General features: G+C 69.0%; 54 protein-coding genes and 3 tRNA genes (2 of these 57 running past the window's edge). 24 read left to right on the top strand and 33 right to left on the bottom strand.

The window, feature by feature from the left end; all coding sequences use genetic code 11:
* The 5 genes from V2S05_RS10225 to V2S05_RS10205 form a co-directional block, all read left to right on the top strand.
* A protein-coding gene (locus tag V2S05_RS10225; RefSeq protein ID WP_413635057.1) for a TetR/AcrR family transcriptional regulator crosses the window boundary here: on the top strand, positions 1-8 show its 3' end. Its footprint begins 604 nt before the window's first position; the window shows 8 of its 612 coding nt (coding positions 605-612); its start codon lies off the left edge, out of view; it ends in the stop codon at positions 6-8.
* The gene (locus V2S05_RS10220) at positions 5-3,016 is read left to right on the top strand and encodes a YhgE/Pip family protein (RefSeq protein ID WP_413635056.1); all 3,012 of its coding nucleotides are present in this window, start codon (positions 5-7) and stop codon (positions 3,014-3,016) included. The genes V2S05_RS10225 and V2S05_RS10220 overlap by 4 nt, the downstream gene beginning before the upstream one ends.
* The gene (locus tag V2S05_RS10215; protein WP_413635054.1) at positions 3,013-5,196 is read left to right on the top strand and encodes a YhgE/Pip family protein; all 2,184 of its coding nucleotides are present in this window, start codon (positions 3,013-3,015) and stop codon (positions 5,194-5,196) included. The genes V2S05_RS10220 and V2S05_RS10215 overlap by 4 nt, the downstream gene beginning before the upstream one ends.
* 103 nt (positions 5,197-5,299) lie before the next feature.
* The gene (locus V2S05_RS10210) at positions 5,300-7,942 is read left to right on the top strand and encodes a penicillin acylase family protein (RefSeq protein ID WP_413635052.1); all 2,643 of its coding nucleotides are present in this window, start codon (positions 5,300-5,302) and stop codon (positions 7,940-7,942) included.
* A 61-nt stretch (positions 7,943-8,003) separates the two neighbouring features.
* Positions 8,004-8,765 (top strand): alpha/beta fold hydrolase, encoded by a 762-nt coding sequence (locus V2S05_RS10205; protein WP_413635050.1) that lies wholly within the window; start codon positions 8,004-8,006, stop codon positions 8,763-8,765.
* Between the two features lie 36 nt (positions 8,766-8,801).
* On the opposite strand, the gene mnhG is transcribed toward V2S05_RS10205, so the two are convergent.
* The 6 genes from mnhG to V2S05_RS10175 are packed head-to-tail and all read right to left on the bottom strand — an operon-like array spanning position 8,802 to position 15,066.
* Positions 8,802-9,200: a monovalent cation/H(+) antiporter subunit G gene (gene mnhG / locus V2S05_RS10200; protein ID WP_413635048.1), complete on the bottom strand. Its 399-nt coding sequence runs from the start codon at positions 9,198-9,200 to the stop codon at positions 8,802-8,804.
* Entirely contained in the window at positions 9,197-9,469 is a 273-nt protein-coding gene (locus tag V2S05_RS10195; RefSeq protein WP_271638963.1) for a monovalent cation/H+ antiporter complex subunit F, read from the bottom strand. The genes mnhG and V2S05_RS10195 overlap by 4 nt, the downstream gene beginning before the upstream one ends.
* On the bottom strand, positions 9,466-10,032 hold the full coding sequence (locus V2S05_RS10190) for a Na+/H+ antiporter subunit E (RefSeq protein WP_413635045.1): 567 nt from the start codon (positions 10,030-10,032) through the stop codon (positions 9,466-9,468). Before V2S05_RS10190 ends, V2S05_RS10195 begins: the two co-directional genes overlap by 4 nt.
* Positions 10,032-11,585: a Na+/H+ antiporter subunit D gene (locus V2S05_RS10185; protein ID WP_413635044.1), complete on the bottom strand. Its 1,554-nt coding sequence runs from the start codon at positions 11,583-11,585 to the stop codon at positions 10,032-10,034. Before V2S05_RS10185 ends, V2S05_RS10190 begins: the two co-directional genes overlap by 1 nt.
* Positions 11,582-12,148, bottom strand: coding sequence for a Na(+)/H(+) antiporter subunit C (locus V2S05_RS10180; RefSeq protein ID WP_413635043.1), 567 nt, complete (start codon positions 12,146-12,148; stop codon positions 11,582-11,584). The genes V2S05_RS10185 and V2S05_RS10180 overlap by 4 nt, the downstream gene beginning before the upstream one ends.
* A complete protein-coding gene (locus V2S05_RS10175) occupies positions 12,148-15,066 on the bottom strand; it encodes a Na+/H+ antiporter subunit A (RefSeq protein ID WP_413635041.1) in 2,919 nt (972 codons plus the stop codon). The genes V2S05_RS10180 and V2S05_RS10175 overlap by 1 nt, the downstream gene beginning before the upstream one ends.
* 107 nt (positions 15,067-15,173) lie before the next feature.
* Here V2S05_RS10175 and V2S05_RS10170 point away from each other — a divergent pair, with 107 nt between their 5' ends.
* Positions 15,174-15,989, top strand: a complete 816-nt coding sequence (locus V2S05_RS10170; RefSeq protein WP_413635040.1) for an aldo/keto reductase — start codon at positions 15,174-15,176, stop codon at positions 15,987-15,989.
* 32 nt (positions 15,990-16,021) lie between these two features.
* Here the strand turns inward: V2S05_RS10170 and V2S05_RS10165 are convergent, their stop codons facing one another.
* Entirely contained in the window at positions 16,022-17,095 is a 1,074-nt protein-coding gene (locus V2S05_RS10165; RefSeq protein WP_413635038.1) for a LacI family DNA-binding transcriptional regulator, read from the bottom strand.
* A 69-nt stretch (positions 17,096-17,164) separates the two neighbouring features.
* Here V2S05_RS10165 and V2S05_RS10160 point away from each other — a divergent pair, with 69 nt between their 5' ends.
* From V2S05_RS10160 to V2S05_RS10150, 3 genes are read left to right on the top strand one after another with little or no spacing between them, the layout of a single operon-like run.
* Positions 17,165-18,388 carry an MFS transporter gene (locus V2S05_RS10160; RefSeq protein ID WP_413635036.1) on the top strand — a complete coding sequence of 408 codons (1,224 nt, stop codon included), beginning with the start codon at positions 17,165-17,167 and terminating at the stop codon, positions 18,386-18,388.
* Between the two features lie 9 nt (positions 18,389-18,397).
* Entirely contained in the window at positions 18,398-19,093 is a 696-nt protein-coding gene (nucS, locus tag V2S05_RS10155) for an endonuclease NucS (protein WP_413635034.1), read from the top strand.
* 60 nt (positions 19,094-19,153) lie between these two features.
* Entirely contained in the window at positions 19,154-19,822 is a 669-nt protein-coding gene (locus V2S05_RS10150) for an HAD hydrolase-like protein (protein ID WP_413635033.1), read from the top strand.
* Between the two features lie 199 nt (positions 19,823-20,021).
* Here the strand turns inward: V2S05_RS10150 and V2S05_RS10145 are convergent, their stop codons facing one another.
* A complete protein-coding gene (locus V2S05_RS10145; RefSeq protein WP_110555044.1) occupies positions 20,022-20,228 on the bottom strand; it encodes a cold-shock protein in 207 nt (68 codons plus the stop codon).
* A 636-nt stretch (positions 20,229-20,864) separates the two neighbouring features.
* Here V2S05_RS10145 and V2S05_RS10140 point away from each other — a divergent pair.
* The 3 genes from V2S05_RS10140 (at position 20,865) to V2S05_RS10130 (ending at position 22,582) form a co-directional block, all read left to right on the top strand.
* Positions 20,865-21,029 carry a CsbD family protein gene (locus V2S05_RS10140; RefSeq protein WP_413635032.1) on the top strand — a complete coding sequence of 55 codons (165 nt, stop codon included), beginning with the start codon at positions 20,865-20,867 and terminating at the stop codon, positions 21,027-21,029.
* Positions 21,030-21,115: 86 nt separating this feature from the next.
* Positions 21,116-22,174, top strand: a complete 1,059-nt coding sequence (locus tag V2S05_RS10135) for a YbdK family carboxylate-amine ligase (RefSeq protein WP_413635031.1) — start codon at positions 21,116-21,118, stop codon at positions 22,172-22,174.
* Positions 22,175-22,261: 87 nt separating this feature from the next.
* A complete protein-coding gene (locus tag V2S05_RS10130) occupies positions 22,262-22,582 on the top strand; it encodes a hypothetical protein (protein WP_413635030.1) in 321 nt (106 codons plus the stop codon).
* 72 nt (positions 22,583-22,654) lie between these two features.
* Here V2S05_RS10130 and V2S05_RS10125 read toward each other — a convergent pair.
* Positions 22,655-22,741, bottom strand: a tRNA-Leu gene (locus V2S05_RS10125).
* 139 nt (positions 22,742-22,880) lie between these two features.
* Between V2S05_RS10125 and V2S05_RS10120 the strand changes: the two genes are divergently transcribed.
* From V2S05_RS10120 to pknB, 7 genes are read left to right on the top strand one after another with little or no spacing between them, the layout of a single operon-like run.
* Positions 22,881-23,603 carry an FhaA domain-containing protein gene (locus V2S05_RS10120; RefSeq protein WP_413635029.1) on the top strand — a complete coding sequence of 241 codons (723 nt, stop codon included), beginning with the start codon at positions 22,881-22,883 and terminating at the stop codon, positions 23,601-23,603.
* Positions 23,600-24,091, top strand: coding sequence for an FHA domain-containing protein (locus V2S05_RS10115; protein WP_413635027.1), 492 nt, complete (start codon positions 23,600-23,602; stop codon positions 24,089-24,091). The genes V2S05_RS10120 and V2S05_RS10115 overlap by 4 nt, the downstream gene beginning before the upstream one ends.
* Positions 24,092-24,105: 14 nt before the next feature.
* Positions 24,106-25,398, top strand: coding sequence for a PP2C family protein-serine/threonine phosphatase (locus tag V2S05_RS10110; protein ID WP_271638986.1), 1,293 nt, complete (start codon positions 24,106-24,108; stop codon positions 25,396-25,398).
* Positions 25,395-26,777 (top strand): FtsW/RodA/SpoVE family cell cycle protein, encoded by a 1,383-nt coding sequence (locus V2S05_RS10105; RefSeq protein ID WP_413635026.1) that lies wholly within the window; start codon positions 25,395-25,397, stop codon positions 26,775-26,777. The genes V2S05_RS10110 and V2S05_RS10105 overlap by 4 nt, the downstream gene beginning before the upstream one ends.
* Positions 26,777-28,231, top strand: a complete 1,455-nt coding sequence (locus V2S05_RS10100) for a peptidoglycan D,D-transpeptidase FtsI family protein (protein ID WP_271638988.1) — start codon at positions 26,777-26,779, stop codon at positions 28,229-28,231. The genes V2S05_RS10105 and V2S05_RS10100 overlap by 1 nt, the downstream gene beginning before the upstream one ends.
* Complete coding sequence (locus V2S05_RS10095; protein WP_413635025.1) at positions 28,228-30,006, top strand: serine/threonine-protein kinase; 1,779 nt, start codon at positions 28,228-28,230, stop codon at positions 30,004-30,006. The genes V2S05_RS10100 and V2S05_RS10095 overlap by 4 nt, the downstream gene beginning before the upstream one ends.
* Before the next feature lie 40 nt (positions 30,007-30,046).
* The gene (pknB, locus tag V2S05_RS10090) at positions 30,047-31,780 is read left to right on the top strand and encodes a Stk1 family PASTA domain-containing Ser/Thr kinase (protein ID WP_413635023.1); all 1,734 of its coding nucleotides are present in this window, start codon (positions 30,047-30,049) and stop codon (positions 31,778-31,780) included.
* On the opposite strand, the gene V2S05_RS10085 is transcribed toward pknB, so the two are convergent.
* Genes V2S05_RS10085 through V2S05_RS10075 form a run of 3 tightly spaced genes read right to left on the bottom strand, consistent with a single transcriptional unit; the run spans position 31,756 to position 33,358 of the window.
* Positions 31,756-32,403 carry an anthranilate synthase component II gene (locus V2S05_RS10085; RefSeq protein ID WP_413635021.1) on the bottom strand — a complete coding sequence of 216 codons (648 nt, stop codon included), beginning with the start codon at positions 32,401-32,403 and terminating at the stop codon, positions 31,756-31,758. The two genes, pknB and V2S05_RS10085, sit on opposite strands and share 25 nt — an antisense overlap.
* Complete coding sequence (locus tag V2S05_RS10080; protein WP_413635019.1) at positions 32,400-32,555, bottom strand: hypothetical protein; 156 nt, start codon at positions 32,553-32,555, stop codon at positions 32,400-32,402. The genes V2S05_RS10085 and V2S05_RS10080 overlap by 4 nt, the downstream gene beginning before the upstream one ends.
* Positions 32,555-33,358, bottom strand: a complete 804-nt coding sequence (locus V2S05_RS10075) for a class E sortase (RefSeq protein ID WP_413635017.1) — start codon at positions 33,356-33,358, stop codon at positions 32,555-32,557. Before V2S05_RS10075 ends, V2S05_RS10080 begins: the two co-directional genes overlap by 1 nt.
* Before the next feature lie 35 nt (positions 33,359-33,393).
* On the opposite strand from V2S05_RS10075, the gene V2S05_RS10070 reads away from it, so the two are divergent.
* Positions 33,394-33,633, top strand: a complete 240-nt coding sequence (locus V2S05_RS10070) for a cell division protein CrgA (protein ID WP_071642807.1) — start codon at positions 33,394-33,396, stop codon at positions 33,631-33,633.
* 239 nt (positions 33,634-33,872) lie between these two features.
* Here V2S05_RS10070 and V2S05_RS10065 read toward each other — a convergent pair whose 3' ends face one another.
* Both V2S05_RS10065 and V2S05_RS10060 read right to left on the bottom strand, forming a co-directional pair.
* Positions 33,873-34,754: a rhomboid family intramembrane serine protease gene (locus tag V2S05_RS10065; protein WP_413635015.1), complete on the bottom strand. Its 882-nt coding sequence runs from the start codon at positions 34,752-34,754 to the stop codon at positions 33,873-33,875.
* 25 nt (positions 34,755-34,779) lie between these two features.
* Positions 34,780-35,337 carry a peptidylprolyl isomerase gene (locus V2S05_RS10060; protein ID WP_413635014.1) on the bottom strand — a complete coding sequence of 186 codons (558 nt, stop codon included), beginning with the start codon at positions 35,335-35,337 and terminating at the stop codon, positions 34,780-34,782.
* Between the two features lie 144 nt (positions 35,338-35,481).
* On the opposite strand from V2S05_RS10060, the gene V2S05_RS10055 reads away from it, so the two are divergent.
* Positions 35,482-35,979: a DNA helicase gene (locus V2S05_RS10055; RefSeq protein WP_313480189.1), complete on the top strand. Its 498-nt coding sequence runs from the start codon at positions 35,482-35,484 to the stop codon at positions 35,977-35,979.
* A 23-nt stretch (positions 35,980-36,002) separates the two neighbouring features.
* Positions 36,003-36,491 carry an aminoacyl-tRNA deacylase gene (locus tag V2S05_RS10050; RefSeq protein WP_413635012.1) on the top strand — a complete coding sequence of 163 codons (489 nt, stop codon included), beginning with the start codon at positions 36,003-36,005 and terminating at the stop codon, positions 36,489-36,491.
* A gap of 1 nt (position 36,492) precedes the next feature.
* On the opposite strand, the gene V2S05_RS10045 is transcribed toward V2S05_RS10050, so the two are convergent.
* From V2S05_RS10045 to V2S05_RS09995, 11 genes are all read right to left on the bottom strand, one after another.
* Entirely contained in the window at positions 36,493-37,566 is a 1,074-nt protein-coding gene (locus V2S05_RS10045; protein ID WP_413635011.1) for a glycosyltransferase family 4 protein, read from the bottom strand.
* Entirely contained in the window at positions 37,563-39,137 is a 1,575-nt protein-coding gene (locus V2S05_RS10040) for an ABC transporter permease (protein WP_413635009.1), read from the bottom strand. The genes V2S05_RS10045 and V2S05_RS10040 overlap by 4 nt, the downstream gene beginning before the upstream one ends.
* Entirely contained in the window at positions 39,134-39,904 is a 771-nt protein-coding gene (locus tag V2S05_RS10035; protein WP_413635008.1) for an ABC transporter ATP-binding protein, read from the bottom strand. Before V2S05_RS10035 ends, V2S05_RS10040 begins: the two co-directional genes overlap by 4 nt.
* The gene (locus V2S05_RS10030) at positions 39,897-40,919 is read right to left on the bottom strand and encodes an ABC transporter substrate-binding protein (RefSeq protein WP_413635007.1); all 1,023 of its coding nucleotides are present in this window, start codon (positions 40,917-40,919) and stop codon (positions 39,897-39,899) included. Before V2S05_RS10030 ends, V2S05_RS10035 begins: the two co-directional genes overlap by 8 nt.
* Positions 40,916-41,959, bottom strand: a complete 1,044-nt coding sequence (locus tag V2S05_RS10025; RefSeq protein WP_413635006.1) for a lysylphosphatidylglycerol synthase transmembrane domain-containing protein — start codon at positions 41,957-41,959, stop codon at positions 40,916-40,918. Before V2S05_RS10025 ends, V2S05_RS10030 begins: the two co-directional genes overlap by 4 nt.
* Positions 41,956-42,768 (bottom strand): CDP-alcohol phosphatidyltransferase family protein, encoded by an 813-nt coding sequence (locus V2S05_RS10020; RefSeq protein ID WP_413635005.1) that lies wholly within the window; start codon positions 42,766-42,768, stop codon positions 41,956-41,958. The genes V2S05_RS10025 and V2S05_RS10020 overlap by 4 nt, the downstream gene beginning before the upstream one ends.
* A gap of 114 nt (positions 42,769-42,882) precedes the next feature.
* A complete protein-coding gene (locus V2S05_RS10015; protein WP_313480181.1) occupies positions 42,883-43,326 on the bottom strand; it encodes an NUDIX hydrolase in 444 nt (147 codons plus the stop codon).
* A gap of 35 nt (positions 43,327-43,361) precedes the next feature.
* A complete protein-coding gene (locus V2S05_RS10010) occupies positions 43,362-43,673 on the bottom strand; it encodes a hypothetical protein (RefSeq protein ID WP_413635004.1) in 312 nt (103 codons plus the stop codon).
* Positions 43,674-43,774: 101 nt separating this feature from the next.
* The gene (locus V2S05_RS10005; RefSeq protein ID WP_271639003.1) at positions 43,775-44,713 is read right to left on the bottom strand and encodes a helix-turn-helix transcriptional regulator; all 939 of its coding nucleotides are present in this window, start codon (positions 44,711-44,713) and stop codon (positions 43,775-43,777) included.
* A gap of 104 nt (positions 44,714-44,817) precedes the next feature.
* The gene (locus V2S05_RS10000; protein WP_413635002.1) at positions 44,818-45,948 is read right to left on the bottom strand and encodes an aminotransferase class V-fold PLP-dependent enzyme; all 1,131 of its coding nucleotides are present in this window, start codon (positions 45,946-45,948) and stop codon (positions 44,818-44,820) included.
* Between the two features lie 90 nt (positions 45,949-46,038).
* Positions 46,039-46,111 (bottom strand) — tRNA-Ala (locus V2S05_RS09995).
* A 5-nt stretch (positions 46,112-46,116) separates the two neighbouring features.
* On the opposite strand from V2S05_RS09995, the gene V2S05_RS09990 reads away from it, so the two are divergent.
* Positions 46,117-46,743, top strand: a complete 627-nt coding sequence (locus V2S05_RS09990) for a DUF3253 domain-containing protein (RefSeq protein ID WP_413635001.1) — start codon at positions 46,117-46,119, stop codon at positions 46,741-46,743.
* Positions 46,744-46,810: 67 nt separating this feature from the next.
* Here V2S05_RS09990 and V2S05_RS09985 read toward each other — a convergent pair.
* The 4 genes from V2S05_RS09985 to V2S05_RS09970 form a co-directional block, all read right to left on the bottom strand.
* Positions 46,811-46,884, bottom strand: a tRNA-Ile gene (locus V2S05_RS09985).
* Between the two features lie 81 nt (positions 46,885-46,965).
* Positions 46,966-47,769, bottom strand: coding sequence for a hypothetical protein (locus V2S05_RS09980; RefSeq protein WP_271639007.1), 804 nt, complete (start codon positions 47,767-47,769; stop codon positions 46,966-46,968).
* Positions 47,766-48,467: a LuxR C-terminal-related transcriptional regulator gene (locus tag V2S05_RS09975; RefSeq protein ID WP_413634999.1), complete on the bottom strand. Its 702-nt coding sequence runs from the start codon at positions 48,465-48,467 to the stop codon at positions 47,766-47,768. Before V2S05_RS09975 ends, V2S05_RS09980 begins: the two co-directional genes overlap by 4 nt.
* Positions 48,455-49,789 (bottom strand): sensor histidine kinase, encoded by a 1,335-nt coding sequence (locus V2S05_RS09970; protein WP_413634997.1) that lies wholly within the window; start codon positions 49,787-49,789, stop codon positions 48,455-48,457. The genes V2S05_RS09975 and V2S05_RS09970 overlap by 13 nt, the downstream gene beginning before the upstream one ends.
* Before the next feature lie 107 nt (positions 49,790-49,896).
* Here V2S05_RS09970 and V2S05_RS09965 point away from each other — a divergent pair, with 107 nt between their 5' ends.
* Positions 49,897-50,619 (top strand): VIT family protein, encoded by a 723-nt coding sequence (locus V2S05_RS09965; protein WP_413634996.1) that lies wholly within the window; start codon positions 49,897-49,899, stop codon positions 50,617-50,619.
* Between the two features lie 61 nt (positions 50,620-50,680).
* On the opposite strand, the gene V2S05_RS09960 is transcribed toward V2S05_RS09965, so the two are convergent.
* The 4 genes from V2S05_RS09960 to V2S05_RS09945 form a co-directional block, all read right to left on the bottom strand.
* Entirely contained in the window at positions 50,681-51,085 is a 405-nt protein-coding gene (locus V2S05_RS09960; protein ID WP_101188886.1) for a DUF3566 domain-containing protein, read from the bottom strand.
* A 20-nt stretch (positions 51,086-51,105) separates the two neighbouring features.
* Positions 51,106-53,664 carry a DNA gyrase subunit A gene (gene gyrA, locus V2S05_RS09955; protein ID WP_413634995.1) on the bottom strand — a complete coding sequence of 853 codons (2,559 nt, stop codon included), beginning with the start codon at positions 53,662-53,664 and terminating at the stop codon, positions 51,106-51,108.
* Positions 53,665-53,718: 54 nt separating this feature from the next.
* The gene (gyrB, locus tag V2S05_RS09950) at positions 53,719-55,767 is read right to left on the bottom strand and encodes a DNA topoisomerase (ATP-hydrolyzing) subunit B (protein WP_413634994.1); all 2,049 of its coding nucleotides are present in this window, start codon (positions 55,765-55,767) and stop codon (positions 53,719-53,721) included.
* Positions 55,768-55,883: 116 nt separating this feature from the next.
* On the bottom strand, positions 55,884-56,127 hold the 3' end of the coding sequence (locus V2S05_RS09945; RefSeq protein WP_413634992.1) for a DUF721 domain-containing protein. The gene runs 269 nt beyond the window's last position; the window shows 244 of its 513 coding nt (coding positions 270-513); the start codon falls outside the window, past its right edge; the stop codon is at positions 55,884-55,886.

The following is a 56,127-nucleotide window of genomic DNA, read 5'->3' as shown; positions in this document are numbered from 1 at the left end:
CCGCGTGAGCGGGCCGGCCCCCGCAGCCAGGCCCAACGCGTGGAGCGTCTACCGTCGCGACCTCGGCCGACTGGCACGCGTCAGCAAGGCGTGGATCATCATCATCGGCGTCATCGTCACGCCCTCGCTGTACGCATGGTTCAACATCGTCGCGTTCTGGGATCCGTATTCGAACACCCAGCAGGTCAGTGTCGCGATCGTCGACCAGGACGCAGGTGCCTCGTCCGAGCTGACCGGGCGCATCGACATCGGCGGCGAGCTGGTCGATCAGCTGAAGCAGAACGATCAGCTGGGCTGGGAGTTCGTCGGCGAGGACGAGGCGATGGATGCCGTGCGCAGCGGCCGCAGCTACGCGGCGATCATCATCCCACCCGACTTCAGCCGCGACTTCGTCAGCATCACCACCGGCGACTTCACCCGGCCCGAGCTGAAGTACTACGTCAACGAGAAGGCCAGCGCGATCGCGCCGAAGATCACCGACGTCGGCGCATCCACCCTCGACGATCAGATCAACAGCACCTTCGTCTCGACGGTCGCCGAAGCGGTCAGCGCGCAGCTGAAAGACGCAGGGCTGGATGCCGAGGATCGCCTCGCAGGCGCGCGCGACTCGACCGTCGGCGCACTCGACGAGGCGGCGGGCAAGGTGTCATCGGCCCGGCAGCGGCTCGCCGATCTGCAGACCGGCCTGAAGGATGCCGAGAGCGGCATAGACCGGGCATCCCGCACGCTCAGCACGGTCGACCGCACCCTCGGCGACGTGCAGGTCGCCGTCGCGCAGGCGCAGCAGATCGCAGGTGAGGCGCAGCAGGAGCTGCTCACCGTCACCGACAGCGTCACATCCGCATACGTCTCGGGGTCGACCCTCATCGCCGATGCGGCCGCGAGGATGAACGGCGCGATCGCGACCCTGGCATCCGGCCTGCAGCAGGCGAACGCCGCCGTCGGCACCACCGCAGACGATCTGAAGGCCGTGATCGCGAGCAACGCGGCCGCGCTCGACGAGCTGCAGGCCGCGCTCGATCGCACCGAGTCCGGCTCGGCCGCGGCAGAGCGCCTCAGCGCGGCGATCGACGCGCTGCAGCAGCGCAACGCCGCCGACCAGCAGGTGCTCGCCGACCTCACCGCGCTGACCGCCGACGTGTCGAGCACGATCGACGCCGTCACGGGCGCCGCCGGCAGTGTGAACGGCGCCGTCGAGCAGGCGGCGACCTCGGCCTCCGCCATCCGCGACGCGCTCACGCAGAGTGTTCCGCAGCTGAACCGGGCGATGTCGCAGCTCGCGGCGAGCGCCGACGCGTTCTCGTCGGCACTCGGCGCTCAGCGCACCCAGGTCGCTCAGGCACAGAGCCTGCTCGGTGGCCTGAAGACGCAGCTCGCCGGCGCGGCCGACGCTCTCGCCGCGTTCGACGGCGACCTGGGCACCGCCGAGACCGCACTCGGCACTGTGCGCACCGACGTGCTCGCGCTCGGATCGGCCGAGATCTGGAACCGGCTCGGCGCTGTCAGCGGGCTCGAGCCCGACGAGATCGCGCGGTTCATGGCATCGCCCGTCGAGGTGAACACGAAGACGATGTTCCCCACCGCGGCCTACGGCTCGGCCATGGCGGCGTTGTTCACCAACCTCTCGCTCTGGATCGGGGCGTTCGTGCTGATGGTGATCTTCCGGGTCGAGGTCGACACCGAGGGCGTCGAGGGCATCACGGTGCGCCAGGCGTACGTCGGTCGCTGGCTGCTGTTCGCCACGATCGCCGTGTTCCAAGCCGTGCTCGTGACGGTCGGCAATCTCGTGATCGGAGTGCAGACGGCGAACGCGCTCGCGTACGTCGGCACCGGGGTGCTGATCGGGCTCGCGTACCTCAGCATCATCTACGCGCTGTCGGTGTGCTTCGGGATCGTCGGCAAGGGTCTGTGCATCCTGCTGGTGATCGTCCAGATCCCGGGGGCCTCGGGGCTGTACCCGATCGAGATGATGCCTGCCTTCTTCCGCGGGCTGTACCCCTTCCTGCCGTTCACCTACGGCATCGACGCGATGCGCGAGACCATCAGCGGCTTCTACGGCGCGCACTGGTGGGGCTTCATGGGAATGCTGGCGATCTTCGTCGCGCTGGCCTGGGTGCTCGGGCTGCTTCTGCGCGGCCGCCTCGGCAGCTTCACCCGTCTGTTCAACCGGCGTCTGGCCGAGACCGAGCTGATGGTCAGCGAAGACGTGCAGATCACGGGGCGCCGGCGCACCCCCGAGATCATCCGCGCGCTGACCGACGGCGACGGATTCCGTGCCGACGTCGCGCGCCGCGCCCAGCGCTTCGGCGAGCGCTACGCGACGCGCCTGCGCCTCACGCTGCTCGTGGGCGCCGCGGGGGTCGCCGTGCTCGCGCTGTGCGGATGGCTGATCCCCGAAGCCAAGGCGGTCGTGCTCGGTCTCGGCGCGCTCTGGTGCTTGCTGCTGATCGGGTTCGTCGTCGCGCTCGAGTACATCAGGCAGAGCATCGAGCAGGCCGCCGAGGTGAGCGAGATGCCGGATGCCGAGCTGCGCCGCGCCCTCGCGGTCGAGAACTCCGCACAGCGCGAGGTGCTCGCAGATCCGGGTGCCGACGCGACTCCTTCCGTGGGTCCCGCCGTCTCCGCCGATGCCGCCGCGGCCGCGACGTCTGCCGGCGGTGACGCCGCGACGTCGGAGCGCACGGCGGTGCTCGAGCATCCGGATGCCCGACCCGACGCCCAGCCCGACCAGCGGAGCATCGACGAAACCGGCGACGACGACACCGTCGCCCTCGACGAGCTGTTCGCCGACGAGGCGCCGCAGACACCGGATGCCGATGACGCGAGCGATCTCGGCCGGCCGGCCGACGAGCATCCGGAACAGGCGACCGACGGGCGCGCCTCCGACGGACCCGACCAGTCCGACCAACCCCACCAGTCCGACCGATCCGATGAGCCGGATCAACCCGACCAGTCCGACCAACCCGACCAGTCCGACCAACCCGACCGGCCGCACCAGAAGGAGGGCGAGAAGTGAGCAGCATCCTCGCCGTCATGCGGCACGACCTGCGACGGGCGATGAGCAGCGTGATGGCGCTCATCGTGCTCTTCGGGCTCGTCGTGATCCCGTCGGTGTTCACCTGGTTCAACGTGATCGCGAGCTGGAACCCGTTCGAGAACACCCGCAACCTCACCGTCGCTGTGGCGAACACCGACGACGGCTATCAGAGCGACCTCATGCCGCTGCGCATCAACGTCGGCGAGCAGGTCGTGTCGGCGCTGCGCGCCAACGACGACCTGAATTGGGTCATCACCTCGAAGCACGACGCGATCGACGGCACCCGGTCGGGCGAGTACTACGCGGCGATCGTGCTGCCCACGACCTTCAGCGCCGACATGATGACGTTCTACGCGAACAACGGCGATCGCACCCGCATCGACTACTACCTCAACGAGAAGAAGAACGCGCTCGCCCCGAAGATCACCGGGCAGGGCGCCAGCGAAGTCACCAAGAGCATCAACGAGGTGTTCACCGAGACGCTCAGCGAAGCCGGGCTGAACATCATCACCTCCCTGTCGAACTACCTCGACGACGCCGACACCCAGGCGGCGCTGTCGAGGCTGCAGGCGCGAGTCGAATCGGTCGCCGCGCAGCTGCGCGCAGGGGCAGGGACCGCCGACATGTTCACGTCGCTCATATCGTCGAGCAGACCACTGGTCGACAGCGCCTCGGGCCTGGTGAGCGCCTCCGGCGACGCGCTGCGCGACGCCCGCGGGGCGTTCGGCGGCGGGAAGGACGCCGCCGGCTCGCTGAAGGACGCCCTGTCGTCGACCACCTCGTCGCTCGACGCGGCGCTGAAGGGCACATCCGACAGCTACGAGTCGGTGTCGGAGAGCATCGAGCAGGTGTTCGCCACCATGGATGCGCAGTCGGCGAGCGCCGCTCGCACGATCGCCGCACTCGCGGACCGGGTGCAGACGCAGGTCGATCAGCTGCAGACGCTGCGTGACGGACTCGTGCGGGACGTGCGGCCGCTGCTGCCTGAGACCGCACTCGACGCGTTCGACGCATCGGTGTCGGCCATCGACGCGGCCATCGCGCGGCAGACGTCGCTGCAGGAGCGCCTCGACGAGGCCGCGACGCAGATCACGACCGCCGGCACCGCGAGCCAGAGCACCCGCGCCGAGATCGAGCAGCTCACCGCTCAGGCGAAGGCCGCGGTCGACGACGCGCGCCGCTCGTACACCGACAGCCTGCGCCCGAAGCTCGACGCCCTCGCATCGACGCTCGCGCGCATCAGCACCGGCGTCGACACGATCGGCAGCGACCTGTCGAGCGCCGCCGGCTCGCTCACCGGCTCTTCGTCGACGGGTTCGGCGCTGTCCGACGCCGAGGCGCTCACCGCCGGCATCTCCGACTCGCTCACCGAGACCGCCGCCAGGTTCGACGAGCTCGCCTCGGCGCTCGCGACCGCTCGCGACACCGGCGATCTGACCGAGCTGACCGAGCTGATCGGTGCCGATCCCCACGCGCTCGCGACGCATCTCGCCGAGCCCGTCGAGCTCACCCGCGTGCCGGTGTACTCGGTGATCAGCTTCGGCGCCGCGATGACGCCGTTGTACACCGTGCTCGCCCTGTGGGTGGGTGCGCTGCTCACCTCGGTCGCGATCCGTGTCGACCCGCCGCGCGGAGGTGCCACGGGACTTCCCGAGCTCTCCCCGACCGAGACCTACCTCGGGCGCTTCGGCATCTTCGCCGTCGTCGGATTCCTGCAGAGCTCGCTGCTCGGGCTCGGCAGCGTGGTGTTCACGCAGGTGCAGCCCCAGCATCCGCTCCTGCTGATCCTGGCGGGATGGGTCGCGTCGCTCGTGTTCACGCTGATCATCTACACGCTGGTCGTCACCTTCGGCAACGCCGGCAAGGCGCTGGCGGTGCTGCTGCTGGTCATGCAGATCTCCGGCTCCGGCGGCGCATATCCGCTGCAGGTGCTGCCGCAGTGGTTCCAGAGCATCAGCCCGTTCCTGCCCGCCACTCACGCGGTGAACGCCATGCGCTCCGCGATCGCCGGCATCCATCAGGGCGACTACTGGGTCTCGCTCGGGTGGCTGCTGGCGTTCACGCTGCCGGCGCTGCTGCTCGGACTGGTTCTGCGGCGCCCGTTCATCCGCAGCAATCAGAAGATGCTGGCGGCTCTGGAGTCGACGAAACTCATGTGATCTCGTCGGGCCAGTGGGTAGGATGCCAGGGCGCGCGCTTGCCCGAGACGCGCACCCGGACTGCGTGACACGCAGTCCCACCTACCCTTGAGGACTTCCGCCGATGACGACTGATATCCGCGCTGCGGCACCACCGCGCAGCCTCGCCGCACGCATCGGAAGAATCGCGTTCCTCGTCGTCGCCGCCCTCGTGGTGATCGCCGTCGCCGCCGCTTTCTTCCTCACCTGGACGATCCAGCGATCATTCCCGCAGACGTCGGGTGAGCTGTCGCTGAAGGGTCTGGACGAGTCGGTGACCGTGCAGCGCGACGACCGCGGCATCCCGACCATCACCGCCTCCACGTCAGAGGATCTGCTCTTCGCGCAGGGCTTCGTGCATGCGCAGGACCGCTTCTTCGAGATGGACTTCCGCCGGCACGTCACCTCGGGCCGCGTGGCGGAGATGTTCGGCGCCTCGCAGGTGGGCACCGACAAGTTCCTGCGCACGCTCGGCTGGCGCGCGGTCGCCGAGCAGGAGGTCGAGGCGCTCGACGAGACGACCCTCGGCTACTACCAGGCGTACGCCGACGGCGTGAACGCGTACCTGGCGTCGCGGTCGGGTGCCGAGCTCTCGCTGGAGTATGCCGTCCTCGGCATGCAGAACCCGGACTACGAGCCCGAGCCCTGGGAGCCGGCCGATTCCGTCGCGTGGCTGAAGGCGATGGCCTGGGACCTGCGCACCAACATCGAGGACGAGACCGACCGGGCTCTGCTCGCGGCGCGGCTCGCCGATGCCGGCGAGACCACCGAGCAGACCGGCGCGCTGATCGAGAGGATCTACCCCGAGTACCCATTCGGGAAGAACCCGGTCATCGTGCCCGAGATCTCGCCCGTCGACCCTGTCACGACCGACGCCACCCCTGCCTCGTTCTCCGGAAGCGGCGACGCCGAGATCGCCGACGCGCTGCGCACCGTCGAATGGCGTGAGGCCGACAGCGTCATCGAGGCCGCGAGCATGCTGCTCGGCGGTGCGGGCGAGGGCATCGGGTCGAACTCGTGGGTCGTGTCGGGCGATCTGACCGAGAGCGGGATGCCGCTGCTGGCCAACGACCCGCACCTCGGCGCCGCGCTGCCGTCGGTCTGGTATCAGGTGCAGCTGAAATGCCGGAAGGTGAGCGAGGCGTGCCCGTTCGACGTCGGCGGGTTCTCGTTCTCGGGGATGCCGGGCGTCGTCATCGGTCACAACGCGAAGATCGCGTGGGGGTTCACCAACCTCACCACCGACGTCGCCGACCTCTACGTCGAGAAGCTCGACGGTGATTCGTACTGGCGCGACGGCGCGCTGGCCCCGCTCGAGGTCGAGAAGGACGTCATCAAGGTCGCCGGCGGCGACGAGGTGCCGCTGACCATCCGGCGCACCGCGCACGGCCCGATCATCTCGGGCCTCACCGACGACTTCACCGCCATCGGGGAGGATCCGGTCGTCGGCGACGCGGACGCTCCGCTGCCGCTCGCCGGCGCGCCCGAGATCCCCGCCGGCGACACGGCCGTGAGTCTGCGGTGGACGGCGCTGGATCCCGGCACCACCTCCAGCGCCCTGTTCGCGATGAACACGGCGGATGACTTCGCGAGCTTCCGCCGCGCGGCATCCCTCTTCGACGTGCCCGCGCAGAACCTGGTCTACGCCGACCTCGAGGGCAACATCGGCTATCAGGCGCCGGGGCGCCTGCCGATCCGCGGCGTCGGCGACGGCACGCTGCCGCAGCCGGGCTGGGACAGCGCCTACGACTGGCAGGGCTTCATCCCCTTCGACGAGCTGCCGGTGTCGTACAACCCGCCCGAGGGCTACATCGTCACCGCGAACAACGCGATCGTCGGCGACGATTACGACTACTTCCTGTCGAAGGACTGGGACTACGGGTACCGGGCCGCACGCATCGCGCACCTGATCGAACGCCGCTCTGCCGCGGCGCCGCTCACCGCGCAGGACATGCGCGAGATCCAGATGGACGACGAGATGTGGATCGGCAAGCAGCTCGTCGCCGCGATGGAGGGGGTGCCTGTCGAGCGGAAGGGTCCGAAGGCCGCGGTCGACCTGCTGCGCACCTGGGACGTGCAGAACACGCCCGACTCCCCCGCCGCGGCCTACGCGAACGTGCTCTGGTCGAACCTCGTGCACAACGTCTTCATCGACCGCGAGGTGCCGATGCCCGTCGGCGACCAGGGCCGCCTGTTCACCGTCGTCGGCCAGATGCTCGAAGACGAGAACGACCCGCTGTGGCAGAACGAGCGGGTGGGCGTCGACGACATGCAGTCGATGCTCGCGCTGGCCGCCGACCAGGCCTATGACGAACTGGCCGAGCTGCAGGGCGAGGATGTGACCGCCTGGCGCTGGGGCGACCTGCACGCGCTCTCGCTGACCCACTCCACCCTGGGAACCTCCGGCATCGCTCCGATCGAGATGCTATTCAACCGCGGGCCGTACCGGGTGGGCGGCGGCGCCTCGGTCGTGAACGCGACGGGATGGCGCCTCGGCGAGTCGTACGCGACGGTCACCGTGCCGTCGATGCGGATGGTCATCGACCTCGACGACTTCGACGCGTCGACGTGGAACCACCTCACCGGCGCGAGCGGTCACGCGTTCGACGCCCACTACACCGACCAGACCGCCGACTGGGCCGAGGGCATCCAGAAGCCGTGGGCGTTCACGAAGAAGGCGGTGGGGAAGGCGACGGTCGATCGGCTGGTGCTCACCCCCGCGGGGTGACGGGGCCGGTCGGCGGGTGATCGTTCGCGGGCGGGTGCTCGCAGCCCGGTAGCCTAGAGGGATGCCCGAACGTCTGCTCGCACCCGAGGGCACCGTCGCCGACATCGGCGAGTTCACGTACGCCGGTGCGACGCTGGTGCACGAGGACTTCGGCTCGGGCCGCCGGCCGATCGTTCTGGCGCACGGCATCGGCATGGGCCGCAGCGTGTATCTCGACCTCACGACCCACCTCGACGGCCGGATCATCGGTCTCGACCTGCCCGGTTTCGGCGAGGCGCCCGAGCCCGAGCGCACCCTCACCATGGAGCGTCACGCCGACCTCGTCGCCGCCTACCTGCGCAGCCGCCGCATTGACGACGCGGTGATCATGGGCCACTCCATGGGCAGCCAGATCGCGGCCGAGATCGCGGTGCGCCACCCCGACGTCGTCTCGGCACTCGTGCTCGCAGGCCCGACCTTGAACAGCGCGTCGCGCAGCATCCGGGCTCAGGCCGGGTACCTGCTCTGGGATCTGCTGCACGAGCGACCCGAGGTGCTGTGGCGAGGAGCGCGCGAGTACGTGCGCGGCGGCCCGCATCTGCTGCGCAAGATGAAGGCGACGATCGTGCACACCCCCGAGAACGCCTATCCCCGCGTGCGCGTGCCGGTGCTGGTGGTACGCGGTCAGCGCGATCCGCTCGCCCCGATGACCTGGTGCCAGGAGATCATCGACATGGTTCCGGATGCCCGTTTCGTCGAGATCCCCGACCACGGCCACGGCACGCTGATCAGCGAATCCGGCGGAGCCGCGGCCACGATCCGCGACTTCGTCCGCGGCCTCTGACCGCGGGCCGCCCTGCACCCCGGAGCCGTCGCGTGGTCAGCCGGCGGCCGGCGGGGTCTCCTTCGACTCGGCGTACTCGTCGACGACGAGGCTGTGTGCCTGGATCGTGCCGTTGCGGTACGCCTGACGGCCCACCATGTGGGCCGAGAGCGGCGCGGTCGCGAACTGCAGCAGGATCACCGGGATCACGATCACCAGCCCCAGCAGCATGCCGCCGATCGTGCGCTGCGCCACCGCGATGGCCAGGCAGATCAGCACGAGGCCGAGCACCTGCGGTTTCGTACCGGCATGCAGGCGGCTGGGCACATCGCGGAAGTGCAGTAGACCCACCGCGGCCGACAGGCAGAGGATGGCGCCCAGCAGCACGAGGATCAGCGCGATGGTCTCGGCGACCGGTGCCGGCAGGGCGATTTCGAGGAACGATGTCACGGTCATGGTGTCGTGTTGTCCCTTCGCGCGACGTAGCGGGCCACCGAGATCGACGCGAAGACGCCGACGGCCGCGATGATGAGCATGACGGGGATGTTGCGGGTGTGCCCGTTGATGGCCATGTCGGCCCCGAGCACGCACATCACCTCGGTGAGCAGCACGTCCGATGCGACCGTGCGGTCGAGGATCGACGGGCCCCGCACGATGCGGATCACGGCGAGGATCGCCGCGATGCCGAAGACGACGAGGATGGCGATGAGCAGCGGGTTCGTCATGCCTCTCCCTTCTCGTCCGATCGGAGCGCCCGGTACTGCTCCGGAGTTCCGACCGCGCGGACGATGCGGCGCTCCCAGGCGAGCACCCCCTCGCGGAATCGGTCGACGTCGGCGCGGGTGCGCACGCCGATGACGTGCAGGTACAGGATGCGCCGGTCGCGGTCGCTCTCGACGACCAGCGATCCGGGGATGAGCGAGGCTGTCACGGCGACGTGCGTGGTGAGGATGTCATCGGCATAGCGCAGCGGAATCGCGATGATCGCGGCCCCCGGCTGGCGTCGGAGGTCGAAGACCTGGATTGTCACGCTGATCGCGCCCATCACCACCGCGCCGAGGAAGAGCACGATGAACACCAGCGAGTGCCAGACGTTCACTCGACCGACCAACTCGACCGTCGGCAGGCGGAAGACGCGGGTCACGAAGATCGCGACCAGGATGCCGGTGACGATCGCCAACGGTGTGAACTGGTGCCAGAGCAGCATCCACAGCAGCACGAGCCAGATCATGAACGGCAGCTGGAGCAGGATGTCGCGCATGATGCGGCGACGGGCGTCGGCATTCATCAGCTCGCCCCCTCATCGATCAGCTCGAGCGTGACCGGCTGCAGCAGCCCGGCCCCGATGCGGTCGCAGATCGCATAGAGCGGCCCGGCGAAGACGGTCAGCGCGAGCGTCACCGCGACCATGCCCGCGGTGGCATACGTCATGATCGGCGGGATCTCTCTGGTCTCACCCTGTTCGTCGGCGGCCGGTGCGTTGCCGAGGTACTCGATGCGGCCGTCGTTCTCGGAGGCGCCGTCGTCTTCCCGCCAGAAAGCGAGGTTCCACGCGCGCATCAGGGCGTAGAGGGTGAGCAGCGAGGTGAGGATGCCGCCGAAGATGAGCACGATCATCAGCGGTGTGCCCACGTCGGCGGCGGCTTCGAACAGCGCGACCTTGCCGATGAAGCCCGAGAACGGCGGCAGACCGCCGAGGTTGATGGCGGGCACGAAGTACAGCACGGCCAGCACCGGCGCCGCCTTCATCAGACCGCTCACACGCAGGATGGACGTGCTGCCGGCCTTTCGCTCGATCAGCCCGACGGCGAGGAACAGCGTGGTCTGCACGACGATGTGGTGCACGATGTAGTACACCGTGGCGCCGATGGCGGCCTCGGTCGCGATGGCCAGACCGAAGATCATGTACCCGACGTGACTGACGAGGGTGAACGACAGGATCCTCTTCAGCTCGGCCTGGGCTACAGCACCGAGCACCCCGATCACCATCGTCGCCAGTGCGACGATCAGCAGGAGGTCGTTGATGTCGTTGCTCGCGAAGATCTGGGTCTCGGTGCGGATCAGCGCGTACACGCCGACCTTGGTCAGCAGGCCCGCGAACACCGCGGTGACCGGCGCGGGCGCGGTGGGATACGAGTCGGGCAGCCAGAACGACACCGGGAAGATCGCGGCCTTGATGCCGAACGCGACCAGCAGGATGAGGTGCAGCACGAGCTGCGTCTCCTGCGGAAGCTGGGCCACGCGCTCCGCGACCTGCGCCATGTTCACGGTGCCGACGGCGCCGTAGATCAGCGCGATTGCGGCGAGGAACAGGATCGACGACACGAGCGAGACGACGATGTACACCGCTCCCGTGCGGATGCGCGATTCGGTGCTTCCCAGGGTGATCAGCACGTACGACGCGACGAGCAGGATCTCGAATCCGACGTAGAGGTTGAACAGATCACCCGCGATGAACGCATCGAAGATGCCGGCCGCGAGGATGAGGTAGGTCGGGTTGAAGATCGAGATCGGCGTCTCCTCGGCGCCGTCGGCGGCGCCCTGACCGATGGAGAAGAGCAGCACCGCGAGCAGCACGATGCTCGAGATGAGCACGAGCAGCGCAGCCAGGCGGTCGACGTAGAGGATGATGCCGAACGGCACGGGCCAGCCGCCCACCGAGACCGCGAACGGCTGATCCGACGCATCCACGGCGAGCAGCAGCACCGCGGCGATGATCGAGACCGCCACGAGGGTCGCGGTGGTGACGACGACCTGCAGCCGGGGGCTGCGGCCGAAGACGAGCGTGACGGCCGCGCCGAGCAGCGGCAGCATCACGATGAGGGGAACGAGTGCGCTCACGGCCGATCCTCCCTCTCATCGTCCTGGGTCCCCGAGCCTGTCGAAGGGCCGGCAGCCGGAGCGTCGGGCACATCCACCGGCGCGTCGTCGACGATCGCCGGATGATCGCGCATGTTCAGAACGGTGATCGGAGCCGTGGTGACCCCGACGAAGTCGGTGGTCGCCTCGTCGTCGTCGCTGGTGGACTCGTCGTCGAAGAGATCCTCCTCGGCATCCGTCCGCTCGCGCACCGCGATGTCGCCCAGGTCGTCCTCCACCGTGTCGGCCTGCCCGAGCTGCCACGAGCGGTATATCAGGGCCAGCAGGAACGCCGAGACCGCGAACGTGATGACGATGGCCGTCAGGGTCAGCGCCTGCGGGAGGGGGTCGCTGACCTCGCCCTCCTCGCCGTAGAACGGCGCCGATCCGGGCACGCCCATCACGATCAGCAGCAGCAGGTTGGTGGCGTTGCCCAGCAGCAGGAAGCCGATGAGCACCCGGGTGAGGCTGCGCTCCATCATCGCGTAGACGCCGGCGGCGAACAGCACGGCCATGATCACGATGAGGGCCAGGGAGACGTCCATCAGATGACCGCCCCCCGACTGCGCGTCTCGAGCGTCTGCCGGTCGACCTCGGCGCCGAGGCTGCGCAGCACGTCGAGCACGAGCCCGATGACGACGAGGTAGACGCCGATGTCGAAGACCGTCGAGCTGACGAACTCGATGTGACCGAGCACCGGCACCTCGGCCTCCCACACGGCGCTCTGCAGTGGCGCCATGCCGAAGAACAGCGGCAGCAGAGCGGCGCCGACGGCGAGGATGAGTCCTCCGCCGAGCAGGCGCCCGGCGTCGGTCGGCGCAGCCGCGCCCAGCTCCCATCGGCCTCCGGCGATGTAGCGCATCACGAGCGCCATGCCCGCCACAAGGCCGCCCGCGAAGCCGCCGCCGGGCAGGTTGTGACCGGCGAACAGCAGATAGATCGACACGAGGATGATCGTGTGGAACAGCACCCGCACGATCACCTCGAGCAGGATCGAGCGGTTCTCCGCCTTCATCTGCTGACCGCTGACCAGCCACGCCCGCGGCGCGCCGCGGTTCTCGGCGGTCTGGAATCGCAGGCCCTCGTCGGTCTCGACCATCGGCCGACGCGCCGTCGACCGCCGAGTCGTCTCGGGCAGGTCGCGTGTCGCCGAGAGCAGGTCTGCGCGGTGGGTGACGAAGACGAGGGATGCCACACCCGTCGCGGCCAGCACGAGCACGCTCAGCTCGCCCATCGTGTCCCACCCGCGGAGGTCGACGAGGGCGACGTTGACCACGTTCTTGCCGTGTCCGAGCTCGTAGGCGAGCTGTGGGAAATCGACCGAGATCGGATCGAACATGCGCGCCTGGGTCGCGACGATGGCGAGGAAGGCCATCACCACTCCCACACCGACGGCCAGCACGGCACGCGGGATCCGCCCGACCGACGCGTTGTGCTCGCCCATGCGCGAGGGCAGTCGGCGCAGCACCAGGGCGAAGGTGACCATGGTGACGGTCTCGACGAGGATCTGCGTGAGCGCGAGATCGGGGGCGCCGCTGGTCGCGAACAGCACGACCATGCCGAGCCCGGTGACCGAGACGAGCACCACTCCCGTGTATCGCTTGCGGGCGCGCACGGCGATGATGCCGGCGATGGCCATCACCGGGGCGACGACTATCTGCACGGGTGTGTGCCAAGCCGAGAGGGCGAGTCGATCCGGCATCGCGGCGACGAGCGCAGTGGCTTCGGCTGCGAGCAGCACGACGAAGATGGTGCCGACGTACAACGGCAGCGAACCGCGCTGCGTGACGCTGGTGGTCAGCACCGAGAGTCGATCGACGCCGCGCATGACGAGGTAGTACGCGTCGGCGGCGGTGAAGCGCAGCAGGCGGGGCCGGCGATCCCAGCGGGTGCGGATGCTGAGCACGAAGAGTCCGATGCCCACGACGATCGCGCCCAGCGACAGCAGCAGGGCGGGCTCGAGCCCGTGCCAGAGCGCCAGGTGCCCCGGCTCCGCCGACCCGAGCGTCTTCGCGTAACCCTGCAGGGCGACATCGACGGCCGGAGCTCCGATGCCGGCGGCGAGGCTGATGCCGGCGAGCACGATCGGCGCCGAGAGGAAGCCCACCGGCGGATCGGGCCATGCCGTCTCGGGCATGTGTGCGCCATCGGCATCCCTCTTGCGCCAGAACGCACCCCAGAGGAATCGGCAGCCGTAGGCGGCCGTGAGGATCGCGCCGATCGTCGAGCCGACGAGCGCCACCCATCCCCACACCGAGCCGTGCAGGGCGTCTTCGAGCAGGGCGGTGAGGGTGGACTCCTTGGCGACGTACCCGATCGTCGGCGCGACGCCCATCATCGAGGCCACCGAGATGAATGCGGCGGTCGCCATCACCGGCGCCTGCCGGCCGACGCCCGACAGCTCGTCGATGTCGCGCGTGGAGAGCTGGCGGTCGATCACACCGACGATGAGGAACAGCGCCGACTTGAACAGCGCGTGCCCGATCACCAGGGCCAGGCCCGCCAGTGCCGCGGCCGGCGTGCCGTAGCCGACGACGACGGCGAAGAACCCGAGCTGGCTGACGGTGCCGAACGCCAGGATGCGCTTGAGGTCTGTCTCGCGCAGCGCCTGGATGCCGCCGAGCAGCAGCGTGAACACGCCCAGCGTGATGACGATCGGTCGCCACGGGGCCGCGAGCGCGAAGATCGGCGCGAACCGCGCGATGAGGTAGATTCCGGCTTTCACCATCGCCGCTGCGTGCAGGTACGCACTGACCGGCGTGGGCGCGGCCATCGCGCCGGGCAGCCAGAAGTGGAACGGGAACAGCGCCGACTTCGAGATCGCGCCGACGAGCAGCATGACGATCGCCGCATCGACGAGCGGCCCGTCCGGGGCGAGGGCGAGCAGCTCCCGGATGCTCGCCGTGCCGGCGTCGACGACGAGCAGGATCACGCCGACGAACATCACGAGTCCGCCGAGCGTGGTCACCAGCAGGGCCTGGAGGGCGGCTCGTCGACTGGCCGCGCGGCGCCGGTAGTGGCCGATGAGCAGGTACGACAGGATGCTCGTGAGCTCCCAGAACATCACGAGCATGACCAGATCATCGGTGAGGACCAGCCCGTACATGGCGCCCGCGAAGCCGAGCAGGACGCCGGCGAACTGGCCGACCTCGCGCCCGTCGTCGTGGAAGTACCAGCGGCAGTACAGCAGCACCAGCGCGCCCACCCCGGTGACGATGAGCGTGAGCACCCAGCCGAGCACGTCCATGTGCATCGAAAGGTTCAGCCCGAGCCGCGGTATCCATCGGTAGAGCTCGAACGGGGCGTCCCGGCCGTCAAGCACGTGCGGCGTCTGCACGAGAGCGTGCGCGAAGGCCGCTGCGGGGATGAGCGCCCCGAGCACGAACGCCTGTGCTCCCAGCCAGCGCACCAGGACGGGGAGGATGACGGACCCGGCCAGGAACACGGCGAGGAGCAACAGCATAAGCGGCTCCTCAAGCTCGTCGAGGCCTTCCGGCACAGGCGGGCGATGTTCCTCTATTCTACGGGGCCTCTTGCGCCACGCGGCGCCGCGGATCGTAATCTGAGCACATGAGCGTCAGCTTTCCGAACGGCCCCGCAGTGCCCGAGATCGGCATCGGAACCTGGTTCCTGGGCGATGATCCTGCCCGTCGGGACGACGAGATCGCTGCGATCCGGGCCGGCCTCGACGCCGGAGCGACGGTGGTCGACACCGCCGAGATGTACGGCGACGGTCGCTCGGAGGAACTCGTCGGCGAGGCCATCCGCGGGCGCAGAGACGATGTGTTCCTCGTCAGCAAGGTGCTGCCGCACAACGCGTCGAAGAGCGGTGTGCGCCGTGCGGTGCACAGCAGCCTGCGCAGGCTCGGCACCGACCGGCTCGACCTGTACCTGCTGCACTGGCGCGGGCCGATTCCCCTCGAGGAGACGGTGGCCGTCTTCCAAGCGCTCCGTGACGCCGGCGACATCGGCGCGTGGGGAGTGAGCAACCTCGATCCGGATGACATGGCCGAGCTGCCGGCCGGCTGCGCGACCGATCAGGTGCTCTACAACCCGATCCGCCGCGGACCAGAGGTCGACCTGTTCCCGCTGCTCCGAGCGCAGAGCATGCCGATCATGGCGTACTCGCCACTCGAGCAGGCCCGGCTTCTCGAGGACCCGCGCCTCGCCGGTCTCGCATCCGACGTCGGCCTCACCCCCGCGCAGCTCGTGCTCGCCTGGGTGGTGCGCGACGGCGACGTGCTTGCGATCCCCAAGGCGGCCTCCGTGGCACACGCCCGGCAGAACGCCGCCGTGCTCGGCACCTCGCTGCCCGACGACGTGGTCGCCGAGATCGACCGCCTCTTCCCCGCGCCCCGACAGCCCGTGCCCCTCGAGATGCTCTGAGGGCGCGTCGTCGAACGCCCGGCGCGCTCGCCTCAGACCGCAGGCGGCCCGGCCGTCTCCCCCGCGCGGAACTCGCACGCGAAGTGCACCGAATCCCCGCCCTCGCCGTCCAGCATCCGGGCCACCTGCTCGCCCGCGGCACGCCCCTTCTCGAGCGCGGGCTGCGCCATCGTCGTCAGCTCGAGTGAGCCGATCCCGTCGGCGGCGATGCCGTCGAAGCCGACGACGGTGAGGTCGTCCGGAACATGCAGGCCGAGCTCCTCGGCGGCGCGGATGGCACCGACGGCGAGCAGATCGCTCTGCGCGATGATCGCCGTCGGCCGATCGTGGCGCAGTTCTCCGTCGTCGTTGGCGAGCAGCATGCGGGCGACGAGGTGGCCCTCGTCGACCAGGCTGCCTGCCGCCGTGATGGCGACCGCCTCGGGGAAAGCCTCACGGAACCCGGCCAGCCGGTCGAGTGTGACCGAGACGGTGGCCGCCGCCTCGCGCTCGGGGGTCAGCACAGCGCGCTCACGCGCCGAGTCAAGCGGCAGCGTGATCGTCGCCGCGCGTCTATGCCCCAGCTGGAATACGTGCCGGGCGATCGTGGCGCTCGCCTCACGGTTGTCGAGGGTGACCTGCGGCACGTCGATTCCCGCGTCGCCCTCGATCACGACGACGGGCAACCCGCGCCGCCGCACGACCTCGAGCACCTCCCGCGCCCGCGCCGAGCATCCGATCAGCACGACGGCGTCGACGGGAGCCTCGGTGATGGCCGGCGGCTCGTCTTCTCGGGGGTCGTCGCGCAGCAGCAGGATGCCCGTGCTGATCGACGCCAGCGCGTCGGTGAGCCCGTCCATCATCGCGGTGGTGACGGGATCGAGGAAGGCGTGGCGCAGCTCCCCCGCAAGCACCACACCGACGATGCCGCTGCGACCGGTGCGCAGCGAGGCCGCGCGGGGATCGGGTCCGGTGTACCCGAGAGCCGTGGCCGCCGAGAGCACCTTCTCGCGGGTGGCGGCGGCGACGTTCACCTTGCCGCTGAACACCACCGACGCCGTCGAGGTCGACACTCCCGCCTCGCGGGCGACGTCGGCGATGGTCGCGCGTCGCGTGCCGGTGCTCATCCTCCGAGGATATCTCGCAGTCCCCACCCGGGGTCCTCGGGTATCGAATCGATTCGATACGATGGGCGGATGGATACCGCCCTCACCCGCTCGCAGTTCGTCCGCTGGCGCGTAGCGATCTTCGCGATCTTCCTCGCCAGCGGTCTATCGATCGCGACCTGGGCATCACGCGTGCCGAGCATCGCGGCCGCGCTGCAGATCGACAAGGCGCAGGTCGGCCTTCTGCTGCTGGGCATGGGCATCGCATCCATCATCGGCATCTCGACCGGGCCGGTCCTGATGGCCCGCACCGGCGCTCGACTGGGGATGCTGATCGGCATGGTCATGTTCGGCTCGGGCGTCATCCTCATCGGCGTCGGGACGGACCTGCTCGGGTCGGTGCCCGTCGTGATCGCCGGACTGGTCCTGTTCGGATTCGGCAACGGCTCCGTGGACGTGATGATGAACGTCGAGGCCACCGCCATCGAGCAGCAGATGGGCAGGACGATCCTGCCGGTGTTCCACGCCTTCTTCAGCTTCGGCACGGTCATCGGCGCCGGGGCGGGCGCGGGAGCGGCGCTGCTGTCGATGAACGTCGCCACCCACGCCGGCATCATCGGCACGGTCATCCTGGTCGCCGCCGTCGCCTGCTTCTTCCAGGTGCCCGTCCGCGAAGCCGCCCTCGACCCCGCCCCCGACGAGAAGCCCTCGATGGGTCAGCGTCTGCACACCGCACTCGAAGCCTGGCGCGAGCCGCGCACCTACGCGCTCGGCATCGTCATGCTCGGCATGTCGTTCGCCGAGGGTGGGGCCAACGACTGGATCGCCCTCGGCGTGGTCGAGGGCCACGACCAGGAGGTCGGCATGGGCGCGCTCGGCCTCACCGTGTTCTCAGTGGGCATGACCGTCGTCCGCCTCTTCGGCGGGCCGCTGGTCGACCGATTCGGTCGCGTGACCGTGCTGCGCGTGCTCGCCGCGACCGCGGCATCCGGCATCCTGCTCTTCATCCTCGCTCCGAGCCTGCCCCTCGTGCTGCTGGGAGCCGCGCTGTGGGGAATCGGCGCTTCGCTGGGATTCCCGCTCGGCATGTCGGCCGCGGCCGATGACCCCGCGAAGGCTGCGGCTCGCGTCAGCGCCGCGGCCACGATCGGCTACGTCGCGTTCCTCGGCGGACCCCCCGTGCTCGGCCTGATCAGCGAGCACATCGGGCTGCTGAACACGCTGTTCATCCTCGTGGCGCTGGTGGTCATGTCGGGGCTCTTCTCGTCGGCCGCCAAGCCGCTGCACGCCGGCGAGCCCGCCCTGACGAAGTAGGCTCTTCGGGTGCGTCTCGTCATCGCCCGCTGCTCGGTCGACTACACCGGTCGGCTCAACGCCCATCTGCCCCTCGCCACCCGCCTCCTGGTGCACAAGGGCGACGGCAGCCTGCTCGTGCACTCCGACGGCGGCAGCTACAAGCCGCTGAACTGGATGAGCCCGCCGTGCTCGCTCTCACCCGAGATCCCCGGTGAGGAGGAGGCCAGTGCCGGCGTCGTCGAGGTGTGGCGCGTCACGCACCGCAAGACCGGAGACGCGCTGCGCGTGCAGATCTACGAGATCATCCACGACTCGCAGCACGATCTCGGCATCGACCCCGGCCTGCAGAAGGACGGCGTCGAGGCAGACCTGCAGCGGCTGCTGGCCGAGCAGGTCGACCTCATCAGCGAGGGCGCGACGCTGGTGCGCCGCGAGTACCCGACGGCGATCGGTCCTGTCGACCTGATGGTGCGGGATGCCCGGGGCGCCGCCATCGCGGTCGAGGTCAAGCGTCGAGGAGACATCGACGGAGTCGAGCAGCTCACCCGCTACCTCGAGCTGCTCGGGCGCGATCCGCACCTCGCGCCCGTCACCGGAGTGTTCGCCGCCCAAGAGATCAAGCCGCAGGCACGGGTACTCGCCGAAGACCGCGGCATCCGCTGCGTCGTGCTCGACTACGAGGGCATGAAGGGCATCGAGTCAGGCATCCCCCGCCTGTTCTGACGCTCGCCGATCAGCCGGATGCCGTCTCCCGGCCCTCGCTGCCGCCCGTAGGCTGGATGCATGCCCGCTTCGTCATACACCTGCGTCCTCTGGGATGTCGACGGCACCATCGCCGACGCATCCGCCGGCATCCTTCCGCGTCTGCGGCAGGTGTTCGCGTCGTACGGTCTGGCCGAGCCGGATGCCGATGCGCTGTCGCTGTGGATAGGGCCGCCGATGCTCGAATCGTTCCAGCTGCGCGCCGGCATGGACGCCGTGCAGGCCGAGGAGGCGGTGCAGAGATACCGTGCCCTCGCTGCGGCAGACGGCTATGCCGCGTCGGTCGAGCTCTACCCCGGCGTCGCCGACGTGCTGCGCGCGGTGCATCACGCGGGCATCCCGCAGGCGACCGCGAGCACCAAGCCCGAGAACCAGGTGCGGGCCATCCTCGACCACTACGAGCTGACGCCCCTGTTCACCGCGGTCTCCGGGGCGAGGGTCGGAAGCATCGGCAACCACGACGGCAAGTCCTTCGTCGTCGGCCAGGCGCTCGACCGCCTGCGCGCGGCCGGTGTCGACGTGTCACGCCCTGTGCTGATCGGAGACCGTCACCACGATGTCGACGGGGGCGCGGAGCACGGCATCCCCGTCATCTTCTCGGAGTGGGGCTTCGGGCATCCGGACGAGGCGGTCGGCGCGAAGGCGCGGGTCGCCGGCGCCGACGAGCTGCACGCCCTGCTGCTCGGCTGACCCGCCGGCCCGCTGACCGGCTGGCTGGCTGGCTGGCTGGCTGGCTGGCTGTCCGTTACATCCCGAGGGCCGACACTCCAGATGTCGGACGTCTTCGCGGGATCGGGCCGACATCTGGCGTGTCGGCCCCCGAACCGTAACCCCCCCCAGACGCAGAACTCCCCGGCGCCGACCGGCACCGGGGAGTTCGAAACCCGCCTCAGAGAGGGCGGATGTTCTCGGCCTGAAGGCCCTTGGGGCCCTGTGCCACATCGAACTCGACGCGCTGGTTCTCGTCGAGCGAGCGGTAGCCGTTGGACTGGATCGCGGAGTAGTGCGCGAACACGTCGGCGCCTCCGTCATCGGGGGAGATGAAGCCGAAGCCCTTCTCCGAGTTGAACCACTTGACCGTGCCCTGGGTGCTCATTTACTGCCGTTCTGCTGATTGCCATGTCGACGCAGGATGCTCCGACTGCGCTAACGCTATCCCAGCGGACCCTTCCGTCAACAGGCCGAAGCAGAAGGTGACACAAATGTTGCATGAAACGTGTGCGGCCCCCACCGCGGGGGGAGCGGTGAGGGCCTGAGACGACCGGAGGGTGCGTCAGGGTTCAGCATACATGGTCGCCGAGAAATTTGTCCCCCAAATGGGGGACAAATCGGAGAATAAGTGTCATGATGAGAGCGGCCCTCTCGCCTCAGCTTCTGGGGAGATGCAGGCAAGGGGCCGAGGTATGCGGAGATCGTCGGAAACTGGGGAGTAGCCGTCACCGAAGGGGACTCGGGGAACAAGCGATCAGATCCCACCGCATGCACCTCCAGGATACGACCTGGGGGACCGAATGGGGATTGCAGGCTCGGAGAGGAAACGTCAGCACAGCGAGGCCGACGACCTCTCCGAGCCGCTTCATGTCGAAGGAACGCCGTCGGATGACGTCGCTAACGTGAGCCGCCGCGACTGTCAATCCCTTGGCTCGATCCCGCACCCGGATGACACGCTGGCATCTCCACGTCAGACCGGGCGGTGATCCCGCCCCGAATGGAGGGAGACACCATGGGAGCCATGGACGACGCCAAGCACAACACCGAGAAGCTCGTGGGCAAGGCCAAGGAGGGCATCGGCGATGCCACCGACAACGAGCGCCTTCAGGCCGAGGGCAAGACCGACCAGGTCAAGGCCGACGCCAAGAAGATCGGCGACGACGTCAAGGACGCGTTCGACAAGTAGTCTTCGCGGCCGTTGCGCCGAACGACGCGCCGTCGACCCCCGGGTCGGCGGCGCTCGTCGTATCACCGGAAGACGAGGAGGAGCCGATGGATGCCGCACGTTTCGGCGTCGAAGAGGAGTTCCTGCTGCTCGACGAGTCGGCGCTCATCCCCCTTTCGGGCAGCGGCATCGTCGAGCGGGTGAAGGGGCCGGCACCGGGCGGGGGCACCATCACCTCCGAATACCTCACGTGCCAGTTCGAGTGCGCCACCGATCCGGTGCGCACACGGGAAGAGGCCGGGTCGCAGCTCGGCGGCATGCGACGGGTGCTCGCCGAGCTGGCACCCGACAATGCGCTGGTCGCCGCCACCGGCGCTCCGCTCGCGCAGTGGAACGCGCCGCTGATCTCGGCGTCGAAGCACTACGACGACGTATCGACGCTGCTGGGTCAGCTCACCAGGCAGCACGCCGTGAACGGCCTGCACGTGCACGTCGAAGTGCTCGGTGATGAAGAGCGGGTGCGCGCCCTGCGTCGCTTGCGGGCCTGGCTCCCGGTGCTGCTCGCGCTCAGTGCCAACTCGCCCTTCACGTACGGAGTGGCATCCGGGCTGGCGAGCTGGCGCAGCGTTCTCATCCGGCGCCTGCCGGTGTCGTGGGCACCACCTGCCTTCCACGACGCCGACGAGTATCACCGCACGGTCGAACGGATGGTCGCGGTCGGGCTGCTCCCCTCGCGCGGATCGACGTCGTGGGCCGTACGTCTGTCGGAGCGGTTCGACACGGTCGAGGCCAGGGTCGCCGACGCTCAGCTGCGCGTCGACGATGCGCTGCTGCAGGCGTCGCTGACCCGCGCGATCGCTGTGGCCGACGACCTGCCGGATGCCGCGCCGCCGGCCGCTGAGCTGGATGCGGCGCTGTGGCTGGCCGCGCGCCACGGAATGGATGCCAGGCTGTTCACGCCCGAGGGCGAGATCGAAGACGCGTGGACCGCGACCCGGCGGATGCTCGACGGCATTCGCCCTGCACTCGCCGCCATCGGCGACGAGGCCTTCGTCGACGACCAACTGGGCCGCCTGCGGGCGGAGGGGACCGGGTCGCAGCGGCAGCTTCGCGCCTATCGGACGGGTGGCGTGATGGCACTGGCGGAACTGTACGGCCGGTGGTGAGCGGCGACACCGGCGGCGAGCAGCGGACGGCATCCGCCGCGGACTCGAATCGTCACGCCTCGATGCGTCGGCGGCTTATCATCCAGTATGGGAAGACTGAAGTACGACAGCACCGAGCCGCCGATCACGATCGACGATGAGACGCTCGTGCATCTGAAGATCGTCATCGGCACCAAGCTGCGCCGCAACGAGAGCTTCCTGCTGACCTGGCTGCGCGGTGACGAGGCGCAGGACGCGCGGACCACCATCTGGGTGCATCCGGCCATTCCGCTGCAGTTCGGCTTCGACACCGCCGTCCTGCCGCCCGTCGCGCCGGAGCGGATCACCACGATCATGACGTCGCTGAACGCCTCCGGCGAACTCGTGCTCGACGAGTACCTCTCCACCAGCTCATCCAATCGGTCGTGAAGCCTCTCTCATCCGCTGCGGACGGAAACGGCGAAGGCCCCGGATGATCCGGGGCCTTCGCCGTATTTCTAGTGGTGCGCGAGGGGGGACTTGAACCCCCACGCCCTTGCGAGCACTGGCACCTGAAGCCAGCGCGTCTACCTATTCCGCCACTCGCGCATCGTCTCGTTCCGTAGAACTCAACCTCGAAAGGCTATCACGATGACGGGTGTGCTTCGAACCGGCACGACCCCGAGAGGCGGTTATCCAGCCCGCCTGACTACGATGGCCCTACCGGTCGGCATGCCAGAGGAACCTCGTGGGATTACTTGACAGCTTTGAGAAGGGTCTGGAACGCGCTGTGAACAGCGCGTTCGCCAAGACCTTCCGCAGCGGCATCCAGCCCGTCGAGATCGCCTCGGCGCTGCGGCGCGAGGCGGACACGAACGCGGCTGTGGTCAGCCGCGACCGCATCATCACGCCCAGCGACTACCTCGTGCGGCTGAGCCCCGACGACCACCAGCGCATGCGCGGGCTCGGCCGCGCGCTGCACGAAGAGCTCTTCGCGCTGATGACGAAGCACGCCAAGACGCAGGGGTACAGCTTCGCCGGCCCGCTGCACATCTCGATGGAGGCCGACGAGAGCGTCGCCACCGGCATCGTGCGGGTGAACTCCTCGTCGGTCGAGAGCACGGTCGAGTGGCAGGGCGTCGTCGAGATCGACGGCCGCCGGCATCCGCTCACCAGCGCCCGCACGGTGATCGGTCGTGGCGGCGATGCCGACATCACCATCTCGGATGCCGGGTCCAGTCGCCGGCACGCCGAGATCCTCTGGGACGGCGAGCGCGGGATGCTGCGCGACCTGGGCTCGACGAACGGCACCAAGGTCGACGGGCAGAAGATCCGCGAGACCGCCCTCACCCCCGGTACGTCGTTCACGATCGGCCGCACCGAGCTGACCTTCCAGGTCGTTCCGGTGAGCCCTTCGACAGGCTCAGGGACCCACCCAGGCTCAGGGACGCAGAGGGGAACATCTCGATGAGCGAACTCGTGCTCCTCCTGTTGCGCATCGGCTTCCTGGTGCTGCTGTGGTTCTTCGTGTTCGGCGTCGTCTACTCGCTGCGCGCAGACTTGTTCGGCGTCCGGGTGCGCAAGATGCCCGCAGGTGAGGCGGCCGCCATTCCCGCCCCCTCCCCCGCCCCCAAACCGGTGAAGGAGCCCTCGAACGGGCGCGTGCCCACCCACCTGGTCATCACCTCGGGCCCGAAAACCGGACTCGAGGTGCCGCTGGGCTCGGCGGATTCACTGTCGATCGGCCGCTCCAGTGAGTCGGGCCTGGTGATCCGCGACGACTACACCTCGAGCCACCACGCGCGGCTGTCGAGGCGCGGCGACATCTGGACGATCCAAGATCTCGACTCCACCAACGGCACCTACCTCGACGGGCGACGCCTCGGCGACAAGCCCCTGCAGGTGTCGATCGGCACACCCATCAAGGTGGGCGCCACGACCTTCGAGCTGCGATCGTAAGGCCCCGCACCGAGATGGTCTTCGAGGGCTCCAGCGCAGCGATCTCCCACACCGGGAAGGTCCGCTCCAACAACCAGGATTCCGGATACTCCGGCGCCAACCTGTTCGTCGTCGCGGACGGCATGGGCGGCCACGCCGGCGGAGACGTCGCCTCGACGCTGGCCATCGCGCGCATGGAGCCGCTCGACCACGCCTACGCCAGCACCGACGACGCGCAGGCCGAGCTGCAGGCGGCCGCCACCACCGCGGCCGCCGACCTCGTGCAGGCCTCGAAGGAGCGACCTGAGCTCGCCGGCCTCGGCACCACGCTGTGCGCGGTCGTGATGGTCGACGACCATGCGGTCATCGGGCACATCGGCGACTCGCGCATCTATCTGTACCGTGACGACGCCCTCACACAGATCACCACCGACCACACCTTCGTGCAGCGTCTGGTCGACTCGGGCCGCATCACGGTCGAAGAGGCCCGCTACCACCCGCGCCGCTCGGTGCTCATGCGCGTGCTCAGCGACATGGACATCGCCCCCGACCTCGACATGTTCGTCATGCCGACCAGGCCCGGCGACCGCTGGCTGCTGTGCTCCGACGGGCTGTCCGGCGTCGTCGACGACGAGCACATCACGAAGGCGATGCGACTCGGCCTCGCCCCGGGGCGCACGGCCGACAACCTGCTCAAGCAGGCACTCGACGGCGGCGCTCCCGACAATGTCACGATCGTTCTCGTCGACGTGGGCGGTGCGCATCCGCTCTCGTCGGGCACCCCGACCATCGTCGGCGCCGCGTCGAACCCGTCCGAGCTGCCGGTGCCGGCACCGCGGCCCTCGCTCACCGGCTGGCTGCACCCTGTGCTGCAGGCCGCGAACGAGCCCAGCCACTTCGAGCCCGACTCCGATGACTTCTTCGAGGAGATCATCGAGGAGGATCGGCGTCGTGCGCGCCGGCGCCGCTTGGCGTGGCTGTTCGCGCTGTTCCTCGCCGTTCTCGCCCTCGTCGGCGCCGGATTCCTCGCCTACAACTGGACGCAGACGCGGTACTTCGTCGGAGCCGACGACGACAGCGTCGTCATCTACCGCGGCGTGCAGCAGAGCATCGGTCCGTTCTCGCTGTCGACAGAGGTGAAGGACACGGGCATCCTGCTCGCCGACCTGCAGTCGTACCAGCGCTCGTCGGTCGAGCGGACCATCAATGCCCGCTCGCTCGCCGACGCCGAGGCGATCACCGATCGCCTCGCGAAGATGGTGCTGCCCGCTGAGCCGCCGCAGCCCTCGCCCACCCCCACCCCGACCACGGAGGTGCCGACGCCATGACCGCCGTCTCGGCCGACACCAGCGTGCTGAAGGCCCTCAAGAAGATCCGGATGCCGCAGAAGCAGCGCAACCGGGAATTCTGGCTGCTGCTGTTCGCGGTGCTCATCTCGGGCGCATCGCTCACCCTCGTGCAGCTCGGGGCCCTCGGCACGATCGATCCGATGATCCTCGCGATCGGCGGGGGGCTGGCCGTGCTCGTGTTCGCGCTGCACGTGGTGCTGCGCGTGGTGGCATCCGATGCCGACCCGTTCGTCCTGCCCATCGCGACGGTGCTCTCCGGACTCGGCATCGCGATGATCTATCGCATCGACATCGCCAAGAAGTACACCGGCTGGGAGATGTTCTCGACCAAGCAGCTCGCCTGGACGGCGATCTCGCTGGCAGGCGCTATCGCGATCGTCATCGCCCTGCGCAATTACCGTGTGCTCTACCGGTTCACCTACATCTCCGGCCTCGCCGGGATCGTGCTGCTGATCCTGCCCTTCATCCCCGGCCTGCGCGCCCGCGGCGTGAACGCCGACGTGTGGGTGTCGATCGGCGGCATCTTCTCGTTCCAGCCCGGCGAGCTGGCGAAGATCTGCCTGGCGATCTTCTTCGCCGGGTACCTCGTCCGCACCCGCGAGAGCCTCAGCTCGGTGGGCAAGCGGGCCCTGGGCATCACCTGGCCGCGCATGCGCGAGCTCGGTCCGGTGCTCGTCGTGTGGCTGCTCTCGCTGCTGATCATCGTCACGCAGCGCGACCTCGGCACCGGAGTGCTCATCTTCGGCATGTTCATCGCCATGCTCTACGTCGCCACGGGCAAGACCAGCTGGGTGCTCATCGGACTGGCGGGCGTCGGAGTCGGCGTGTTCCTCGCGACCCGCCTGCTCTCGTATGTGCAGGGCCGGTTCAGGAACTGGCTCGACGCGTTCAACCCCGATGTGATCTCTCAAGACGGCGGCAGCTTCCAGCTCGTCGAGGGCATCTTCGGCCTCGCCCACGGCGGCCTGATCGGCACCGGATGGGGTCAGGGACGCCCGCAGATCACGCCGCTGGCGCACAGCGACTACATCATCCCCAGCCTCGGTGAAGAGCTCGGCATCGTCGGGCTGTTCGCGATCCTCTGCCTGTACATGGTGTTCGTCAGCCGGGGTCTGCGCATCGGGATGGCAGGGCAGGACGACTTCGGCAAGCTGCTCGCCGCCGGCCTGTCGTTCACGATCGCACTGCAGGTGTTCATCATGGTCGGCGGCGTCACCCGCGTGATCCCGCTGACCGGTCTGACCACCCCGTTCCTGGCCGCCGGCGGATCGTCGCTGGTGGCCAACTGGCTCATCGTCGCCCTGCTGCTGCGCATCAGCGACGCCGTGCGCCGCCAGCCCAGGGTGGTGATCGGCTGATGACCAGAGAATTGAGACGTCTGAGCTTCGTGATCCTCGCGATGTTCCTGTCGCTGTTCGCCGCGACGAGCTGGATCCAGGTGGTCGACGCCGACCGCCTGGCGCAGAATCCCGCGAACACGCGCACGCGACTGGACAGCTACCAGATCCAGCGCGGATCGATCATCGTCGACGGCACCGCCATCGCCACCTCGGTGGCGGCCGACGACCGCTACCAGTACCAGCGGGTGTACAGCGATCCGGCGCTGTGGGCGCCGATCACCGGCTACTACAATCCCGTGCTCGACTCGCGGACGGGCATCGAGCGCGCCCTCAACTCCGACCTGTCGGGAACCGGCTCCAACGCGTTCTTCGGCGAGATCGAGCGCATCCTCTCCGGCCAGCCGCAGCAGGGTCTCAGCGTCGAGCTGACGATGGACCCGCGTGCGCAGAAGGCGGCGTACGACGCGATGCAGGGCCTGCAGGGCGCCGTCGTGGCCATCGAGCCGGCGACCGGCCGCGTGCTCGCGATGGTCTCGACCCCCGGGTTCGACACGAACGCCCTCGCCGCGCACGACCCGGATGCCGTGGAGGCCGAGTACGACCGCCTGGCGGCCGATCCCAGCAAGCCGCTGTACAACCGCGCCATCGGCGGCAACCTGAACCCGCCCGGCTCGACGTTCAAGGTCGTCGTGGCGGCCGCGGCACTGGCATCCGGTGAGTGGACCCTCGACTCGACCTTCCCCAATCCCGCCCGCTACACGCTGCCCGGCACCACCACCACCGTCTCGAACGCCTGGGGCGGCGCCTGCGGCGACGGCGAGACCACCACCCTGGCGCAGGCGCTGAAGCTCAGCTGCAACATCCCGATGGCCGAGCTCGCCGTCGAGCTCGGCGACAAGCGCATCCGCGAGATGGCCGAGAAGTTCGGTTTCAACACCGACCTCGAGATCCCGCTGGCCGTCACGCCGTCGAGCTATCCGTCGGGGCTCAGCGACGACGCGACCGGCCTCACCGGCTTCGGTCAGGGCAAGGTCACCGCGACTCCGCTGACGATCGCGATGGTCGCCGCCGGAGTGGCCAATGACGGCACGGTGATGAAGCCGCGGATGGTGGATGCCGTGATCGGCGACGACTTCGCCGTGCACAGGCAGTTCGACGACGAGGCGTTCGCGCAGGCTCTCGACCCCGAGACGGCCGACGCGTTGACCGCGGTGCTGGTCGAGGGCGTCGAGTCGGGCGCCGCGACGGGTGCAAGAATAGACGGCGTCGATGTCGCCGGGAAGACGGGCACGGCGGAGAACGGCGGCAAGCCGTACACGCTGTGGTTCACAGGATTCGCGCCTGCGGAGGATCCGCAGGTCGCGGTGGCAGTCGTCGTCGAAGACGGCGGTGGAAGAGGCACATCGGGCAGCGGCAATGCGATCGCCGCTCCGATTGCCAAAAAGGTCATAGAGGCGGTGCTGGGCAGATGAGGCCGACGCAGGGTGTGTCGTTCGGAGGACGCTACGAGCTGTTGTCGCGGATTGCGATCGGCGGCATGGGCGAGGTGTGGGAGGCGACCGATCACGTGATCGGTCGCACCGTCGCCATCAAGATCCTCAAGGACGAGTACATGGGCGATCCGGGCTTCCTCGAGCGCTTCCGCGCCGAAGCCCGTCACGCCGCTCTCGTCAACCACGAGGGCATCGCCAGCGTGTTCGACTACGGCGAGGAGAACGGCTCGGCCTTCCTCGTCATGGAGCTCGTGCCCGGCGAGGCGCTGTCGACCATCCTCGAGCGCGACGGTGCGCTGAGTGCCGACAAGACCCTCGACATCGTGGCGCAGACAGCCTCGGCGCTGCAGGCGGCGCACGCGGCCGGTCTCGTGCACCGCGACATAAAGCCCGGCAACCTGCTGATCACACCCGACGGGCGCGTGAAGATCACCGACTTCGGCATCGCACGCATCGCCGACCAGGTGCCGCTGACAGCCACCGGTCAGGTCATGGGCACCGTGCAGTACCTCTCGCCCGAGCAGGCCTCGGGGCACGCGGCGTCGCCCGCGACCGACGTGTACTCGCTCGGCATCGTCGCGTACGAGTGCCTTGCGGGCAAGCGGCCGTTCACCGGTGAGTCGCAGGTGGCCATCGCCATGGCGCAGATCAACGAGCAGCCGCCGCCGCTGCCGGATTCGGTGCCCGTGCCGGTGCGCAACCTCGTCATGGCGATGATCGCCAAGAAGCCGTCCGACCGCCCGTCGTCGGCGGCGACCGTCTCGCGCGCAGCCCAGGCGCTGCGTCGCGGCGACCTGAACTCGGCGGCGATCGCCGTGCCGGCCATCGCCGGAGCCGGTGTGGCGGATGCCGATGACGCCACGCGCATCCTGACCGGGATGGGCGGCGAGGAGGCCACGCGCATCCTGCCGACCACTGCGCAGCTGCCCTCCGGTGCCGCCGTCGCCTCGACGACGACCACCGAGCCGGAGGAGCAGAAGAAGCGCAAGCGCAGCCCATGGACGTGGCCGCTGATCGCCCTGATCGCGCTGCTCGTGCTCGTGCTCGGCGGCACGCTGGTCGCCATGCTGAGCAACCAGGACGAGGCCCAGCCGGCTTCGTCGTCATCCGCACCCGCCAAGCCGAAGCCCAAGCCGAGTTCGGCCACCCCGAGCGCACCCGAGAAGGCTCTCGTCAATGTCGGCGACCTCGCTCTCGTCGACCGCCCCTGCGACGAGGCGAAGCAGGTGCTGGTCGACGCCGGCCTGCAGGGCGAGTGCGTCGCGGGCAACACCGCCGCCCCCTCCCCCGACCGCGAGGGCTGGGTGCAGAGCGTCAGCGAGTCGGGCAACGTCGAAGAGGGCACTCTGATCACCCTCACGACGTACAAGGCCGCGGTGAGCATCCCGGCCCCGTCGTCTGCGCCGAGCCTCAGCGGCACGCCCACCGCTGGCGCGACGGTCACGCTGAACTGGACGAACTTCGAGTGCCCGTCCGGTGTGCCGGCGCTGTCGGCGTACGAGGTCAAGCTCACCAACGCGACCTTCGACGACGGCAACGCGGATCGTACGTTCGCTCGTGGGCAGCTCAGCGCCCCCATCACGATCACGGGCATCCCGGGCGCGACGGTGACGGCCAGCTACGTGGCTTACTGCGGAAACGACATGCCCTCCCCGCGCTCCCCGCAGATGGAGAAGCAGATCCAGGCGGCCGCGACGCCGACCCCGCCCGCCGGCGGGGGTGGCGACGCCGAGGGCTCAGCTCCCACGCAGTAATCTGGGGGGGATCGTCGGAGAGGTCTGAGGGGAGTCGTCTGTGTCGCCAGAGCCGCGCATCATCGCCGGTCGCTACCGTGTCGATGAGGTCATCGGGCAAGGCGGCATGGCCAGCGTGCACCGCGGCTACGACCTGACCCTGGGTCGAGAGGTCGCCATCAAGATCCTCGACCCCGAACTGGCGCGCGACACCGCGTTCCGCACCCGCTTCCGTCTCGAGGCCCAGGCCGCGTCGCGCATGTCGCACCCCTCGATCGTGCGCGTGTACGACGCCGGCGACCCCTCGACAGGCTCAGGGACCGCCTCGAGCGGCTCGGATGCGCAGAAGTCCGGTGAGCAGAGCGAGCCGTACATCGTCATGGAGCTCGTGCGGGGCACCCTGCTGAAGGACATCATCGCGAAGGGCCCGCTCCCCGTCGCCGACGCGATCCGCTACGAGGACGGCATCCTCGAGGCGCTCGAGTACTCGCACCGCGCCGGCGTCGTGCACCGCGACATCAAGCCCGGCAACGTGATGATCACCGACAAGGGCACCGTCAAGGTGATGGACTTCGGCATCGCCCGCGCCGTGTCGGACTCGTCGTCGACCGTGGCTGAGACGACGCAGATCCTCGGCACCGCCGCGTACTTCTCCCCCGAGCAGGCGAAAGGCGAGGCGGTCGACGCGCGCACCGACCTCTACTCGGCCGGAGTCGTGCTGTACGAGATGCTCACGGGTCGTCAGCCGTTCCGCGGCGACTCCCCCGTGGCCGTCGCGTACCAGCACGTCAGCGAGACGCCGCTGCCGCCGACCGAGGTCGACGAGCAGCTGCCCCGGTCGATGGATGCCATCGTGCTGCGGGCCCTCGCGAAAGACCCGTATCAGCGGTTCCCCGACGCGGGATCGTTCCGGCTGGCTCTCAAGGCCCTCTCCGACGGCCACGCGCCGACCAAGCGCGACATCGGCGCGCTCACCAGCGAGCTCTACGGGCCCAACCCGCGGCAGGCGCAGGAGACCGCACGCTCACTGCGCCAGCTGAGCACCGACACCACGATGACCCGCACCCAGTCCGGCCCGCCGGTCGCGTGGATCTGGGCCGGGGTCGCGCTGCTCGCCGTGCTGCTCATCTCAGTGCTGATTTGGGTGGTCACCCTCGCCATGCAGCCGAACGACGTGCCGACGACATCGGTGACCGTGCCGAACCTCGTCAATCTCACGGCCGACGAAGCCGAGGAGGCCCTGCAGGAGCGAGGGCTGATCCCCGACATGCGCGAGGAGTCGAGCATCGACTTCGACGAGGGCCGCGTCATCCGCTCGGCGCCCACAACGGGCGCGAAGCTGACCGCGGGCACCTCGGTGATCGTGTATGTCTCGAGGGGCATCGACACGGTCGAGATGCCCATCGTCGAGGGCCTCTCGCAGGATGCCGCGAAGCAGGTGCTCGAGGAGGCACGGCTCGAACTCGGCACGGTGCGGCCGCAGAACGACAAGGACGCTCAGGCCGGAACAGTGCTCAGCGCCAGCGAAGAGGCCGGAGCTCAGGTCGCCCCGGGCACGGTCGTCGATCTGGTCATCGCCAACGGCCAGGTCACCCTCGAAGACATGACCGGCTTCTCGATGGAAGCCGCGAAAGGTCAGCTCGAGAAGCTGGGCCTCGAGGCCGAGCCGGTCGAGCTCGGTCCATGCGCCGACGGACAGACGCCGAACGTCGTCGCCTCGATGTCGAAAGCGCCGGGCGAAGTGCCGATCCACTCCACGGTCGAGCTGCGCTACTGCGTGCCGCCGGCCGGCTGACGACGGCTCGCGCTCGACGCCACAGACGAGAGCCAGTTGCCGAGCAGGCGGTGCCCGTGATCGGTCAGCACGCTCTCGGGGTGGAACTGCACCCCGAGAATCGGCAGCGTCTTGTGCTCGACCGCCATGATCGTGCCGTGCTCGGCGCGAGCGGTGACGCGCAGCGTCGGCGGCAGAGTCGCATCATCGAGGGCGAGCGAGTGATAGCGTCCCGCCGCGAACGGTGAGGGGATGCCGTCGAACAGGGCTGATCCGTCGTGGCTCACCTGCGAGACCATGCCGTGCATCAGCTCAGGGGCGGCTCCCACCGCGCCGCCGAAGGCCTCGCCGATCGCCTGATGACCGAGGCAGACACCGAGCAGCGGCATCCCCGTCTCGGCCGCGAGATGCACGACGGCGATCGACGCGCCCGCATCGGCCGGTGCGCCCGGCCCGGGAGAGATCATCACCGCGTCGTGAGCGCGAAGGCGCTCCCGCCAATGACGGATCACCTCGGCATCCGGAACTGCGCCTGCGGCATCCGCCTCCACCATTACCACCTCTGCACCCAGCTCACAGAGGTAGCCGATGAGGGTGTGCACGAAGCTGTCGTGGTTGTCGACCACGAGCACCCTCGGTGTCACTGCAGGTCCACCTCGCCGGGGGTGATCAGCGGGCTGATCCAGGGGAACACATGGAAGAACAGCGCGTAGAGCGCGGCCGCAACCAGCAGGAGGACGATGAGCAGGCGCATCCACCACGGACCGGGCAGGAGGCGCCAGAGGGCTGCGTACATCAGCGGACTCCTTCGGCAGACGGACTGGCTTCCTCGACGGATGCGAGCGACGCGGGCGGTCCCTCAGCGCGCGGCTGGAAGCTCTCGAACACGCCGTACGCCACGATGCGCTCCGCCAGCGAGTACAGCGGCGAGCACGCGGTGAGCGTGATGAACCGATCCGAAGGAGCTGCCTCCGGCATCTGCGGCACGTCGAGCAGCACGTCCCCCGCGGACGGCTTCACATACTGCAGGTTGCGGAACCGGTACGTGTACCAGCCGCCTTGCGTCTCGACGACGATCGCGTCGTCGAGCCTCAGCTTGTCGATGCGGTTGAACGGCTTGCCCCAGGTCGTGCGGTGACCGGCGAGAGAGAAGTTGCCGACCTCTCCTGGCATCTTCGACTGCTCGTAGAGGCCGATGCCGATCCGGTCGAGCGTCCGCTCGCGCGACGTGCCGCCGGCGATGTGCACGTTGTAGTCGTCACCGAAGCGCGGGATGCGCATGTTCGCGAACACCTCCGCATCCGCCGGGTGCGCCAGCACGGGCGGCTCGTATACCGTCTCGTCGCCCTGCTGCACGACCGGTGGCGGTTCGGGAGGCGGGACCTGCGCCCACTGCTCGGAGAGCTCGGCGCCCTTCGCGTTGTTCTCGGCGCCGATGATCAGATCGCCGATCCACATCTGCCACGACACGAACAGCAACACCAGCACGCCCGCGGTGAGCAGCAGCTCGCCGAGCACACTGGCGAAAGTCGCGCGGGAGCGACGACGGGCCGGTTTCGAGCGCCGCGACGGGGCCTGAGACGTCGCGAACGCATGCATAGGGGAAGTCTATTCGCCCGGCTAGAATGATGCGCATGGCACGTGACCGCAATCCTGAAGAACCCGCCGTCGAGCGTCCCGAGGGCGATGCCGCCCCGAACGCCGTGTGGTTCAAGCCCGTCATGGTCGGCTTCATGCTGCTCGGCCTGGCGTGGATCCTCGTCTACTACATCTCCGGCTCGCGCTTCCCCATCCCCGGTCTCGACTCGTGGAATCTCGGGATCGGCCTGGGGATCGCCCTCATCGGTTTCCTGATGACGACGCGCTGGCGCTGACACTCCAGCCGGCGCGGGCCGACGAGCCCGTACTCGACGCCTCCTCACCCTGTGGTGAGGGGGCGTCTCGCTTTCCCCAGGTGGTTGTTAACAACCTCCTCCACCTGTGAATAACACCGGTGTAATTCTCCCCAGGTGTGGACAGCCCTGTGGATAACCGCGGGGAATACTGTGCAGAGCGGTGTGGAGAGCCTGTGCAGAGGATGTGCAGAACCGCACTGCCCGCCTCTCGGGTGGCGTCAGAACAGGTTGCGCAGCACGACCGGAGTCACCAGGAAGGCGACGGCCAGAAGCGCGATCGTGAGCACCCCGAGCAGCAGGATCTGGACGAGACGCTGCGACTGACGGCGGGTGCGGGCGAAGATCAGGCCGACCAGAGCGCCGACCGCCGCTCCGCCGATGTGCGCCTGCCAGGCGATGTTCAGCGTCTGGATGAAGCCGATCGCCAGGTTGATGGCGAGGATCACGAGGATGCCGCGGATATTGGCGCCGATGTGGCGGCCTATCACCAGAAGCGCACCCATCAGGGCGAAGATCCCGCCCGAGGCGCCGACCGTGGCGGCGAGCGGATCGAATACGGCCATCGCCACCGAGCCGCCGAGGCCGCCGATGAGATACAGGGCGACGAATCTCCACCGTCCGAGCAGCGGCTCGAGACTGCGACCGATCATCCACAGCGCGAGCATGTTCAGCAGGAAGTGCGTGATGCCCGAGTGCACGAGCATCGTCGTCAGCAGCCGCCAGGGTTGGAACGAGAAGTCGCCGCCGAACATGTCGGGGAACAGGTAGGGCGCGGCGAAGAGCAGGGTCCGGTCGATGATCGGGCCGAGCAGCAGCTGCAGCACCCCGACGACCGCGGTCACGCCGATGATCGCGTACGTCGCGATCGGCTTCGAGGAGTCGACGCCGGAGCGCCAGGCCCGGTGGGCGCGGCGCTGCGCGGGCGTCTGCGCCTTGCGGTCGGCCTTCATGCACTCCGGGCAGATGACGCCGACGGGCGCCTGGGTCTGGCAGTCGGCGCAGATGGTGCGCGTGCAGCGCTGGCAGAGCACGAAGCTCTGCCGATCCGGATGCCGGTAGCAGAAGTTCTCGCGGTTGCGCGTGAAATCAGGAGAGGTCATCCGGATCGGCTCGAGCGGTCGTGTCTCAGTTGGCGACGATGTCGACCGAGTGCAGCACGACGTCCTCGACGGGACGGTCCTGCGCGCCGGTGCGCACCTTGGCGATCTCATCGACGACGGCCTTGGACGCGTCATCGGCGACGGCGCCGAAGATCGTGTGCTTGCCCTGCAGCCACGGGGTCGGGTCGGTCGTGATGAAGAACTGCGAGCCGTTGGTGCCCTCGGCCTGGCCCGTGATGGCGTTGCGGCGCAGACCGGCGTTCGCCATGGCGAGCACGTACGGGTCGTTGAAGTTCAGCTCGGGGTGGATCTCGTCGTTGAAGTTGTAGCCCGGACCGCCGATGCCCTGACCGAGCGGGTCGCCGCCCTGGATCATGAAGTTGGGGATGATGCGGTGGAAGATGACGTCCTTGTACAGCGGGCCCTCGCCCGGCTTGCCGGTGGCGGGGTGCGTCCACGCCTTCGAGCCGTCGGCGAGGCCGACGAAGTTGGCGACCGTGTTCGGAGCGTGGTCGCCGAACAGGTTGATGACGATGTCACCGTGGTTGGTGTGGAGGGTTGCGACGTGAGATGCGTGTGGCATGGCTCCATTGTCGCAGAGCCCTCCTGTGCGGGCGCGGCGTATTGTCTCGTTTCCGCGCGCCGACCGCCAGACTCTGCTCCAATTCAGTGTGTTGTGGTTGGATGATCAGCGGAACGGACATCGACCGACCGACGGGAGAGCAACGTGAATCTCAGCCGCAAGCGCAAGAAGGAACTGCGTCGACTTCAGCAGGACGCCGGACGACTCTGGGAGTCGCAGCAGGTTCTCGTCGGACACGCTGCCGACGTCGCCCGTGAGGCCGGACGCCAGCTGGGCAACTTCAACCGCGAACAGGTCATGCCCTCTGTGCACGACTCGTACGAGCGCCACCTCGCCCCCGCCGTCGACCGCGGCGTGAAGTTCGGCAAGCACGTCGTCGACCATCGGGTCGTTCCGGTCGTGGGCGGCGTCGTCGGCACCGCCCTCTCGGCGTGGGATGTCGCGAACAAGAAGCGCGCCGACCTCGGCTGGGGCCCCCGCCACGTCGCTCCGCAGAAGAAGAGCATGGGCTTCGGCTCGGTCGTCGCGATCGTGCTCGGCGTCGCCGCTGCGGTCGGCGTCGTCGCCGCCGCGTGGCAGGCGCTGCGCGCAGACGACGAGCTGTGGGTCGCCGACGACCCGCTGTCTCCGCCCAACGCGTGATCCACGCCGACCCGCATGAGCGGGTGCGTGCTGCTGCGGCCGCTCGAGGACTCGACATCGAGATCCGAGAGCGGCCGCAGGCGCGCAGTCTGCGCGAAGCAGCCGCGCTTCTCGGGCTGCAGCCGTCCGACATCGTGAAGACCCTCGTCGTGAAGACCTCCGCGACCGGCCCAGCGACGCGCCCTCGATACCTCTTCGCCCTGGTTCCCGGTGGGCGTTCCATCTCGTGGCCGAAGCTGCGTGCCGTCGTCGGCGTGAACAGGCTGCGCCTCCCCGAGCCCGAGCTCGCGCTGGAGGCGACAGGCTTCGAACGAGGCACGATCGTGCCGATCGGCAGCACCACCGACTGGCCCGTGTATGCCGACGAGACCATCGTCGGACGCCGCATCGCGATGGGCGCGGGTGCACACGGTTACAGCCTCTTCACCGAGGCCGACGACCTGATCCGCGCCTACGGCGCGACGGTCGCCGACATCTCCCAGCCCGAGCCGCCTGGCGACAGCCCCCGCTGACTCAGGCGGCGCCGTCGATCACGGTGTCGAGCACGCCGGCAGCGACCGCCGCGGTGTCCCGCCACGTCGGCAGGCGTGTGCCGGCGCGCGCAGCCGCCGCCGCGAGACGGGCGCGGTGCGCATGGTCGACGAGCAGCGGGCGCAGCGCGTCGGCGAACGCCGCGGGGTCATCGGGCGGCGCGAGCACACCGGCATCCGGTGGCACCGTGTCGGGAACCGCGCCCGTGCGACACGAGACGATGGGCAGGCCGTGGGCCAGCGCCTCGTCGAAGACGAGACCGTACCCCTCGTAACGGGTGGCGAGCGCGAACACGTCGGCTGCTCGGTAGAGGCGGTCGCGCTCGGCGCTGCTCACGGCGCCGGCCAGTCGCACCCGCGACTGCAGGCCCAGTCGCGCTGTCAGCCGGCGCAGCTCGGCGACGTACTCGGCGTCGCGCGGGGTGCCGGCGATCACCGCGCGCCAGGGCACATCGGCGAGATGCGCCAGTGCGCGCAACAGCACATCGTGTCCCTTGCGCGGGTGCTGGATGCCGATCGCCAGAACGAGCGGGGGCGCCACGTCGCCGGCGCGTCCCGGCGACGGATCGGGGGTCGCAGCGGGCGGTTCGGTGCCCGGCCGCGCGACGGTCACCCGATGGGCGGGAACGCCGTACTCGCCGATCAGGATGCGAGCGGTGTGCGGACTGGGAACGAGCACTCCGCGCAGCAGGGCCAGGTTGTCTCGCTCGGTGCGGTACAGATGCGCTCTGCGTGCGTCGTCGGGTCCCTCCTCGTGCGCGAGGGGGTGGTGCACGATTCCGACCATGGGCGCTGGGACCTTCGCGAGGGCTGCGGTGGGCATCGCACCGACCAGGAAACCGTCGAGGATGAGCGGCACCTCGCGATCGACTGCGGCGAGCGCCGTGGCCGCTTCAGCGAGATCGGCCGGGGTGGGCTCGGGGAAAGAGCCGCCGAGCGCGAGGTGGGCGACGTCGCGGCCGAGGTCGCGCAGACCCTCGAGCAGATTGCGTTCGTAGATGTAGCCGCCGGTCACCGTGTGCAGGTCGCCGGGCACAGCGAACACAGCCCGGCTCATCGCTGCTGCTCCGGGGCGTAGCGGCGCAGCACGCGAGATTCCACCGCTCCGACCAGTGCGTAGCCGAGCGCCGAGGCGGCTGTGACGAGCACCGTCGCCCCCGCGAGCAGGTCGTATCCCGAACGCGAGGCCGCCAGCGCCATGAGGTTGCCGATGCCTGTTCCGGTGGCCAGCCACTCCACCACGGTCACGGCGAGCACGGCCGCCGGGACGCTCATCCGCGCGGCGGCGAAGAAGCTCGGCAGCATCGCGGGTACGCGCACGCGCCGCAGGGCGGTGAGGTCGGATGCCCCGTAGCTGCGCAGCACGTCCAGTGCCTGCCCCGGTGCCTGGCGCAGGCCCTGCAGGCAGGCGATGAGCGTGGGGAAGAAGACCATGATCGCCACGAGGACGATGCCGCCGAGCGGTCCTCGACCGAGCAGCAGCACCACGAGGGGCGCGGTGGTGACGATGGGAACGGCGCGCAGGGCGATGGCGAGGGGCATGCTCACCGCTGCGATGCGAGGGGCGAGCACGAGCAGCATCGCCAGCCCCGCGCCGACGGCGAGGCCGGCGAGATAGCCGGGCACCGTGAGTGCGGCCGTCTGGCCGAGAGCCGCGACAAGGGTGTCGCGGATCGCTCCCTGGTCGTCTGCGCCGACGAGCACGCGGCCGACGTCGACCGGCGTGCGGGCGAAGAACGGATTCAGCCCGGTGACGATGATGCCGCCCCACCACAGCACCAGGATCACGACGACGAAGCCGGCGGCGGATGCCATCGCGCCGCGCACCCGGTGCGCGGCCGAGGCCGGCGGGCGCGGCGTGGCCAGGATGAGCGGCGGCGGACCCGCGTGCATCCGGCGACCGACCGCACCGACGAGCGCGTACGCGAGCACCGAGACCACGGTGGCGACGGTCGCGATCGCCCAGGTCAGCTGAACGTCGAGGTCACGCGCAGCACGCACCGTCAGCACCCCGAGACCGCTCTCGGCGCCGGTGAACTCCCCCACCATCGCGCCGAGGAACGCCGCTGGTGCGGCGATCTGCAGCCCCGCGACCAGGTAGGGCAGGCTGGCGCGCGCCCGGACGTGGCGCAGTGCCGCCGCTCGCCCCCGCCCGTAGCTTCGGACGAGATCGAACCAGCCGGCCGGGGCCGCCCGCAGACCGACCAGCACCGGGATCATGGTGGTGTAGTAGACCGCGAGCGCGGCGAGGGCGATCTGCGGGCCGTCGTCCGGGCCGAGCATCACCCGCAGCACCGGCCCGGTCGCCACCAGCGGAAGACAGAAGACGACCAGTGCCACCGTGCTGACCACCGGCTGGGTGCGCGGCAGGACGACAGCGAGCGCGGCTAGGGCGACGGCGGCGAGATTGCCGACGACGAAGCCGATCAGCGCCGTGGTCCCGGTGACCCTCAGCGCGCGCAGCAGCAGTCCGGCGTCGTCCTTCAGCGTGATCAGGATCTCGCTCGGCGCGGCCAGCACGTACGCGCCGGCGAGCAGGCGCGCCACGCCCTCCCAGACCAGCACGACCGCGACCACCGCGAGAAGCGTCCGCAGCCGGCGCCCTGTCGCGTCATGACGGGCGCTCATGCGGCAGTCGTACCCCGCGAGCGGGCGAGCGCGAGCGTCACCTCGTCTACGAGCGCCTCGAATGCCGGGGTGCGGACGATCTGCCCCGCCCTGGGATGTGGCAGATCGACGATCACGTCGTGGACGACGCGGGCCGGGCGCGGGCTGAGCACGACGATCCGGTCGGCGAGTCGCACGGCCTCGACGATCGAGTGGGTGACCAGGAGCGTCGTCGCACCACCCTCGCGCCAGAGCGGTGGCAGGTCGGCGAGCAGATCCTGACGGGTCAGCTCGTCGACCGCGCCGAACGGCTCATCGAGCAGGAGCAGCCGCGGGCGCGTCACCAGCGCACGCGCGATCGCCGCGCGCTGACGCATCCCGCCCGACAGTTCGGCGGGGCGCGAGTCGCCGAATCCGTGCAGTCCCACCAGGGCGATGAGTCGGTCGACGGCATCCGGATCGGCGGGACGACGCGCCAGCTGCAGGGCGAGAGCGATGTTGCTCCGCACGGTGCGCCACGGCAGCAGGGACGGATCCTGGAACGCCACTGCCAGCTCGCCGCGCCCGGCCACCACTGCCGGTGGCGCGTCGTCGATGACGACTCGGCCGCTGCTGGGGTGCTCGAGGCCGGCGACGAGGCGCAGCAGGGTGGACTTGCCGCAGCCCGACGGTCCGACAAGAGCAGTGGTCTGCCCCGCGGTCAAGATCAGATCGGTGGGGGCGAGCACCTCAAGATCGCCGAATGATCTGCTCGCCTCCGCGAGATGGACGATCGGCGGCTCAGTCACCGTGGATCTGCTCCAGAATCGACCGGTCCCACAGGTCGGCATCGACGTCTCGGCCCAGCAGCGCCAACGTCTTGCGGTTGGCCTCGACGGTCTCGTCGGTCCACCACCCGAAGCCGTTCTCATCGGTGAGGTCGGAGAACATCAGCGGCACCTGGCGCTCGGCCTGCAGTCGCTGCACCTCGCGGTCGAGCCCCGCATCGGGGAACATCTTCAGGGTGAGTTCGGCGGCCGCATCCGTGTCTTTGCGGTACTGCTCCCAGCCGCGGATCTCACCGGTCATCAGCGTCACCAGCTCGTCGCGTCGCTCGGCGAGGCTCTGCTCGGTGGCGATGTAGGTCTGCGAGTGCAGCGCGTAGCCGTGGTCGGCCATGAGCATGGTCACGGCTTCGACGCCCTGCACCGCCATCGCCACGGGCAGATCGGTCTCCCAGCACAGCAGGCAGTCGACTTCACCCGCCAGCAGCGGCTGCGCGGAGTACTGCGTGGGTACGACCTGGATGCGGTCGATGTCGACGTCGTTCAGGGTGCACAGCGTCTCGAGCACCGGAGTGTTCGCGGTCGCCATGCCGATGCGCAGGCCTTCCAGGTCCTTTGGCTCGTTCACCGGCTTCGCCGGCAGCGACGCGATCACGAACGGGTTCTTCTGCATGGCGACGCCGATGATCTTGAACGGCGCCCCCTCGGCCACCGCCGCGGCGGTGTAGTCGGCTGCGGATATGCCGATCAGCGCCGCTCCCGACACGACCGGCGGTTCGACGGGTGCGTTCGGGCCGCCCTGCAGCAGGCTGACCTCGAGGTTCTTCCACCAGCCGCGGTCGAGGGCGATGTAGCTGCCGGCGAACTGCACCGAGTGCAGCCACGAGAGCTGCAGAGCGGCCTGGGCGGGATCGCCGGCCGACGAACGGCCGCCGCCGGGGGCTCTGCAGGCGACGGCGCCGAGACCGATCATGCCGAGCATCCCGGCGCTGAGAAGCGTGCGACGTGAGAGCACGGGTGTGTGACGCAGGTCGTTCATGGGATCTCCTGGTGTTCGGGGCGGGTCATCGGTTCGGCGGCGGTGCGGGTGCTGCATGCATCGTCCGCATGGTGGGTGTGTGCCTCGCGGTGCGTCGACCGGCGACGCCGCGCCCACAGGGCGCCGATCCCGGGCACGGCGGCGAACAGGGCGGTCAGGCCGAAGGCGATGCTGACGGCCAGCGACTGCGATGCGCTGATGCCGGCGATGGGCAGCAGCGCCACCGCGGCGCCCTCGCGCACGCCCCATCCCGCGATCGAGACGGGGATGAGCATGGCCAGCAGCACGACCGGCACGACGGTGACGACCGCCGCGAAGCTCAACGGCGCCCTGACCGCGAGCGCGCAGCAGGCGAAGGCGCCGAGCACGCAGCTCGCCGTCGCCGCAGCGAGCGCAATCTGCTGCCACGGTGCGGCACCGAGGCTGCGGCGCAGCGACTTCGCGGCCCGAGCCAGCCGCCCCGAGCCCGTCCGTCGAGAGCGCAGAGCGACGAGCACGGCGAGCGTCGCGATCCACGCGAGGGGAATCAGCACGGCGAGAGCCGACAGCACGGGGCGAGGCCAGTCGATCGGGGTGCCGACGACGAGCGTGCCCACGAATCCGGCGGTGAGCACGACGAGCATCGCGAACTGCCCGATCGTCCGCTCGACGACGACCGCGCCGGTCGCGGCGGCCACTCCGGCATCGTGGCGCGAGCGCGCAGCACGGCCGACGTCGCCCAGAACGCCACCGGGAACGGTGGTGTTCACCAGCTGCGCGAGGAAGTACTCGCCGATCGCCCGCCGGGCACCCAGCCGGATACCGAGCGGCGCGGCGGTCAGGCGCCAGCGCAGCGCGCTGAGCACGGTCAGCGCCATGAGCAGCGCCGCCGCGAGCGACAGCCATCCGAGGTGCGCTCCGCGCACGAGGTCGAGGGCGGACGCGCCGCCCGCGACGCGCCAGACGAGCAGCAGCAGTGCGACGGCCGCGGCGATCTGCAGCACTCGCACCGGCCAGCGGCGCGCGAATCGCCGCGTTCGCGGATCAGCGGCCGCGCTCATGACGGCACCCGGCGTCGCCGGAGCGCGCGCACGTCGACACCGAAAGACCAGGCGAGCGAGAGTCCGGCCGCCGCCACCAGCCCGATCGCGAGCGGAGCGGGCAGGATCGGCAGCTGCAGCGCGAGCAGCGCGATCAGCTGCACCACGCACACCACTTTGCGGCTGTAGCGCTCGTCGAGTGGGCCGTTGAGCCAGGGAGCGACGACGGCCGCGATCGCGAACAGATACCTGGGCAGGCCGAGCAGCAGGGCGATCGCCCCGGCGGGGCCGTGCATGGCGAGCAGCGCGAGCACCAGACCGAAGGCCGCATCGACCTCCATGTCGAAAGACGCACCGAATGCCGAGACGGTTCGCTGACGGCGCGCGAGGTAGCCGTCGACGCCGTCGAGGATCAGAGCGATCGTGCCGGCCCCGAGGGTGAGCACGACGGCCACGTCCGCAAACGAGTCGAAGGCGGCCACGACGCCCAGCAGCAGCGCTACCACGGCCATTCGAATCACGGTGACGACGTTCGCCGCACCGAGTCGGCGGTGCGGGTGACGCCGCGACAGCAGCACTGCGAAGAGCGCCGTGGCCACGGCGAACGACGTGCCCGCCGTGAGCAGTCCTGCGGCCGGCATTCCGAGCGAGTGCGCGAGTGTCAGCATCCCGATCATGCTCAGTGCGCCGACCGCCAGGAAGCGGCCTACAGGTGCGAGCCGTGCAGGGCGACGGCCGTCTCGACGACCGTGCCCGCGATCGGCTCTGCCCTGCCGGCGACCGTCGGATTCCGGCCGGCGGCCGAGCATCCCAGCGGGTGCGGCAGCCATGCTCGCACGATATCAGCGCGCGGCGCTGTCGCGGCGCTCTCGCGCCGCAGTCCCGCCATGCGGCATCGGTCCGCGGAATCTCCGCACTCGCCGGAACGGCTCCCCGAGCAGCGTTCAGCCGGCCTGCGCCGGCAGCAGGGCCGCCATTCGCAGACCGATGTCGACGAGCTTCACCCGCTGCAGCGCGGTGACCTCGTCGAGCGTGAACCAGCCCGCCATGTCGGTCGAGCCGTTCTTCTCGAAACGAAGTGCGCCGCCCGTGATCTCAGCGCGGTAGACGATCCGCAGGGTGTGCAGGGGCACCTTGTTCTCGTCGCGGCGCACGCGACGAGAAGCCGGGATCACCCGGGAGTGGATGCCCAGCAGCGCCGTCGTCTCGATGCGGAATCCCGTCTCCTCACGCAGCTCCCGCCGCACGGCGAGCTCGGGATCCTCGCCCTCTTCGAGTCCGCCGCCGGGGAGCGTCCACGCCACGCGTCGGCCCTCGACCCATCGGGCCAGCAGCACGCGGCCGCCGTCGTCGGTGACGATCCCGTAGGCGGCGACGCGCAGGTCCATGCACTCACAGTAGTCGGGGTGCCGCCGGCTGCGGGTCAGGCTGTCTCGACCGGCTCGATGTGCTCTTCGGTGAGCAGGATGCCACCGCTGGTGTTCGCGGAGTTCGACAGCTCGCTGAGCCACTGCTGGCTCAGATCCGGGGCGACGGGCTCGTCGAAGCTGAAGCGCAGGGGGATGGAGGGGTGCAGCCACAGCGTCGATCGTCCCGAGCCGTCCGGATGGCGCCATGACAGCGTGAAGCTCTCGTTGCGACGCAGCTTGAGGGCGATCACGACCTTGAGGTGCGCGAGCGTGCGATCGTCGACCTCGATCGGATCGGGTGAATTGCCGTAGTAGATGAATCCCATTGGTGCTCACCGTACGAGGAACGCCCGACCGCTGCATCCGCATGCGTCACCGAGCGACGCCGAACGCACGTGCTGTTCGTTCTCTGACCGCTCCGGGCCGGTCAATGACCCTGCAGGGTGTCCTTCGCGGACCGACCGTACGTCTGCCGATACAGGGAGTTGAAACGTGAGCTGTTCGCGAACCCCCATCGTCGTGCGATCCGCGTCACCGACTCGTCGGCGCCGCCGTCACGCAGATCGCGGTGTGCGCCGTCGAGGCGAACCCGGCGCAGGTACTCGGTCGGAGTGGTGTCGATGCCGCGCCGGAACGCGTACTGCAGCCCGCGCGTCGAGATGTGCACCGCCGCGGCGACGTCGTCGACGGTGATGGGCAGGTGGGCGTGCTCGTCGATGTACGTGAGCGCTCGACGCACGGTCGCGGCGCTGTGGCCGCCGCCGTCGCGAGCGATCGCCGACGAGAAGGTCGAGGGGAAGCAGCTGAGGATGCTCGTCAGGGCGTGACGGATGAGGCCGGCCTCGATCAGCTCGTCTTCCGCGCCGTCCAGCGCCATCGCCGAGGTCAGCAGGTAGTCGAAGGCGCGAACCCATTGACGCGCCGCGAGGTCCGAACAGGGGTGCACCGAGGTCACGCGCAGCGACAGCAGCTCGTCGCCGGTGACACGGCGTGCCAGTTCCTGCGCGCCCACGCGGTCGAGGATGAGCGCTGAGACCTCGGCCGTGCCGTTCCACTCCGCCTCGACCTGGGCGCTGTCGGTGGCCCAGGGCATCCCCGGCTCTATGATCGACCGGCGCGTGCGCACCTCGCTGTCGGCGGCGACGAGTCGGCTCGCGAACAGCTGATCCTCGGGCTGCACCCGGGAGTGCACCTCGGCGGTGAGCGAGTACCGCACGATCGCGACGTCGCGGAGTGTCGCCGATCGCCAACGGAATGCGAAGTTCTCGGGGTCGATGCGCAACAGCGACGCCGACGGAACGAACGTCTTCCAGATCTCCTCGACGTCATCGACGTCGTCGGAATCCATCCGCAGGATCTCCGCCACGAAACCTCCCGTCCCCACCCTCGGAGTCGTGCTCCGCGCACCCTTCAGAATAATCGGGGATGCCCGTCTGCGCCCGGAACGACGGCCTCGGCGCGCGCGTGGCGTCAGTCGCGCACAGCGATAAGCGCTCTCTCGAGCCGCGCCACCGCGGCATCCACGTCGTCGAGTTTGTCGAGGCCGAACAGTCCCACCCGGAACGACGAGAAGCCCTCCGGCTCGTCGCAGTGCAGGGGCACGCCGGCGGCGACCTGCACGCCGTGCTGCCGGAACGCCGCGCCGGTTCGCAGCTCGGGATCAGCGGTGTGCACGACCACCACGGTCGGCGAGGCGAAGTCCGGTGCCGCGACCGACGGCAGCCCGTGCTCGGACAGAAGCGCGCGCACGCGGGCGCCGAGCTCGATCTGGGCATCGCGCAGCGCGTCGAAGCCGCGCTCGCGCGTCTCGATCATCTGCCGCAGGTTTCGCGCGATCGTGTCGGTGGGCATGGTCGAGTGGTACCCGGCCGAACCGTCCCGGTAGGCGTCTGAGATGCTGAGCCAGCGGCCCAGATCGAGAGCGAAGCTCGTCGCCGTCCCGGATGCCACCGCCCGGCGTCCCTCGCCGCTGAGCATCACGTAGCCGACCCCCGGCGACCCGCTCCAGCCCTTCTGCGGCGCGGAGAGCAGCACATCGACCCCGAGGTCGCGCATGTCGACCCACATCGCACCGGAGGCGATGCAGTCGAGCACGAGCACGCCGCCGACCTCGTGCACGGCGTCGGCGAGCGCGCGGACGTAGTCGTCGGTCAGGATGATGCCCGCCGCCGTCTCGACGTGCGGCGCGAAGACGACCTCGGGGCGCTTCGCCCGGATGGCCGCGACCACCTCGTCGATCGGTGCAGGGCTCCATGCCGCCCGCACGTCGTCGCCGTCTGACCGGGCGAGGCAGACGGTGATGTCGGATGCCACGCCGCCCATCTCGAGGATCTGCGACCAGCGGTACGAGAACAGCCCGTTGCGCACGATGAGGGCGCGCCTGTTCGTCGCGAGGTGGCGGGCGACGGACTCCATCGCGAAGCTGCCCCCGCCGTTGACGAGCGCGGCGCTGTCGGCGTTGTACGCCTCGCAGAGGATGTCGATGGTCTGCTGCATGATGCCGACGAACCTCTGCGACATGTGGTTCAGCGACCGGTCGGTGAACACCACCGAGTACTCGAGCAGTCCGTCAGGGTCGATGTCAGCGTGCGGCAGCGTCATGCGTCCACCCTGCCACTGTCGCGTGTGGAGGAAACAGGGCTTTCCGTGAAGCGGAAGAAAGCCCCGGCGATGCCGGGGCTTTCGATCTTGTGGAGCCTAGGAGATTCGAACTCCTGACATCTTGCTTGCAAAGCAAGCGCTCTACCAACTGAGCTAAGGCCCCCCACGGTGCGAGCACCGCGGTCAATAATACATGCCGCCGGGTTCGAGACCGCAATCGCGGCCGGCGGCCAGGGCATCCGCGCGTGTCGGGGGACTGCCGGCACCGAGGTCAAGTCCCTGTCGGTGAGCGTGCGTCGGGCGGATGCTGGCGACATGGATCCGGAGATGACGGCCGACGGTCACCACATCATCGTCGACGGACGGCGGTGGCGGGCGACCGACCCGTCGATCCCCGACTCGTTCCGGCAGGAGCTGGTCGACGAGCTCATGTCGGCGCGACGCGCCGTGAAGGCGGGGGAGAGCGACGCCCGACGCCGGGTGAACGATGCGAAGACCGCCCTCGGCGAGAGGGGAGCGCCCTGGTGGGACGATCGTTCCGGCGCTGACTTCGACGAGCGCATCGCCGCGGCCGTGAGGGCCCTTGTGCGCAAGCGCCACTCGTCGTCGATCTGCCCGAGTGATGTCGCGCGCACGGTCGGCGCGCAGTCGTGGCGGTCGATCATGGACGACGTGCGGCGCGTCACCGCTCAGCTGGCGGACGAGCGGCAGGTGATCGTGACGCAGAAAGGCGAGCCGGTGCAGATCGGCGATGCCCGCGGACCGGTGCGCATCGTGCGCGGCCCCGAGCTGTGAGAACGAGGCCTATAGCCTGAGAACGAAGAAGGCCCCGCCGGAGCGGGGCCTTCTTCGTCGTCTTGAGTGGGGCTACCAGGACTTGAACCTGGGACCTCTTCATTATCAGTGAAGCGCTCTAACCGCCTGAGCTATAGCCCCGTCAACCTCCAAGACTTTACCGGATATTCCTGCGCAAAAGCGAATCGAGCCCGGCCTGCGCGCAGGCCGGGCGTTTCGGATTCACTCCCCGCTGCCGCCCGGGCGCAGAGTGGCGGATCCGGCGGAGACATTCCCCGTGATCCGATGTCTGCTGTCACTGCTCTGATCGAGACTGCTGTCGAGGGATCCGGCGCTCACCTCGCGGCGCAGGTCGTACTCCTGGTCGGGCAGAGTGAGGTCGAGAGCTCCGGCCGAGACCGTGAAGTCGACGCTGTCGGGCACGCTCGTGAGCGTCGAGACCACGCGACCGGCGCTGATCCGGTACTGTGCCTGCTCGACTCCACGCAGCTCGACATCGGCGCGGCCGGCGTTCAGCTCGATGTCGAGCGCGCGAGCATCCCCGGCCAGCGCGAGCGACCCGGCGTTCACATCGACTCCCAGATCGGCGAATTCGCCGGTGACGTCGAGTCTGCCGGCCTGCAGGGTGAGCTCGGCATCCACTCCCTCCAGAGCGAGCGGCAGCACGAGGGTCGCCCGCTCGTCGCCTCGCAGCCAGTTCGGACTCCACCAGTCGAACCCGCGATCGGGGCCGCGGACTTCCAGCCGGCCGGCATCCGCACGCAGCGTCCACCCTCCGGTCGATGCGCCTTCGACTCGCAGCTCGGCGTCATCGACGTCGTCGAACAGGATCCGCATGTTCGCTCCGCCCACTTCGACGTCGATCGAGCTCACGCCACCGACATCCGTCGTGAGCTGCCCCGACTGCGGACCGATCTGCTGCAGCCCGGTGACGGCGGCGGATGCCGCGGAGCCGAGCATCACGGCTCCGCCGAAGGCGGCGACCACCACCGTGATCGCGCCGATGCTCTTCTTCGTGCCGCTCATCGCAGCCCTCCCTGGTCGTTGCGGCCGGCGTCCGCCGAACCGTGGTTCTCGATGTGAGCGAGTGCGGCCAGCACCCGCCGGTTTCCGTCTTCGGGCTCAAGACCGAGCTTCTGGAAGATCGCGGTGATGTGCTTCTCGACGCTCGCCTCGCTGAGGAACAGCATCCCGGCGATGGCGCTGTTCGATCTGCCCTCTGCGATCAGTGCGAGCACCGTGCGCTCGCGTTCGGTCAGTCGCAGCATCCGCTCATCGCGGTTGCGGCGGGTGAGCAGCTGCGCGACCACCTCGGGGTCGAGCACCGTGCCGCCCGCCGCGATCCGCTCGACCGACTCGACGAACTCGGCCACATCGGCCACCCGGTCCTTGAGCAGGTAGCCGAGGGCCCCGCCCTGCGTCTGGCCCGTCTGCGCGGCGATGAGGTCGCTGGCGTAGCGCTCCTCGACGTACTGCGAGAGCACCAGGAGGGGAAGCGTCGGCCGCGCTGCTCGGATGGCGAGCGCCGCGCGGACGCCCTCCTCGGTGAATGTGGGCGGCAGCCGCACGTCGAGAATGGCCAGGTCAGGGGCGGAGGCCGTGACGGCGTCCATCAGGCCGGTCGTGTCGGGCAGCGCCGCGACGACCTCGTGACCGGCGTCGTCGAGCAGGCGGACGAGGCCTTCGCGCAGCAGAACGGAGTCCTCGCAGATCAGGATGCGCATGGCACGCTCACCTCCAGGCTGGTCGGGCCGCCCACAGGGCTGTCGAGGCGGAAGGTGCCTCCGGCGGCGAGCACGCGGTTCGTGATGCCGTCGAGGCCGCCGCCGGGCTGCACCTGAGCACCGCCCATCCCGTTGTCTTCGACGCGCGCCCACAGGCCTCCGTCGCGGCTGCGCACGACGACGCGGCATTCGCTGGCTCTGGAGTGCTTGGCGGCATTGGTCAGCGATTCGGCGATCGCGAAGTAGACGGCGGCCTCGGCATCGCGGCACGAGGCGCCGGCGCCGGTCGCCGAAGGATCGATGCGCACGTCGAGCTGCACCGGGATGTGCGAGCGCCCGGCCAGCGCCGAGAGGGCGGCGTCGAGACCGCGATCGTCGAGCACGGAGGTGTGGATGCCGCGGGCGAGCTGCCTGAGCTCGGTGATGGCCGCCTTCGTCGAGGTGTGCGCCTCGTCGATCAGCGACTTCGCGGTCGCCGGGTCGGCGTCGATCTTCTGCTTCGCAAGTCCCAGGGTCATTCCCACCGACACGAGTCGGGGCTGCACGCCGTCGTGCAGGTCTCGCTCGATGCGGGTGCGCTCGAGTTCCGCCGCGCGCACCGCACCGGCGCGCTGCGCACTGCTCGTGCGCACCTGGGCCGTGAGCTCGGCCTCGCGGCTGGGGATCACGAGTGCGCGGCTCAGCACGCGGTGCAGCAGGGCGAGGCCGATCATGCCGGCGAGACCGGCGATGAGCCCGACGATGCCGACCAGCGGCGCCCACTCGACGGCGAGATAGCTGCCGAAGGGGCCTTCCACGCTGCCCTCGGACGACAGGGGGGCGAACGCGAAGAACACCGACCAGATCACGCCCCAGAACAGTCGCAGCACGATCGTGCCGAGGATGCAGGCCAGCACGAAGTTGAGCATCGTGCGCCACATGCGCCCATCGACCGACTGCCGTGCGAGGTTGCGCAGCCACCCGCCGAAGCCGGGCTTCGTGCGCTCCCGCCAGCGCAGGTCGGCGACGTCGACGCCGTAGAGGCCCGCCACGCGACGCACCTCGAACCACGAGACGCCGTAGATCGCATAGACCGCGCCGACCAGGAACAGCAGTCCGATGCCGAAGACGAAGAGCAGCGCCAGACCGACGCCGAGCACGACGCTGAGCGCCGTCAGTGCTGCCGAGCCGACGGCCCCGAGCGCGGCCAGCTCGAGGATGGTGAGGACGATGCGCAGCGGCGGGCGGGGGACGCCCGTGTGCGGAAGGTACGCCGCGGGCGCCGGCGGCGGCGGCGCGGCCTCAGGGCTGGGCGGTGCCGGGGGAGTCGGATTCGTGGTCATGACTCAAAGCTACGGTTCCCCGAAGCGTCCCGACATGGAGGCAACCAGACATCCACGTTCGGGTTTTCCCTACCCGCCGTGCGGCTCAGGCGTGGTTCAATGGCAGCATGAGCGCATCTGACGCGATACACGACGCAGAACCGCACTCGGGCGGCACGGGCCAGCGACTGAACTGGCTGCGCGCCGGCGTTCTGGGCGCCAACGACGGGATCGTGTCCGTGGCCTCTCTCGTCGTCGGCGTCGCCGGTGCCACCACCGACAACGCCGCTCTGCTGGTCGCGGGTCTGGCGGGGCTGGTGGGTGGTGCGATCTCGATGGCGCTGGGGGAGTACGTGTCGGTCAGCAGTCAGCGCGACACCGAGCGCGCGCTGATCGCGAAGGAGAGCGAAGAGCTGCGCACCATGCCGGAGCAGGAGCTGGCGGAGCTGGCCGAGCTCTACCGACAGCGCGGGCTCAGCGAGCAGACCGCTCGGCAGGTGGCGATCGAGCTCACCGAGCACGACGCGCTCTCGGCTCACCTCGAAGTCGAGCTCGGCATAGACCAGCACGACCTGGTGAACCCGTGGCACGCGGCGATCTCGTCGGCGATCTCGTTCACGATCGGGGCGCTGCTGCCGCTTCTGGCGATCCTGCTGCCGCCACCGGACTGGCGCGTGCCGGTCACGTTCGCCGCCGTGCTTCTCGCCCTGGCCGCGACGGGTGTGATCTCGGCCCGGGTGGGCGGTGCCTCGGCGATGCGGGCATCCGTGAGACTCGTGGTCGGCGGGGCCATCGCCCTGCTGGTCACCTGGCTGATCGGCACCCTGCTCGGCACCACGGGGGTGGTGTGAGTGCTCGAGACATGGGAAGACCCCCGGCCACGACGTGGCCGGGGGTCTTCTCGCAGAAAGACTAGTTCGACATGAACCCGACGAGCAGACCGCCGGTCACCTTCACCGCCAGGTTGTAGATACCGGCGATGACCGCGCCGAGCACCGTGAACACGATCAGATTCAGGATCGAGACGACCGCGCCGAAGGCCATGATCTGAGGGAGCCCGATGAGGCTCGACAGATCGATGGCTCCGTCGGTGAGCGTGTCGAGGATCTTGCCGACCTGCGCGATGACGTTCGTCGCCTGCAGCACGAGGTACACCAGGAAGAACGAGACCATGGTCACGATCGCCAACGCCACCGCTCCGAGGAACGACAGCTTCACGGCCGACCAGAAGTCGACGTAGACCAGACGCAGGCGCACCTGCTTGCCCCCGGTCTTGCGCGTGGACTTCTTCGCCAGCTTGTCAGCGACTGTACTCATCTATCGGTGCTCTCTTCGGATCAGGCTTCGGGGGTGTCAGCGGGTGGCGTGGCGGGCTCGGAGACCTCGATCTCGCCGAGAGACTCGTCATCCTCCTCGATGCCGCGCTCGCTGTTGCGTGCGACGGCGAGGATGCGATCGTCGCCGGACATGCGGGCGAACACGACTCCCATCGTGTCGCGACCCTTGGCCGGCACCTCGGCCACGGCAGAGCGTACCACCTTGCCGCTGGAGAGAACCACCAAGACCTCGTCGTCCTCGGAGACGATGAGACCACCGGCGAGAACGCCCCGTTCGTCGCTCAGCTTGGCGACCTTGATGCCCGTTCCACCGCGCTTCTGCACCTTGTACTCGGCGACGGTGGTGCGCTTCGCGTACCCGCCGTCGGTGACGGTGAAGACGAAGGATTCGTCGTGGACGACGGATGCCGAGAGCAGGCAGTCATCGTCGTCCCTGAACTTCATGCCCCGCACGCCCTCGGTCGCGCGGCCCATCGGTCGCAGCGCCTCGTCGGTGGCGTGGAAGCGCACCGACATTCCCTTGGCGCTGATGAGCAGGATGTCCTCATCGGAGTTGACGAGCTTCGCGCTGACCAGCTCGTCGGTCTCACGGAGTCGGATGGCGATGACGCCGCCCTGGCGGTTTGTGTCGTAATCGCCGAGGCGGGTCTTCTTCACCAGTCCGCTGCGAGTGGCGAGCACCAGATAGTCCTTCGCCTGGTAGTCGCTGATCGCGAGCACCTGGGCGATCTTCTCGTCGGGCTGCAGCGCGAGCAGGTTCGCAACGTGCTGACCCTTCGCATCGCGCCCCGCCTCGGGCACCTCGTAGGTCTTGGTGCGGTAGACGCGACCCTTGTCGGTGAAGAACAGCAGCCAGTGGTGCGTGGTGGTGACGAAGAAGTGCTCGACGAGATCGTCGGCGCGCAGCTGCGCGCCCTTCACTCCCTTGCCGCCGCGGTGCTGAGAGCGGTAGTTGTCGCTGCGCGTGCGCTTGATGTATCCCTCACGGGTGACGGTGACGACCATCTCCTCGACGGGGATGAGGTCCTCCATCGACATGTCGCCGTCGAAGCCGTGCAGGATGTGCGTGCGACGCTCGTCACCGAAGCGGTCGACGATCTCCGTGAGCTCGTGACGCACGATGTCGCGCTGACGTGCCTCGGTGGCGATGATCTCCTTGTAGTCGGCGATCTTCAGCTCGAGCTCGGTGGCCTCGTCGATGATCTTCTGCCGCTCGAGTGCGGCCAGGCGACGCAGCTGCATCTGCAGGATCGCCTCAGCCTGGTCGTCGTCGATATCGAGCAGCGCCTTCAGGCCCTCGCGCGCCTCGTCGACCGTGGGCGAGCGGCGGATCAGGGCGATGACCTCGTCGAGTGCGTCGAGCGCCTTGAGGTAGCCCTGCAGGATGTGCATGCGGGCCTGCGCCTTGCGCAGCCGGAATCCGGTGCGGCGGACGATGACGTCGAGCTGGTGGTCGAGCCAGTGGGTGATGAACCCGTCGAGGCCGAGCGTGCGCGGCACGCCGTCGACGATCGCGAGCATGTTCGCGCCGAAGTTCTCCTGCAGCTGGGTGTGCTTGTAGAGGTTGTTCAGCACGACCTTCGCGACGGCGTCGCGCTTGAGCACGACGACGAGGCGCTGACCGGTGCGGTCGGAGGACTCGTCGCGGATGTCGGCGATGCCGGTGATCTTGCCGTCGCGGGCCAGGTCGCCGATCTTCACCGCGAGATTGTCGGGGTTGACCTGGTACGGCAGCTCGGTGATGACGAGGCAGGTGCGACCCTGAATCTCCTCGACCTCGACGATCGCGCGCATCGTGATCGAGCCGCGACCGGTGCGATACGCCTCGTGGATGCCCTTGGTGCCGAGGATATGCGCGCCGGTGGGGAAGTCCGGTCCTGGAACGCGCTGAATCAGACCTTCGAGAAGCTCCTCGCGGGGGAGCTGCGGGTTCTCGAGCGCCCAGAGCGCGGCGGCCGACACCTCGCGCAGGTTGTGCGGGGGGATGTTGGTCGCCATGCCGACCGCGATGCCGATCGAGCCGTTGACGAGCAGGTTCGGGAACCGCGCGGGCAGCACGTCGGGCTCCTGAGTCTGCCCGTCGTAGTTCGGCGAGAAGTCGACGGTGTCCTCTTCGATGTCGCGCACCATCTCGAGCGCGAGCGGAGCCATCTTCGTCTCGGTGTACCGGGGAGCGGCGGCGCCCATGTTGCCGGGGGAGCCGAAGTTGCCCTGCCCGAGCGCGAGCGGGTAGCGCAGCGACCACGGCTGCACGAGGCGCACGAGGGTGTCGTAGATCGCGGTGTCACCGTGCGGGTGGTACTGACCCATCACCTCGCCGACGACGCGCGCGCACTTCGAGAACGACTTGTCGGGGCGGAAGCCGCCGTCGTACATGCCGTACAGCACACGGCGGTGCACGGGCTTGAGTCCGTCGCGCACGTCGGGCAGCGCGCGACCGACGATGACCGCCATCGCGTAGTCGAGGTACGACCGCTGCATCTCGGACTGCAGGTCGACCTGGTTGATGCGGCCGTGCTCGTGGCCCGCGGTGATGTCGGGGCGTTCTTCGTCAGTCATGTGTGTTCTTTCGATACCGGTCGTTGAGCGAGCGCAGCGAGACGAGACGCGCTATCAGATGTCGAGGAAGCGGACGTCCTTGGCGTTGCGCTGGATGAAGGTGCGTCGGGATTCGACGTCCTCACCCATCAGCACGCTGAAGATCTCGTCCGCCGCTGCGGCATCGTCGATGGTGATCTGGCGCAGGGTGCGCGTGGTGTGATCCATCGTCGTCTCCCACAGCTCCTTGGCGTTCATCTCGCCCAGACCCTTGTAGCGCTGCACACCGGCATCCTTCGGCAGACGCTTGCCGTTCTCGGCGCCGTGCGCCAGCAGCGCATCGCGCTCGGCGTCGGAGTAGACGTACTCGTGCGGCGCGTTCGACCACTTCAGGCGATACAGAGGAGGCATCGCGAGGTACACGAAGCCCGCCTCGATGAGTCCGCGCATGTAGCGGAACAGCAGCGTGAGCAGCAGCGTGGTGATGTGCTGGCCGTCGACATCGGCATCCGCCATCAGCACGATCTTGTGGTAGCGGGCCTTCTCGATGTCGAAGTCCTCGCCGATGCCGGTGCCGAAGGCCTGGATCATCGCCTGCACCTCGCGGTTGCCGAGCGCCTTGTCGAGACGCGCGCGCTCGACGTTGAGGATCTTGCCGCGGAGCGCCAGGATCGCCTGCGTGTGCGGGTCGCGCCCCTGCACCGCCGAACCGCCGGCCGAGTCTCCCTCGACGAGGAAGATCTCGCTGATTGACGGGTCCTTGCTCGTGCAGTCCTTCAGCTTGTCGGGCATCGCGGCCGACTCGAACACGCTCTTGCGGCGGGCGGTCTCGCGGGCCTTGCGGGCGGCGATCCGGGCCGTGGCGGCGTCGATCGCCTTGCGGATGACGTTCTTCGCCTGCTGCGGGTTGCGGTCGAACCAGTCGCCGAGCTGGTCGTTCACGATCTTCTGCGTGAACGCCTTGGCCTCGGTGTTGCCCAGCTTGGTCTTGGTCTGGCCCTCGAACTGCGGCTCGCCGAGCTTGATCGAGATCACCGCGGTCAGGCCCTCGCGCACATCGTCGCCGGAGAGGTTGTCGTCCTTCTCCTTGAGCAGGTTGTTCGCGCGGGCGTAGCGGTTCACGAGGCTGGTCAGCGCGGCGCGGAAGCCCTCTTCGTGCGTGCCGCCCTCGTGGGTGTTGATCGTGTTGGCATAGGTGAACACGTTCTCGGTGTACGAGGTGGTCCACTGCATCGCCAGCTCCAGCGAGATCTTGCGCTCGGTGTCCTCGGACTCGAACGCGATGATCTCCTCATTGACGACCTCGGCCTTTCGCACCTTGTTCAGGTACTCGACGTAGTCGACCAGACCGCGCTCGTACAGGAACACCTCGGACGGCTGGCGGGTGACGACGGTGCCGTCGACGTCGTCTTCGAGGGCGGATGCCGGACGCTCGTCGCGCAGCGCGATGCGCAGCCCCTTGTTAAGGAACGCCATCTGCTGGAAGCGCGTGCGCAGCGTGTCGTAGTCGAAGTCGATCGTCTCGGTGAAGATCTCGGGATCCGGCCAGAAGGTGATGGCCGTGCCGGTCTCGTCGGTCGCCTCGCCCTTCTCGAGCTTCTGCTGCGGCACACCGCCCTCGGCGAAGCGGTGCCGCCAGACGAAGCCCTTCTGCTTGACCTCGACGTCGAAGCGAGTCGACAGCGCGTTCACCACCGACGAGCCGACGCCGTGCAGACCGCCCGAGACGGCGTAGGCGCCGCCGCCGAACTTGCCGCCCGCGTGCAGGATCGTCAGCACGACCTCGACCGTCGACTTGCCGGGATCGGAGGAATGCGGGTCGACCGGGATGCCGCGGCCGTTGTCGACCACGCGCACCGCACCGTCTTCGAGGATGGTGACCTCGATGTTGTCGGCATGACCGGCCAGAGCCTCGTCGACGGAGTTGTCGACGATCTCGTACACGAGGTGATGCAGACCGCGCGGCCCCGTGGAGCCGATGTACATGCCGGGTCGCTTGCGCACGGCCTCGAGACCCTCGAGGATCTGGATCTGGTCGGCCCCGTAGTCGCCGGAGACCTTCGCGGAGCTGTTCTCGATCGGTGCGCTCGTGGAAGCGTCGTCGGCGTTGTCTTCAGGCGTCATCAGAAATGGTTCTCCACATCGAAAGTACGATCCCATTCTAGTGGTTTCGCACAGCGATATGCGCCTCAAACGCCGTGTGATCGCCTCTGAGCGCTTGAGGGTGCGGGTGTGGTGTCCTACCCGTAGGTGTCCCGCGGGCCCCGCCCCGGCACGACTCGCGGACCCCGTTTCCACGACGGGACGTCAGGTCCGATGAAGCGGATGTTCTGCACTCCGGCGTCCGGATACCGGGTGCCGATCTCGGTCATGATGACCGCGCGCATGAACTGTAGGTTCTTCGCCCACGCCGTCGAATCGCATTTCACGGTGAGCACGCCGCGCTCGAGCGAGACCGGTTCCGAGTGCTTGGCCGTGTCGGCG

Source organism: Microbacterium sp. OR16 (assembly GCF_047306725.1).
Lineage (GTDB): Bacteria > Actinomycetota > Actinomycetes > Actinomycetales > Microbacteriaceae > Microbacterium.
The sequence above is the reverse complement of the archived record's forward strand: the minus strand, read 5'-3'. Positions and strand labels throughout refer to the sequence as shown.

Coding starts and splice junctions, on each gene's coding strand:
- V2S05_RS10175 (WP_413635041.1), bottom strand. CDS start 15,066: ATGCTGTTGCTCCTCGCCGTGTTCCTGGCCGGGTCCGTCATCCTCCCC.
- V2S05_RS10100 (WP_271638988.1), top strand. CDS start 26,777: ATGACCAGAGAATTGAGACGTCTGAGCTTCGTGATCCTCGCGATGTTC.
- V2S05_RS10110 (WP_271638986.1), top strand. CDS start 24,106: ATGGTCTTCGAGGGCTCCAGCGCAGCGATCTCCCACACCGGGAAGGTC.
- mnhG (WP_413635048.1), bottom strand. CDS start 9,200: ATGACCGTGACATCGTTCCTCGAAATCGCCCTGCCGGCACCGGTCGCC.
- V2S05_RS10020 (WP_413635005.1), bottom strand. CDS start 42,768: ATGGCTGCCGCACCCGCTGGGATGCTCGGCCGCCGGCCGGAATCCGAC.
- V2S05_RS10130 (WP_413635030.1), top strand. CDS start 22,262: ATGGGAAGACTGAAGTACGACAGCACCGAGCCGCCGATCACGATCGAC.
- V2S05_RS10045 (WP_413635011.1), bottom strand. CDS start 37,566: ATGAGCCGGGCTGTGTTCGCTGTGCCCGGCGACCTGCACACGGTGACC.
- V2S05_RS10210 (WP_413635052.1), top strand. CDS start 5,300: ATGACGACTGATATCCGCGCTGCGGCACCACCGCGCAGCCTCGCCGCA.
- V2S05_RS10095 (WP_413635025.1), top strand. CDS start 28,228: ATGAGGCCGACGCAGGGTGTGTCGTTCGGAGGACGCTACGAGCTGTTG.
- V2S05_RS10040 (WP_413635009.1), bottom strand. CDS start 39,137: ATGAGCGCCCGTCATGACGCGACAGGGCGCCGGCTGCGGACGCTTCTC.
- gyrB (WP_413634994.1), bottom strand. CDS start 55,767: ATGACGCCTGAAGACAACGCCGACGACGCTTCCACGAGCGCACCGATC.
- V2S05_RS10150 (WP_413635033.1), top strand. CDS start 19,154: ATGCCCGCTTCGTCATACACCTGCGTCCTCTGGGATGTCGACGGCACC.
- V2S05_RS10140 (WP_413635032.1), top strand. CDS start 20,865: ATGGACGACGCCAAGCACAACACCGAGAAGCTCGTGGGCAAGGCCAAG.
- V2S05_RS10065 (WP_413635015.1), bottom strand. CDS start 34,754: ATGACCTCTCCTGATTTCACGCGCAACCGCGAGAACTTCTGCTACCGG.
- V2S05_RS10180 (WP_413635043.1), bottom strand. CDS start 12,148: ATGGACGTCTCCCTGGCCCTCATCGTGATCATGGCCGTGCTGTTCGCC.
- V2S05_RS09975 (WP_413634999.1), bottom strand. CDS start 48,467: ATGCGCATCCTGATCTGCGAGGACTCCGTTCTGCTGCGCGAAGGCCTC.
- V2S05_RS10165 (WP_413635038.1), bottom strand. CDS start 17,095: ATGAGCACCGGCACGCGACGCGCGACCATCGCCGACGTCGCCCGCGAG.
- V2S05_RS10195 (WP_271638963.1), bottom strand. CDS start 9,469: ATGACGAACCCGCTGCTCATCGCCATCCTCGTCGTCTTCGGCATCGCG.
- V2S05_RS10000 (WP_413635002.1), bottom strand. CDS start 45,948: ATGACGCTGCCGCACGCTGACATCGACCCTGACGGACTGCTCGAGTAC.
- V2S05_RS10145 (WP_110555044.1), bottom strand. CDS start 20,228: ATGAGCACCCAGGGCACGGTCAAGTGGTTCAACTCGGAGAAGGGCTTC.
- V2S05_RS10105 (WP_413635026.1), top strand. CDS start 25,395: ATGACCGCCGTCTCGGCCGACACCAGCGTGCTGAAGGCCCTCAAGAAG.
- V2S05_RS10170 (WP_413635040.1), top strand. CDS start 15,174: ATGAGCGTCAGCTTTCCGAACGGCCCCGCAGTGCCCGAGATCGGCATC.
- V2S05_RS10135 (WP_413635031.1), top strand. CDS start 21,116: ATGGATGCCGCACGTTTCGGCGTCGAAGAGGAGTTCCTGCTGCTCGAC.
- V2S05_RS10010 (WP_413635004.1), bottom strand. CDS start 43,673: ATGGGATTCATCTACTACGGCAATTCACCCGATCCGATCGAGGTCGAC.
- V2S05_RS10080 (WP_413635019.1), bottom strand. CDS start 32,555: ATGTACGCAGCCCTCTGGCGCCTCCTGCCCGGTCCGTGGTGGATGCGC.
- V2S05_RS10160 (WP_413635036.1), top strand. CDS start 17,165: ATGGATACCGCCCTCACCCGCTCGCAGTTCGTCCGCTGGCGCGTAGCG.
- V2S05_RS09960 (WP_101188886.1), bottom strand. CDS start 51,085: ATGAGTACAGTCGCTGACAAGCTGGCGAAGAAGTCCACGCGCAAGACC.
- gyrA (WP_413634995.1), bottom strand. CDS start 53,664: ATGACTGACGAAGAACGCCCCGACATCACCGCGGGCCACGAGCACGGC.
- V2S05_RS10070 (WP_071642807.1), top strand. CDS start 33,394: ATGGCACGTGACCGCAATCCTGAAGAACCCGCCGTCGAGCGTCCCGAG.
- V2S05_RS10190 (WP_413635045.1), bottom strand. CDS start 10,032: ATGAATGCCGACGCCCGTCGCCGCATCATGCGCGACATCCTGCTCCAG.
- V2S05_RS10025 (WP_413635006.1), bottom strand. CDS start 41,959: ATGAGCGCGGCCGCTGATCCGCGAACGCGGCGATTCGCGCGCCGCTGG.
- V2S05_RS10015 (WP_313480181.1), bottom strand. CDS start 43,326: ATGGACCTGCGCGTCGCCGCCTACGGGATCGTCACCGACGACGGCGGC.
- V2S05_RS10060 (WP_413635014.1), bottom strand. CDS start 35,337: ATGCCACACGCATCTCACGTCGCAACCCTCCACACCAACCACGGTGAC.
- V2S05_RS10115 (WP_413635027.1), top strand. CDS start 23,600: ATGAGCGAACTCGTGCTCCTCCTGTTGCGCATCGGCTTCCTGGTGCTG.
- V2S05_RS09980 (WP_271639007.1), bottom strand. CDS start 47,769: ATGAGCGGCACGAAGAAGAGCATCGGCGCGATCACGGTGGTGGTCGCC.
- V2S05_RS09965 (WP_413634996.1), top strand. CDS start 49,897: ATGAGCGCATCTGACGCGATACACGACGCAGAACCGCACTCGGGCGGC.
- V2S05_RS10205 (WP_413635050.1), top strand. CDS start 8,004: ATGCCCGAACGTCTGCTCGCACCCGAGGGCACCGTCGCCGACATCGGC.
- V2S05_RS10075 (WP_413635017.1), bottom strand. CDS start 33,358: ATGCATGCGTTCGCGACGTCTCAGGCCCCGTCGCGGCGCTCGAAACCG.
- V2S05_RS10030 (WP_413635007.1), bottom strand. CDS start 40,919: ATGAACGACCTGCGTCACACACCCGTGCTCTCACGTCGCACGCTTCTC.
- V2S05_RS09970 (WP_413634997.1), bottom strand. CDS start 49,789: ATGACCACGAATCCGACTCCCCCGGCACCGCCCAGCCCTGAGGCCGCG.